The following is a 57,671-nucleotide window of genomic DNA, read 5'->3' as shown; positions in this document are numbered from 1 at the left end:
CAATATAAATTACTCCACAAACTGAAAGAATTATTGAAAGTATTTGAAGTAGTGTTTTTTTCTCCTTTAAAAAATAAGAAGAAAATATAGCAACAAAAATAGGAATGAGTGCAATTACTATTCCAGCTTGTGATGCAGAACATAATTTAAGTCCTTTAGCTTCAAAAGAGAAATAAATTACAGGTTCTATTATAGACAAAACAATAAGATATTTTATTGGTTTGTTTTTATAATTTACTTTAACAACCCCTAATACTATAAGTACTGTTATGGTCAAAAAAGCTGTTAAAAATCTAAAAGATAATAAAGTAATAGCATCTACAATATTTAGAGCTGTTTTAGAAAATATAAAAGTAAGTCCTAAAATTACAGAAACACAACATGCTGTAAAGTAAGGCAACATACGACTTTTGTGATTCATTATACGACCTCCTAGTTATTAATTTTTCTTTGGTTTTGACGTACTTTATAATAATATCATAGAGGTTTATGTAATAAAAGAAGGAAAAGAGGCATTGTATGAAGATAGGATACGCGTGTATTCCAATGATACTAAATTATAGAACTAATAGAAGTTTTGTACTTAAAAATTTTAGCTATGAAAGATTTTATAATTGTGTTAAAGAGAATCTTCAGGATTTATATAAAATTTTAGAACAAAATGTTAAAAATAATATTTACTTTTTTAGAATAAGTTCGGACATTATTCCTTTTGCAAGTCATGATGTTAATGACATTAAGTGGTGGGAAATTTTTAAAGATGAATTATGTAATATAGGTAATTTTATAAAGGAAAATAATATAAGAGTATCTATGCATCCAGGTCAATACACTGTATTAAATTCTCCATCTAAAGAAGTAGTAGAGAAGGGTATAAAGGATATAGAATATCATACAAAGTTCTTAGATTCCTTAAAATTAGATTATACTCATAAGATAGTTTTACATGTAGGTGGAGTTTATGGAGAAAAGCACAAGGCTATAGGTAGATTTAAAAGTAATTTTAAAAAGCTATCATCAAATGCTAGAAAGAGATTAATAATAGAAAATGATGAAAAAATGTACAATATAGAAGAGGTTTTAGGATTATGTAAAGATATAAATGTTCCCGCGGTATTTGATAATTTGCATCATAAATTAAATATATCTTTGAATGATGATTTAGATAAAATTTTAAAAGAGTTAATCTCTACTTGGAAAATAGAAGATGGAAGACCTAAACTTCACTATTCAGATGAAGGTTTTTTCAAGAAAAAGGGAGCGCATTCAACCTTTGTAGATACAAAAAATTTTTTAAGTTATTACCATAAAATAAAAAAATATGATGTAGATGTTATGTTAGAAGTAAAGGATAAAGAGATATCAGCTATAAAATGCACAAAAGTATTAGATAGCATTAATTTTGAAAATAATAAAAAGAATCTTATTATTAAGGAGCAGTTAGAAAGATATAAGTATCTAGTAATGGAAAGAGGATTAGAATTTTACACAGAACTTATTGAAACGTTTAGTGATAGTTATGATGTAATAGGATTTTATGAATTTATTGATGAAGTTTTAAAAGAGAATATAAAAGAAAAAGATTTTATTAAAACCTTTAATGAAATTTGGAAAGATTTTAATGATGAGGTAACAGAAGTGGAGCATAAGCAAATTTTAAAACTAATAAATAATGATTTAGATTATAAAAAAGTAAAAGAAAAGCTAAGGAAATTATCTATTAAGTACCATATTAAGAGCATGGAAACAAGTTATTACTTTTATTATTAAAATAAAAAAAGGATAAGTATTCTAAACGCTTATCCTTTTATACTAATTTTATATCATTATGTTTTAAAAATTCAGTTAAAATATCTTCTGTAATATAGTGATGAAGGTTTCTAAAATTTCTAGCACGACATATAAAACGAAGGGTTAATACAATTTTTCCATCATCTATGGAAGTGTATATTGTATGAGATAAGTTTTGATAATTTATAGGAAGTGTTTTAGAGGCTATATCTAAAGCATCTTTAGCTTCTTCTTCAACATTACCAAGTCGCCTACTTGCAATGGAAAGTATTATTTCTTTTGCTTTTTTCCAATTGCTATCCATACTTACTACAGTGCTAATTTCAATCCATGTATATGGAAAGGAGTTTGTTTCATTTATAATTTCTTTTGTTAAAAGTTTTATATTAGGTATTGATATTAGTCTTCCTGTACTTTGACCATAAGTTTTATTATCAGTTGTAGTAACTTCAATTATAGTAGTATAGAACCATCCAATTTCTAAAACATCACCAAGACTATTTCCTATTTTAATTCTATCTCCCATTTCAAAGGGCTTTTGAGTATGTATAGTTATCCATCCAATAAAATTACCTACAACATCCCTACAGGCAAATGCCACAGCAGCAGAAAATATTCCGAGAAATGCAAATAAGTCTTTATGATCATACATCCATATAGGAAGTATAAGAATTATGCATATAAGTTTAAAAGTTGATGAAATTACTTTTTTATATTTGATTGTATCTTTAGAACAAAAATTAGATCTATCTATTATGTTAGAAATGCTTTTTATAAGGAAGTAAATAATAGATACTATTAGGAGCGTAATAATAAGCTTAATTACTATATTGGTATTCTTAAATTCATCAGTTAAGTTTAATATTAATTTCTGCAAGTTTAAATCTCCTTTTCTAAAAATATTTTACTATATTAAAACATATTATTATAAATAAGTATATATTATGATAAAAATTATAGTAGTTTTATTTTAAATCAGAAAAGTATAAATATATGTTTTTAATTGAATAAGTAAAAGTTAATAGTTATAATTGTAAATATAGTTTATTAATAGAAACATAAAATAAGAGGGGGAAGTTAGTTGCTAAAATTTGAGGACATAAGAAAAGAAATAATAAATACAGGTCTTTTAATGTTAAAAAGCAATATGACTGTTGGAACGTGGGGAAATATAAGTGCCAGAATAGAAGGTAGGGAACTGATGGCAATAACTCCAAGTGGGGTAGATTATGAATGTATACATCCTGAAGATGTTGTTATTATGGATTTTGAAGGGAATATAGTTGATGGAGATAAAAAACCCTCAATTGAATTTCCCATGCATGGCACTATATATAAGGGAAGAGAGGATATAAGTGCTATAGTACATACGCATAGTGAATATGTTACCTCATTTGCTATTGCAAGAAAACCTATACCAGCTGCTGCTGAAGATATGGTAGAAATTGTTGGTGGGGATGTAAGAGTCAGTGAGTACAAGCTTCCTGGAGACATGGAACTTGGATATGCCGCACTAAATACACTTCAAAATAGAAATGCTGCTATACTTGCAAATCATGGGTGTATTTCTGTAGGAAGAAGTTTAAAAGAAGCACTAAAAACTGCACTAGTTGTTGAAAAGTCAGCTAAGTCAGTTATTTATTCAAAAATATTAGGTAGAACAGTTACTTTAGGAAAAGATGATATAGATAAGATGAGAGAATTTTATTTGAACAGTTATGGACAAGCATAAAGTACTCTAACAAAAAATAGCTCCCTGTGAATTTAATAGGGGGCTATTTTTTATATAGATAATTAATTCATAATTTTTTCTTGTCTTTTTAAAAGTTTTATATCTTTAATAAAAAAGTAACTAGTAATCAAAGTAGCTGCTATATCTGCAATAGGTTGAGATAGCCATATACCATCTAATCCTAAAAACTTAGGAAGAATTATAATTATAGGTATAAGGACTATAACTTGTCTTAAAAAACTTAAAAATATGGATATTTTAGCTTTGCCAATGGCTTGAAAATAATTAGATGTTACTATCTGATATCCAACTAGTGGAAGAAGGATTAAATCAATTCTTATTCCACGACAACCTAAAATAATAAGATTTGGAGCATCCTTTGCAAAAGCTTTAAATAATACATGAGGGAAAAATTCAACGGCAATAAATCCAACTGATGCTATTGAAATCCCGCATATTATAGCAAGTTTAATAGCTTTAATAACTCTTGAGTAGAGTTTAGCTCCATAATTATATCCTAATATAGGTTGAACACCTTGATTTATTCCAAAAATAGGCATAAAAATTATAGTAGATATACTGGCTATTATGCTCATAGCGGCAACAGCATCATTACCTCCATATTTAAGAAGTCCCATATTATAAAGAGCAACTACAGCACTATTTGCAATTTGTATTGAAAAAGGAGAAAGTCCTATTGAAAATATATCTTTACATGTTTTAAATGTTAATTTAAGGTTACGTTTTCTGATTTTTAATACACTACCACTATTTTTACTAGTAAAATAGTGAAAGACTAAAGCCGTATTTGCTGTAGCTGATATAATTGTTGCAATTGCAGCTCCCTTAATTCCTAGTCCAAGCCCTATTTTAATATTAAAAATAGAATCAAAAATAAAAATCGGATCTAATATTATATTTAATAATGCTCCAACAAGCATAGTTCTCATAGCAATTTTAGGATTACCTTCAGAACGAATACTATTATTTATTCCAAATCCTAAATTTTGAAATACACATCCAGCAAGTATTATTGATATATATTCTTTAGCATAAAATAAATTGTCGCCAGTGGCACCAAAAATATTTAAAATAGGTGTTAAAAATACTAAACCTATAATAGATACAATCAAAGAAATTATTATATTTAATACTACAGATTGTCCTAAAATTTTTTCAGCATAATCTTTATCACCTTCACCAAGTTTAATTGAAATAAGTGTAGCAGCACCTAAGCCAACTAACATGCCAAATGCCATTATTATAGTAGTTAAAGGAAGTGTTATTCCAAGTCCAGCTAAAGATTTTGCGCCTATGCCGTTAGGAATATTACCTATATAAATTCTATCAACTATATTGTAAAGAGCATTGACAAGCATTCCTATAATTGCAGGAATAGAAAATTTTACAAGTAGTTTTCCTATACTTTTAATTCCGAGTTCTTTTGAGTTATCTATGATATCGTCCCCCTTATTTTTGTTAAAATGCTAAAAAATATATAAAAGGAATTATATCATATATTTTAATTATAGTATATTGATTAATAAAATTTTATTTTACAGGAAAATATAAAAAGTAGGAAAATAATATATCAATATAAAAGGGGAGATAAATATGTGGATATCTTTAATTAGTTTACCACAAGAATTTGTAACTCCTATAATATCAGCTACATCAGTTATAATTGGTTCATTAATTGGAGGAATATGTACATGGATTACTGCAAAACATTCCATAAAAAAAAGTACAGAAGTTGAAAATAAAATAATTGAAGAAAACAGAAAATATGATGAAATAAAAGAAGAAGAAAATTTTAAGCAAAATGTAAATATAATAAGACTTGATATTTCTAATGCTATATTTCAGAGTATAAGAAATATAAAAAAGATTGAAGATAAAAATTACATAAATAAATATCCAATACCTTTAAATAAGGAATATGCAAAAGTAATAGCATGTTTAAATAAAAAATTTACTTTAAAAGAATTAAGTTATATATATCAGCTATATGCTATTATAGAAATTTTTAATAATCATATAGGAGAAATAGATATTACTGTTGGAGAAGATTTAAAATATAATTTAATTAAAAAGGATTGCGAACTTATATTGAAAAAAATATATGGTGAAAGGTACAGTGAGGTTTTGAAATGGAACATAGATGATATGACTTATGTAGATGTATATAATAATGACATCATAAAAGAAGGATATAAGAATATATTAAAAAAATTAGATAATATATGTTCCTTACAATAAGGAATTTTAAGAAAAAATGGTAAATAAAGAATGGAATATTAATTCTCTAAATTACACAAAATATCAACGAAGCTGATAAACAAGGAGGAATTAAAAATGTCACAATTAAATCAATTAGAATTACAAAACTTAAGACATTTAATAGGACATCATCAAACTATAACAGTTAAATTAACAGACTATGCTAATCAATCTCAAGATCCACAAGTAAAACAAATATTTGAACAAGGTGCAAATGCAGCAGCTCAAACAGCACAACAATTAATGGGATTCTTATCATAATAAACATCTAAATACAGAGGAGGTTATTAAAGTGCAAGAAAAAGATATGATGAATGATGTACTATCTATGGTAAATAGTAGTGTTGGAAAATATGGAGATATTATAACTCAATGTAGTAATATGCAGCTTAGACAAACTCTTCAACAAAAGAGAAATGGAGACGAACAATACCAACTTCAATTATATGAAATAGCTAATCAAAAAGGATATTATAAGCCAGCAGCTCCAGCTACTCCTCAAGAAGTACAAGAAGTTAAATCTCAATTAACACAATGTTAATTATAGGAAAATTTATTGTATAAAATAAAAATTATATATTAAAAACTGTTTATATATAGGTGAATATATATAAACAGTTTTTTTATTTATTAAAATATTGTTGTTGAATAATACCTAATCATTGACTAAAATTTAATACAAAGGAGGTGTAATATGGATAATATAGGATTGGTATTAGAAGGTGGAGGTATGAGAGGAATTTATACCTCAGGTGTACTAGATTTTCTTATGGAAAAAGATATTTATACTCCGTATGTTATAGGGGTATCTGCAGGAGCTTGTAATGCTTCTTCATATGTGTCTAAACAAAAATATAGAAGTAGAGATGTAAATTTAAAGTATATAAATGATCCTAGATATATAGGAATTAAAAATCTTATATTAGAAAAAAGTATATTTAGTATAAAATTTCTTTATGATGAAGTACCAAATAAACTTGAACCATTTGATTATGAACAATTTAAAAAATCTAATCAAACATTTATGATAGTGGCAACTAATTGTAAAACAGGAGAACCTGAGTATTTTGAAAAAAATCAGTGTAAAGACATACTTAAAGTAATAAGGGCTTCTAGCAGTTTGCCATTAGTAACTCCAATTGTAAATTTAAATGGGGAACCATATTTAGATGGAGGGATTTCAGATTCTATTCCAATAAAAAAAGCAATTGAAGATGGCTATACAAAAAATATAGTAGTTTTAACAAGAACTAAAGCATATAGAAAAGAGCCAATAAAACATAAAAGAATTATAAAATTTAAGTATAAAAAGTATCCTAAACTTGTAAATAAAATTTTTAACAGATATAAAGAATACAATGAAACTTTAGATTACATAGAGGATTTAGAAAAAGAGGGGAAGATAATTATAATTAGACCTTCTAAGGATTTAAAAGTCGACAGATTAGAAAAAAATGTTGATAAATTAGAAGCTTTATATAATCTTGGATATAATGATGCAAAACAGGCCTATGAGGATATAAAAACAATGTTGAAAGAGCAGAAATAGAACTGCTCTTTTTATTATGTTGAAAAAACCTGGAGAAATGTTTGCACTAAATGTAAAAATAAGTATAATATATAATTATATGTATCAATAATGAAATAAAGTGGCAAAAAAATTGGGGGAAATTTTCATGGAATATTATAAAAAAAAAGGTGAAGTAATCTTAGAAGAATTTATATGTAACAAAAAAGATATGAGTATAAAAGAATTCCTTAAAAATGCTTTAAAAATTGTTGATGCCGTATCAGAAGTACATAAAGAAGGGATGATATATAAATATTTAAATCCTAAAAATATTATTTTAGACATAAATGGACAATTGAAATTAATGGAATCAACATTTATGTGTAGAGATATTAACTATAATTTAAGATATATGGCTCCAGAACAAATTGGAAGAATTAAAAAAAATGTAGACTTTTCAACAGACCATTATTCTTTAGGAGTTATTTTTTATAGAATGCTTACAGGAAAACTGCCTATAGAAGTTGATGACGAAATTAAGTTATCTTATTGTAATACAAATAAGAAACCAGTTTCACCTAAAAAAATTAAAAATACAATACCACTAGTCATATCAAAAATAGTTATGAAGTTATTGGAAAAAGATTCAGAGGAAAGGTATAAAAGTATCTATGGTATAAAAGTAGATTTAAATAAATGTTATAAATCACTAATATTTAGTGGTGAGGTATACAATTTTCCTTTAGGGGAAAGGGATGTTTCCGATAAACTTAAATTTACTAATAAAATATATGGAAGAGAAAAAGAAATTGAAACTATAATGGATAAGTACCATAAAGCTTGTAGAGGCACATTACAATGTGTTGCTATATCAGGAGATAGTGGTATGGGAAAAACCATTATTGGAAGTGAAATAAGTAAAAGGATAGTAAAAGAGGGCGGAATATTACTTTCAAGTAAATGCAAAAAATATAACAATAATGTTCCATATTATCCTTTAATTGAATGTACAAGAATGCTTATAAATAAAATTTTAATGGAAGATGAGGAGAAAATAAGCTATCTAAAAAAAGAAATTTTAAAAGAACTAGGAAGTAATGCGCAAATCATAACTAAATTTGTACCAGAGGCAGAATTTTTAATAGGAAAGCAACCACCATTAGAAGAAAGAGGGTTTATAGAGTCTAAAAGTAGATTTAATATGGTTATAATTAGATTTACAAGAATAATTCTCAATATGAAAAAGCCTATAGCCATATTTTTAGAAGATATACAGTGGTTAGATGAAAGTTCACTGTATATTATAAGAAAATTCCTTTTAAATAAAGAAAATAAATACCTATTTATATTAACTACCCTTAGAACCACTGATGTAGAAAATAATAAATTCTTAAAAGAAATAGTAGAACAAGATGATGTATTAAATATTAAATTAGAATCCTTAAATAAATACAGTATAGAAAATTTAATATGTGATACATTGTATTGTAGTAAAGAAGAAGTAAAAGAACTTGTTAAGTTTATTAATATAAGAACAGATGGAAATCCATTTTTTATAAAGACAAGCATTGAAAGTATGTATTTAAATGGGGTTTTAAAATTCGATTATACTAATAATAAATGGGCATGGAATATGAAATTATTAAAAAATATGAAAATAGAAAATAGTATATTCGAAATAATAATCAGAAAAATTAATCAACTTTCAAGTGATACAAAAGAAATATTAAAACTTGGATCATGTATAGGACAAGAATTTTCTTTAAAATGTATAAGTGAGATTTTAAATACATCTATTAATGTTATATTCAATAATATAATACCGGCTATTACAGAAGGTGTAATAATACTTGATGAATATGCAACTAAAAACCCTAAAAATAAGGTATATAGATTTGCACATAGTCAAATACAAATGCAAATTTATGATGGAATCTCTAAAGAAAAAAAAGAGAAGTATCATTTATCTATTGGAAGATATTTTTATAATGAATATTCAAAGAATAATTTAGAAAGTAAACTCTTTGAGGTAGTAAATCAGCTAAACAAAGGAAGAAATTTAATTACAAACTATGATGAAATATATAAGTTGATTAAATTAAATTTAAATATTGGATTAAAAGAAAAGGAAGCTGGTATACACCAATTAGCTTTAGGGTACTTTGAAGTAGCATATAATTTATTAGAAGAAAATAGCTGGGAAAAAGATTATGATTTAACTTATGCAGTTAATATAGAATTAGCAGAATGTGAATTTATGAATAAAAATTTTGAAAAAGCGGAAGAACTCTTTAAAATTATATTAAAAAACGTAAAAACACCATGGGAAACTATAAAAATATATAATATGAAAGTTTGTATATACACATATTTTAAACAGATGGATAAAGCTATTGAAACTGGAATAAATGCATTAAAAGTTTTAGGAATACATATTTCAGAAAAACCTAGTTTTATAAAGATTTGTTGTGAGACATTAAAGTTTAGATTAATGAAGAAAAGCATAGTTAATAACAACAGGTATATTATAAAAGAAAACGGTATAATGGAAGAACTCAAAAAATTATTTTTTAATATGAGTTTTTTAGCAATACTCTATGACAAAAATTTATTTATACTACTAGTGTTAAAAGAAATGCAAATAAATTTATATAACACAAAATCTAATAATGAGATTTTTACAAACATAAATTATGAGTTTTTAATTATGAATTTATTAAAAAATTATGGAAAAAGTTATGAAATGGCATTAAATGATTTAAAAAAGTGTTATAAAAAAATAGATACAATAATATATGCAAAAGCATATACAGTATTTGCTAATTTTATGGTGCTTTGGAGTAATGATTATAATACAACTCTTGATCATTTATGTAAATGTTACAATATATGTATGGATACTGGGGAAAATAGTTGTGCAGCATTTACATTAAATAATATGATTACTGTATTTTTAATGAAGGGTGAAAATTTATTAGAAATAAAAAATAAAATAAAAGTATATATTGATGATATAGAAAAAAGCAACTTTGATGATATAAGAGATAACTTAGTATTAAATAGACGTATTATAGATGTTTTAATAGCAGATGAAGAAAACGAAGTGTTATCGGCAAAAGATTATATAATTGAAAGAGAATATTTAGGAATGTACACTTATAAAATAATGTTAAATTATATTCTCGGTAATTATGAAGATTCTATAGAAATTATGAAAGCTAGAGAAAATAATAACAATAACTTAAATGAAGTTTATATAGATAGTTTATATTATATATTTGCGTGTCTTACAAACATAAAGTTACTTGAAAAATGTCCTGAAAGTCAAAAAAGAAATTATACAAAAAAAATAAGATCCTATATGAAATATATTAAGAAAAAGGTAAATATAAATTCAGATATTTTTTTGAGTATGTATATACTAGTTAAAGCAGAATTTTATAGAGTGATAAACAAAGGATATAAGTCAGAGCGATTATATGATGAGGCAATAAAAATTGCAACTAAGAATAATATGATAAATAATATAGCTTTAATTAGTGAAATTGCAGGAGATCATTATAAATCTCAAGGAAATATAACTGTAAGTAAGTTATATTTAATTCAAGCATATACATTTTATAAAAGATGGGGTTGTAGGTTAAAGGTAAAGGACTTAGAAAATAAATATCCAGAAATTTTTAAAAAGAACTCTTCTTATAATAAAAATGGTTATTTTTTAGTTAGTGATATAGTAAATAAATTATACATTGATGATATATTTCAATGTTCTATTAAAATGAAGAGAAATAAGTATGAGTTTATGAAATTTATCAAAGCATTTCAATCGATTTCTGGAGAAATTGTTCTAGAGAATTTATTAAAAGAACTTATGATAAACTTAATTGCAAGTGTTGAGGCAGAAAGAGGATGTCTAATATTAAATAAAAATAATAAATTATTTATAGAAGCTGAGGGAGAAGTTGATGATATATGTTCTGTAATGGAAAATCCTATAGCACTTGAGGAATATACAAAAATTTCTAAACTTTTAGTAAATTATGTTGTTAGAACAAAGAAAAGTATTCTTTTAGATGATGGTAAATGCGAAGATATAGTTTTTGATGATAAGTATATAGTAGATAATAAAGTAAAATCAATTTTGTGCACACCTATAATAGCTAAAGAAAAAATAATCGGAATAATATATTTAGAAAATAGATTTTCCTCGGGAATATTTAATGAAAAAAGATTAAGTATAGTAGAACTTATAGCATCACAGGCAGCAATCTCCATTGAAAACGCTTTTATGTATGAAGAAATAAATACCTTAAATAAGGAACTTAAGAATACTGTAGATGAAAGAACTAAACTCTTAAATGAAAGTATAAAATATGAAGAAATGAGAACAGAGTTTTTTGCAAATATTTCTCATGAATTAAGAACTCCATTAAATGTTATATTTAGTGGATATCAAATGTTAAATGTGTTATTAGAAAATGAGGATTTGGAGAATAAAGAAAAAGTAGATAAATATATGGGTACTGTGAAACAAAATTGCTATAGACTAGTAAGGCTCATAAATAATCTAATTGATATTACTAAAATAGATTCTGGATTCTTTAAATTAAATATGATAAATGTTAACATAGTCAACATAGTAGAAACTATAACTTTATCTGTAGCACAATATATAGAAAGTAAAGGAATAAATTTAATTTTTGATACTTTCATAGAAGAAAAAACCATGGCTTGTGATGTGGACAAAATAGAAAGAATTATACTAAACTTGCTTTCAAATGCAGTTAAGTTTACCAATAAAGGTGGTAATATATTTGTTACAATGAAAGAGGAAGATAATAATATTGTAATATCAGTAAAAGATGATGGTATTGGAATACCTAAAGAAAAGCAATCTATAATATTTGATAGATTTATTCAAGTGGATAAATCTCTTTCAAGAAATAGAGAGGGCAGTGGAATTGGACTTGCCCTTGTTAAGTCAATTGTAGAACTTCATGATGGTAATATAACTTTAAAGAGTAAGCTTGGACGAGGCAGTGAGTTTATAATTAAATTACCGTGTAAAGTATTAGAAAAACAAAATAAAACTGCTAAGAAATATACAAATGCAAATTCTAATAAAATAGAAAAAATAATGATAGAGTTTTCGGATATATATTCTTAAATGTAATATTAAAGACACCTACTTCATAATTTATAAGGAATACTATTCTTATAAATTATGAAGGTGATACAGGGTGTCTAATTTTTTTACTAGTACCATATATAGTTTTTTAGTATCTTTTGGAATTATAGTTGGAGGAAGTTTTGCTGTAGGTGTGGGAGCTATTATTACAAATCATCCACCATTAAAAACCATGATAGAACTAGGAGAAAGTATAAAAATATGGGCAGTTGCAACAGCCATTGGAGGAACATTTTCTTCTTTTGAAATATTAGAAGAAGGATTTTTTAGAGGAAATATAAATTCATTAATAAAACAAGTCATATATATATTAGCTGCATTAATTGGAGCAAATATGGCAATAAGACTTTTAAGACTTATAGAAAAGTGTGGATTTTTATGGACAAAATGAAAAATAGGTATTTTACATTTTTTGCAACTGGATTATTTATAGGGGGAATAGTTGGAGTAGTTTTAATGAGTATTTTAGTCAGTTATAGATTTGATAATTATATAAGAGAAATAAAGGTTTTAAACTCTATAATTGAAGAAAATAATATGGAACTTCAAAAAATACAAAAATTTAATAATAAAAAAATATTAGTAAAAAAGATTAAGATAGAAGTGACATTTCCAAAAGAAAATGAAAAAAATGATATAACAAAAATAAATTTAGAAAAAAATATTAAAGAAAAGTATAATTCTGTTTTAGGAAAGGAAGTGGAAAAAGTAGATGCAGATATGTTATGTGAGATAATAGATAATAGAATTATGAAAATAGACGACAAGGAATATAAATTAAGGGTAAAAAAAGTAATACTATCAACTACTACTTCAATATGTATTGAGGCCAGATGCATAAATAATTAAGAAGACAATTAATGAATTAAATTATACTCATTAATTGTCAAAATTTTATTATTTATTATATATTGGAAAGTAAAGATCATTAGGTAAAGATGAGTATTTTTTTATATATTGTTCTTTTTTAGATGTAATTTTAGTAAGTGCATAAATTAAAACATCTATTTCCTTTGGAGTATTATAAATTCCAAGACTTATTCTAACCATGCCTGGTTTATGACTACCAGTTAAAATCCTATCATCTATTTCTTTTTTGGTTAATCCTAATATTTTTTGCACATATGGTTGAGCGCAAAAACATCCATCTCGTACAGAAATACCAAATTCATAAGACAAAATTTTAGCCACCGTTTCATGATTCATTCCAATTATATTAAATGGAATTGTAGCTATGTGATTGTAAGAAGGATTATCGTCGCAGTAAATTTTTAGTCCAGGAATATTTTTTAGTGCATCTATAAGATATTTAGATAAATAATTTTCGTATCTTTCAACATTTGTCATACCAATTTTATTTAATGTTTCAAGTGCTGATGCAAGAGCAACAACGCCAAAAACGTTAGGGGAACCTGCTTCATCTTTATTTGGAGTATCTAGCCATTTTATATAATCATGAGTTACTATATCTACAGTTCCTCCACCTGAATAATCAGGTGCAACATCATTAAAATCAGATTTAGGACCAATTAAAACTCCACTACCAAATGGTGCATACATTTTATGAGCAGAAAAAGCAAGATAATCTATATGCTCATCTGAATCCATAGGCTTCATGTCAACCATTGCATGGGGTACTAATTGGGCTCCATCAACTAAAAGTTTTGCACCATAACTGTGGACTATTTTTGCAATTTTATGAATAGGATTTTTATAACCAGTTACATTTGAAGCACCTGTTACAGCTACAAGTTTAACACGGCCATTATATTCTTGAAGTTTCATTGTTAAGTCATCTAAAGATAATCTACAATTTTTATCTATAGATATATAATCAACATTGTATTTTCTCCATGGAAGATCGTTTGAGTGATGTTCCATATCTGTTGATAAAACTACTGAATCTTTAAGTTTAGGATAAAGAGTACTTGCCAGTTTATTTATAGCTTCTGTTGTATTTTTTACAAATATTATTGAATTAGCTTCTGTGCTACAGTTAACAAATTTTGCAACAACATTTCTGCTGTTTTCATATATTTTAGTAGAAAACTGAGATTTATATCCAAAGCCTCTGTGAACGGAGGAATACAAATACATAAATTTTATAATATCATTTATTACAGTTTTAAATGGAGGTGTTGTGGCCGCGTTATCAAAATTTATAGCTTGACCATATTCTCCAGTTATTAGTGGAACTTTGGTATTAACAGCAACTACTAGTTTTCTGTATAGGGAAGTATCCAATATAATCATCCTCCCATTATTAGTATTAATATAGTCTATTAATAAAGTGGTGAAAATGTGTATAACTTTAAAAGTTAAGAAAAAATTAATTTGTATAAAGGACATATTTGAATTAAAATCTATAGATAATAATATGATATAATGTATTTCGGGTGTTAAATTCAATCAAATAGATTACGGAGATGATAATTATGGAAATGTGTTCCATTTGCAAAAAGAATATAGCAACTATATACACAGCAAAGATAGAAGATGGAAAAACAAAAATGGTTGGAATATGTTTGGAGTGCGCTAAAAAAATGGGTATGCCCATAATGGATCAATTCATGAAGCAAGCGGGAATAACTTCAGAAGATATGGATAATCTAACAGAACAGATGAATAAAGTATTTGAAGAGACTAATATAGATGATTTAGCAAATAATAATTTTCTTACTAATGTTTTAAATGGAATATTTCCTAAAAATGATGAAGAAGATTATGCAGATAATTTAGATTCTCTTGAATTTGATAAAGAGAAAACATCAGAGAAAGATAAAACTAATAGTGAAGGTATAAGAACTAAAAACATATTTAAGAATAAGAAAAAGACAAAATATTTAAATAAATATGGAATAAATTTAACTGATAAGGCAAAAGAGCATAAGGTTGATAAAGTAGTTGGTAGAAATAGAGAAATAGATAGAGTAATTCAAATTTTAAATAGAAGAAATAAAAATAATCCAATATTAATAGGTGAACCAGGTGTAGGTAAAACAGCTATTGCGGAGGGATTGGCAGTTAGAATTTCAGAAAAAAATGTTCCAGCAAAATTATTTGAGACTGAAGTGTACTTGTTAGATCTTACAGCAGTTGTTGCAGGGACTCAATTTCGAGGGCAATTTGAAAGTAGAATGAAGTCCATAATTGATGAAGCTAAATCAAATGGTAATGTTATATTGGTAATTGATGAGCTTCATAATATAATGGGTGCAGGAGAAGCACAAGGTGGCTCTATGAATGCTGCAAACATTTTAAAACCTGCTCTTGCAAGAGGTGAGATACAAGTAATAGGAGCAACCACTTTAGATGAGTATAGAAAATATATAGAAAAAGATTCTGCTCTAGAGAGAAGATTTCAACCTGTCTTAGTAGAAGAACCTACAGTTGAGGAAACTATAGAAATATTAGAAGGCATAAAAGATTACTATGAACAATATCATCAAGTTAAAATATCTCATGAAGTAATTGAAAACGCTGTAAATCTATCAGAAAGATATATAAATGATAGATTCTTACCTGACAAAGCTATAGATGTAATTGATGAAGCGAGTTCCAGAGCTAACTTAAAAAATAAAGGATTAGTTGAATTAAAGTCACTAGAAGATGAACTTGAAAAAGTTCAAAATGAAAAACAAAAGGCAGCTGATAGTGATGACTATGAAAAAGCAGCAGAATGTAAAGTAGAAGAATGCAGGTTAAAAGATAAAATAGATGAATTGAGAAAACAATGTACTGATGTAGAATTAACCACTGAAGATATTGCATTTGTAATAGAAGCTTGGACTAAAATACCAGTTCAAAGAATTACAGAAGAAGAAGGGGAAAAACTTATAAACCTAGAAGAAAGACTTCACAAAAGAGTTATAGGGCAAAATGAAGCAGTAAAATCTTTAGGGAGGGCAATACGTCGTAATAGATTAGGATTTAGAAAAAAGAAAAAACCAGCTTCATTTATATTTGTTGGACCTACAGGAGTTGGAAAAACAGAACTTGTAAAAGCACTTGCAAGTGATTTATTTGAAAGTGAAGATGCTTTAATTAGAATAGATATGTCTGAGTACATGGAAAAGCACACTGTATCTAAGTTAATTGGAGCGCCTCCAGGATATGTAGGATATGATAATGGAGGACAATTAACAGAAAAAGTTAGAAGAAAGCCATATTCAGTAATACTTTTAGATGAAATAGAAAAAGCTCATCCAGATGTATTTAATATGTTGCTTCAAATACTTGAAGATGGAAGACTTACAGATAGCCAAGGAAGAATGGTTTCTTTTGAAAACACAGTAATTATAATGACATCAAATGTAGGTACTAACTTTAAAAGTGATAGCATAGGTTTTGGAAAAGAAGGCTATGATGCTATGGAAATCCGTGTTAAAGAAGCTTTAAAAGAAACATTTAGACCGGAGTTTATAAATAGAATAGATGAAATAGTGGTATTTAACAATTTAAATAAAGAAGAATTATATAAAATCATTGATTTAATGATAGATGAAGTTAAAAATGAGATTAAAGGAAAGAAATTAACATTAACTATTGATGATACAGTAAAAGATTATATCCTAAAAATAGGATATGATAAAAAATACGGTGCTAGACCTTTAAGAAGAGCTATACAAAGACATATTGAAGATGAAATAGCAGAAGCATATCTTCTTAAAAAGTTTAAAGAAGGTTCTAACATAAATGCAAAAGTAGTTGATGATAAAATTGTTTTAGAATAGTATAAAATTTTAAAAATAAATGCAATGATATTAATGAACCTATTAATTTAAAAATAGGTTCATTTTTAAATTTTAATTAGTTTATTAAATTTCATAAAGGTTAGGATGTGAAAATTCCAAATGATAAAAAATAATTTGCAAAATCAAAATGTATTAATTACTGGAGCTTCCAGTGGAATAGGATATGAATTAAGTAAAATTTTTGCATGCAATGGATATAATCTTATACTTATAGCTAGAAATTATAAAGTTTTAGAGGAAATGAAAAAAGAAATAATAGATAAATTTAATGTTAAAGTAAAAATAATAAAAAAAGATTTATCTGTTGTATCTTCGGCATTAGAGATATTTGATGAGTTAAAAAAAGAAAATATAGATGTAGATGTACTAATAAACAATGCAGGGGCAGGGTACGTGGGATTATTTAATGATATTGATTATAAAAAAGATATAGACATTATCAATCTTAATATAACTACACTTACTGTTTTAACAAAACTCTTTTCTAGTGATATGATAAAAAGAGGATGTGGAAAAATATTAAATGTGGCATCAACAGGAGCATATCAACCAGGACCATATACGGCTGTGTATTATGCAACCAAGGCATATGTTTTATCATTATCAGAAGCACTAAGAATAGAACTTAAAAATTATGGGATAAGTGTATCAACTCTTTGTCCGGGCTCTACAAAAACAGAATTTTCTAAAAGGGCAGGAAAAGATGACATTAATGTAGCTATGAGTGCTAAAAGAGTAGCTGAAATAGCATACAGAGGATTATTAAAAAATAAACGAATTATAGTACCAGGATTTAATAATAAACTAGCCATATTGCTATCTAAAATTTCACCAGGGAGTGTATCTGGATACTTTGTTAAAAAAATTCAGAAAACTTTGTTAATAAAAAAGTCACCAAAATAATATAATAAATTACAAAAAATTCTTATGAAAAAATATGAATATCTATAATTAAAAGTAAAAGTAAAATGAAAATTAATATTTTATTAGAAAATATAAGAAAATTACTTTATATATATTTCAAAAACAATAAGGTTTAAAACAAAAATGTACATAATTACTGTTGTTTAATCAAATTTCATGATATAATATACAAGGAGTGACTATTGTGATAAATTTCACATTCATTTTAGCTTGTTAATCCCTTCTACTTTTATTTGACTCTTAAAGTAGAAGTTTTTTTATAAAAGAAAGGAGTTTTGACTATGAATTACACAAACGAAGTTGCAAAAATGACTTGTGTAGCAAAAGGACCTAATCATGGCCCAGCACCTATACCAGAAGAAGGAAAATGGGTAAGTGCAAAAGAAATTAAAGATATTTCTGGTTTAACACACGGTGTAGGTAGATGTGCACCACAACAAGGAGCATGTAAACTTACTCTTAACGTAAAAGAAGGAATTATTCAAGAAGCTTTAGTTGAAACAATAGGATGTTCTGGAATGACTCACTCTGCAGCAATGGCAGCAGAAATATTATCAGGAAAGACAATACTTGAAGCATTAAATACAGACCTTGTATGTGATGCTATCAATACTGCTATGAGAGAATTATTCTTACAAATCGTATATGGTAGAACTCAAACAGCTTTCTCTGAAGGTGGACTACCTGTAGGTGCAGGACTTGAAGACTTAGGAAAAGGTCACAGAAGCCAAGTTGGTACTATGTACAGCTCAGCTGCTAAAGGTCCTAGATACTTAGAAATGGTTGAAGGATATGTTACTAAGACTGGATTAGATGAAAATAACGAAATCATTGGATACGAATTTATAAACTTCGGAAAAATGATGGACATGATAAAACAAGGTATGGATGCTAATGAAGCTATGAAGAAAGCAACAGGAAACTATGGTAGATTTGCTGATGCTGTAAAAGTAATAGATCCAAGAGAAGAGTAATTAGGAGGTGTAGAAGAATGGCATTATTTGAAGGATATGAAAGAAGAATTGACGGAATTAATACTGTCTTAAAAAAGTATGGAATGAACTCAATAGAAGACGCTAAAAAAGTATGTGACGAAAAAGGAATAAATGTTTACGATATCGTAAGATCAATTCAACCAATCTGTTTTGAAAACGCATGTTGGGCTTACACATTAGGTGCAGCAATAGCTATAAAAAATGGATGTACAAGCGCATCAGATGCTGCAAAGAATATTGGAGAAGGACTTCAAGCTTTCTGTATTCCAGGATCTGTTGCAGACGACAGAAAAGTTGGTCTTGGACACGGTAACTTAGGAGCAATGTTATTAAGCGAAGATGCTAAATGTTTTGCTTTCCTTGCAGGACACGAATCTTTCGCAGCTGCTGAAGGTGCAATCGGTATTGCTAAATCAGCAAACAAAGTTAGAAAAGAGCCTTTAAGAGTTATCTTAAATGGTCTTGGAAAAGACGCAGCTCAAATAATCTCTAGAATCAATGGTTTTACATATGTACAAACTCAATTTGATTATTACACTGGAGAACTTAAAATAGTAAAAGAAACTGCATACTCTAAGGGAGAACGTGCTGAAGTTAGATGTTTTGGTGCTGATGATGTTAGAGAAGGTGTTGCTATAATGCATCACGAAGGAGTAGACGTATCAATCACTGGTAACTCTACAAACCCAACAAGATTCCAACATCCAGTAGCTGGAACATACAAAAAAGAATGTTTCGAAATGGGTAAAAAATACTTCTCAGTAGCATCAGGTGGTGGTACAGGAAGAACTCTTCACCCAGATAACATGGCAGCAGGTCCTGCTTCTTATGGTATGACTGATACTATGGGAAGAATGCACTCTGATGCACAATTCGCTGGATCTTCATCAGTTCCTGCACACGTTGATATGATGGGACTTATCGGAATGGGTAACAACCCAATGGTAGGTGCTACAGTTGCTGTTGCAGTTGCTATAGAAGAAGCTATGAAATAATAAAATTTAATTTGAATTTTTTAACCTCACACAAGGGACAAGTCCTAAGTGTGAGGTTTTTTATGTGAAAAATAAATACTTTCATATTTGCACAACTTTTTTCTTTAAAATATACTAATGTTAAGCGAAGTAATTAAAAACATATTGTTACTTGAAAAATAATAGAGAGTATAATTAATAAAAATTAAAGGAGAAATGATATGAATGATATATTAGATAAATTAAAAAAACGCATAAAATCAAATGGACATATAATAGGAATTGCGTCGGGAAGTGGACTTACAAGTAAATATTCAACTATGAGCGGAGCAGATATAGTTTTAGCTTTAAGTGCGGGAATATTTAGAAAGATGGGAAGAAGTTCATTAGCAAGTTATATGTGCTATTCTAACAGCAATGAAGTTGTAATGAATTTTGGCACAAGAGAACTTATGCCACTTATAAAAAATACCCCTATATTTTTTGGGATAAATGCAACAGACCCAACAATTAAGTTAAAAGAATACATAATGGAAATAAAAGAGCAGGGATTCGCGGGTATAAATAATTTTCCAACGGTTGGTCTCATTGATGGATTTTTTAGAGAAAAGTTAGAAGAAGAAGGGATAAGTTATAAAAAGGAAATTGAAGCTATAAAAATAGCAAGTGAACTAGGATTAATGTCCATAGCATTTGTATTTAATGAAGAACAAGCACGAGAAATGATTAACGCTGGAGCAGAGATTATATGTGTTCACTTAGGACTTACTTGTGGAGGATTTATGGGAGCTGCAAAAGTGTTATCCTTAGAAGTTGCAAAACAGCTTGCAAATAGAGTATTTGAAGTATGTGATAAGATGAATCCTAATATTATAAAATTAGTTTTCGGAGGTCCAATAAAAACGCCTATAGATGCACAATTTTTTTATCAAAACACTAGTTGTCAAGGATTTATTGGAGGTTCTTGCTTTGAAAGGATTCCAGTAGAAAAAGCCATTATAGATACTACAAAAGCTTTTGATAATGTTGGAAAGTATGATGAGGATAAAGCGATTTTAAAGGAATTAAATAATGGATCAGAAGAGGATTGTGTAGAGTATGTAAAAAAATACATCCATGATTTTTATATGAAACCTATATATATAAGAGAACTTTCAGAATCTATACATATTTCATCATCATATTTAAGCACCAAGTTTAAAAAGAAAGTTGGAATAAGTTTCACAGAGTATTTGGTAACCTTTAGGATTAATAAGGCATGTGAAATATTATTAAATAAGAGTATACCAATTAAAACTGTAGCAAATATGGTGGCATATGATGATTACAGTCAATTTAGTAAGATATTTAAGAAATATACGGGCAAAACACCAAAAGAATATAGGGAACAATTCTAAAGATTCAAAATTTAATATAATCACAATAAAGGGTAATATAATCACATTTACTGAAAAGGAAGATAAATGTAAAATAAAGATACAGTAAAGAAAAGCAACAAGAGAATTAGTGCTTGAATAAATATTCATAATTTACTGAATTTAAAGAAAATTCTTTAAAATATTTAAGTATGAGAAAAGGAGGGTATAGTATGAAAACGGTAGCAATTGCGGGAACATTTGATACTAAAGGAGAAGAATTTCTATATGTTAAGAATTTATTTGAAGAAATAGGAATTAATACATTAACAATAAACACTGGAGTATTTAAGCCGACCTTTGAAGCTGATATATCTAATGAAGAAGTTATAAAAGCCGTTGGATATGATTTAAAAGAAATAGTAGAAAAAAAGGATAGAGCATTAGCCACAGAATGTTTATCAAAAGGCATGGAAATATTAGTTCCTAAATTATATAAACAAGGTAAATTCGATGGAATAATTTCTTTTGGTGGTTCAGGAGGAACATCACTTGTAACTCCAGCTATGAGGGCTTTACCTATAGGAGTTCCTAAAATAATGGTTTCAACTATGGCATCAGGTAACACAGAACAATATGTAGGAACTAGTGATGTTATATTAATTCCATCTATTGTAGATGTTGCAGGACTAAATGCTATATCAACTAAAATATTTAAAAATGCTGTATTTGCTATGGCAGGTATGTTAAAACACGATACAAAAGAAGTGAGAAATAATAAACCATTAATTGCAGCAACTATGTTTGGAGTTACAACTCCATGTATAGATAAAGCAAAAGAGTATATGGAAGATAGAGGATACGAAGTTTTAGTTTTTCATGCAACAGGTACTGGTGGAAAAACTATGGAATCTTTAATAGATGGTGGTTACTTTAAAGGAGTGCTTGATTTAACAACTACTGAATGGTGTGATGAAATAGTTGGCGGAGTATTAAATGCAGGTCCTAATAGATGCGAAGCTGCAATAAAAAATAATATTCCTCAAGTGGTGTCAGTTGGAGCTTGTGATATGGTAAACTTTGGGCCATATGATACCATACCGGAAAAGTTTAAAGGTAGAAAGTTTTATAAACATAACCCAACAGTAACTTTAATGAGAACTTCTATAGATGAATGTAAAAAGATTGGAGACAAGCTTGCTGAAAAGTGGAATAAGTCAAATGGAAATACAACAGTTATGCTTCCTTTAAATGGAGTATCAATGATAGATTATAGTGGACAACCTTTTTATGATAAAGAAGCAGATAGTGCATTATTTAATACACTAAGGAATAAGTTAGATAAATCTAAAGTTAATATTATAGAATTAGAAAACGGTATCAATGATGAAGAATTTGCAAAACAAGCAGCACAAAAGTTAATTGATATGATAGAAAACAAATAATAAATTTTAGGAGGATACTATTATGAATACTATGACAAGAGAAGAAAATATGAATAAATTTAGAAGTGAAGTTGCTAAAGGAAATATATTAGTAGGAGTAGGTGCAGGTACTGGAATTACAGCTAAAAGTAGTGAAGCTGGCGGAGCTGATATGTTAATTATATATAATTCAGGAAGATTCAGAATGGCAGGTCGTGGTTCATTATCAGGATTATTATCTTATGGAGATGCAAACCAAATAGTTGTTGAAATGGGAGCAGAAGTATTACCTGTTGTAAAAAATATACCAGTATTAGCAGGAGTTTGCGGTACAGATCCATTTAGAGTAATGGATGTTTATTTAAAACAATTAAAAGATCAAGGATTTAATGGAGTGCAAAATTTTCCAACAGTAGGATTAATAGATGGCGTATTTAGACAAAACTTAGAAGAAACAGGAATGGGATATGGATTAGAAGTAGAAATGATTAGAAAAGCACATGAACTGGATATGTTAACTTGTCCATATGTTTTTAATCCAGAACAAGCTAAAGCAATGGCGGAAGCAGGAGCTGATATTTTAGTTGCACATATGGGACTTACAACAAAAGGAACAATTGGGGCTAAAACAGCTGTTACATTAGATGACTGTATAGTTAGAATTAAAGAAATAATTAAAGCTGGAAAAGCTGTAAATCCAGATATAATGGTAATATGTCATGGAGGACCAATTGCTGAGCCAGATGATGCTAAATATGTTATTGATGCTATACCAGAAATAGATGGTTTCTTTGGTGCATCAAGTATTGAAAGATTTGCAGCAGAAAGAGGAATAAAAGAACAAGCAGCTTCATTTAAGGCTATAAAAAAATAAAATTTTAGTGTGAAAACTATATATATAAAATAAAACCTTGTGTAAGGGAATAGGTTTCCTTGTACAAGGTTTTTATTTTTTAAAATTAGGCATTTGGTTTTTAATTAAAATGTATTATAATGGAATTGAAAGAAAAAGGAGGAATGTGAATGGGTAAAATATTTAAAAAAAATAAGGGTAAAAAGTTTGTAAGTTTTTTTGTAGTATTAACAATGTTATTTACTATGACAACTCAGCTTGTATTTGCACAAGGAAGTACAAATACAAATAATTCAAACTCAAAAATGAATACGTTATCATATGTGAAAAAGACATCAAAGAATAAAGTAGTTGACGTACTTATGTTTAATGACTTTCATGGTAATTTAGCAGAAGATGTAAGAGAAAAAGGAAAAAATATTGGAATGGCTAAAATGGTAGGCTATGTTAAAGAAGCTATACGTAAAAATCCTAACACAATAGTAGTATCTGGTGGAGATAACTATCAAGGAACTGCTATGTCAAACTTAACATATGGCGCTCCTGTATCAGCTATGATGAAATCTATGAATGTTGTAGCTTCATCAGTAGGTAATCATGAATTTGACTGGGGCGTTAGTCAGATGGAAAAGTGGCAAAAAGATGGTGGATTTGATTTTTTAGCAGCCAATATATATGATACAAATACAAACTCACCTGTAGCTTGGAGTAAACCTTATAAGATAGTTGAAAAAGCTGGATTAAAAGTTGCATTTATAGGACTTGCTCATCCAAATACAACAACTCTTACAAAAAGAGAGAATATAACAGGTCTTGAATTTAGAGATCCACTAAAATCAGCTGAAGAATGGATAAAATATTTAAAAGAAGGTAAAGCAAAAGAAGGAGTTCCAGATGTTATTATAGCATTAACTCATATTGATTCTTATCAAGATGCAAAAACTAATGAAATAACAGGAAAAGCAGTTGACTTAACTAAAGTAGATGGTTTAGATGCAATTATATCAGCACATAGCCATAGAAGAGTTATAGGAGTTGTAAATGGAAAACCTATAATTCAAGCTTATAAATATGGACGTGCTATTGGAACAATGTCAATTGAATTAGATGAAAATAATAAAGTTAAAAAAATAGTTCCTAAGATGGATGACGTGTCAAAAATAAAAAATGATATTATACCAGACGATGATAGCAAAGAAGTTTATAATGATTATGATAAAAAATTAAAACCAATATTAGGTGAAAAAATAGGGGTAGCATCAAAAGAATTTACTCATGATAGAGCGTCTAAAGGATCTGTTTCATTGCTTGGCAGATGGTCATGTGAAGTTATGCAAAAGAAAACAGGTGCTGATGTTGCAATTCAAAATGGTGGAGGACTTAGAAGAAGTTTATATAAAGGCCATATTACCATGGGAGACATGTATGAAATAATGCCATTTGATAATGCACTTGTAACTTTTGATTTACAAGGAAAAGATCTAAAAAAAGCAATAGATCATGGTATATTAAATCCTGAAGTTTCAGATGGACAATTTACAGGATTAAAAGTTGAATATGACAAAAATAAACCATTTGAAAATAGAATAACTAAAATAACTTTAACTGATGGTACACCACTAGATATGAATAAGTACTATAAAGTAACTGTTCCAGATTTCCTTTTAACAGGGGGAGATAAGTATGATTTTTCTAAAGCTAAAAATGTAGTAGAAACATTTATACCTGTAAGAGATGTACTAGTTGAAGCAGTTAAAGAAGCAAAAACAATAACACCAAAAGCAGTAGATTATATAAAAGAATGTCATGATGATGTTATGCCAATGCCAAAACCAGAGCCAAAGCCACAGGTAAAACCTGAAATAAAACCAGTACCAAAACCAATAGTAAAACCACAAGTTAATACTGATTCTAATGTTAGAGTTATGTATATTGTAAAACTTAATGATACATTAAGAAAAATAGGAAATGCCTATGGAGTTTCTTGGAGAGAACTTGCAAATTACAATAAAATAGCAAATCCAAATATGATATTTGAAGGGCAAAGAATATTAATACCTAAAAAACAAAATTCAAATGTAAGAGCTACCTATACAGTAAAGAGAAACGATACCTTGAAAAAAATAGGTAAAGCATATGGTATTAGTTGGAGAAGAATAGCAAAATTAAATAATTTAAAAGATCCGAATATGATATTTGAAAATCAAAAATTATTAATTCCAGCATAAAATTTTATAAATTAAAAACGCTTTGTTTTATTATAAAACAAGGCGTTTTTAAAATTATAGGGAGTGATTTTTAGTGAAGCAAATAAAAAGAATACATATTTTTTTATTAATTATATTCATATTTTATGCATGCTTTAATGTAAAATGTTTTGCAGAAGAAAAAAGTAAGGGGCTTAGGGAATATTATTCAAAACAAATGGAAAAGCCAGATTATAGAACTGTTAAGGCTAAAGTAATAGATATAACCTTTGATGATACAAAAGAAGATAAAAAGGATATTCCAATAGAATCTGACATTAGATATCAACATTTAAAAATAGAAATAATATCAGGAGAACATAAGGGAGAAGAGTATACTGTAAGAAATACGGTTGAGATGATATCACCTTATAAGTTAATATTTGAAAAAGGAGATAAAATGCTTCTTCATTTAACAGAAGGAGAAGAGGGTGAAGTTGTAAACTTAAAAATATATGAAAGGTCTAGAGAAGGAATATTATATTTTACAGTTATACTTTTTATGGCATTATTAATTTTAATAGGTGGAAAAAAAGGATTTAAATCAGCAATAACTTTAATTTTTATGGGGCTTTTAATAATATTTGTTTTATTGCCATTAATAAGGAAAGGGTATAATCCTATTTTTGTTTCTATATTTATAAGCACATTATCAGTAGTATTTACATTGACCTTAGTCAGCGGAAGAAATAAAAAGACATTAACAGCAATTCTCGGAACTGTAGGAGGAGTTATTATAGCGGGGATTATAGCTATGACAGTTGGAAATATTGCAAATCTCACAGGAGTTGGAAGTGAAGATGCACAAATGTTAGCATATATTCCTCAAAACGAATATATTGATTTTAGGGGACTTTTATATGGTGGAATAATAATTGGCGCACTAGGTGCAATTATGGATGTAACAATGTCTGTATCTTCAGCTATGTGGGAAATAAGGGAGATAAAGCCTAAAATAAAATCAAAAGAACTTATAAAATCAGGAATGAATATAGGTAAAGATATTATGGGATCAATGTCAAATACATTAATACTTGCCTATGCTGGAGGATCAATTTATATTATGCTTCTATTTTCGATGTTTAAAATGGATCCACTAGAAATAATAAACTTAGAACCAATTGCATCAGAAATAATAAGAGCAATGGCAGGAAGTATAGGGCTTATATGTGCAATTCCATTAACTGTTGTAATTGCAGCAAGCTTAGGAAAAAAAGAAAATAACAAGTGCTAAATTATTACTAAAATAATAGAAAAAAATTTATTAATAACCATAAAATAATTCTTTATTATTAATAAAATATATATTAAAATTTTATATTGACAAAGTAATATGCATAAATTACTATAAATATAAGATTAACAAAATATTTACTTTTTAAAAGGAGACATTTGAACTATATACTTTATTTGGGCACTTTGTATATAGGGAGTCATTAGTGCAACCGACCTTATTTTATTTAGGGTCGGTTTTTATTTTTTTTAGTAATATGGTTAATATTGTTAATTGGGTTTTTGTATTAAATTAAATATTATAGGGGGGAACATATTGGATGAACCTATGAAAGTTAATTTGAAAAATATTATGAAACTGATATTTTTATTTATAATTTTTCAAATATGCTTATTCATATTTTTCAACAAAAGTACGGTTGCATTTGCAAAAGATTTAGATGTTATAAAAAGCATAAAAATAACTAATGAAAATGGACAAAATAAAGAAACTTACATTCCAGGTGATAGAATTAGGGTTGATGTTCAATGGAAAATAACTGAACAAGCTAAAAAAGGAGATACATTCACTTTTACATTACCGAAAGAATTAAGGAAATTTGATGGAAGTATTGATCTAAAAGATAAAGAAGGTATTAGCTATGGAAAAGGAATATCAAATGGAAATAATATTATTTTTACTTTTTCTGATGAGGTTGAAAGACGAGAGAATATAGGTGGATACTTTTATATTCAATCGCAAATTGAACATATGAAGTATGAAGAAAATAAGAGGGTAAAAATTCAATTTGTAGTTAATGGACGTATCCATGACACTTCAGCATCAATAGATGCAGGAAGTCAAACAGCATATTCCAAATCTAATAGTAGTCCTAAGGAAATTAATGAGGTATTTTATAAATTTGGAAATGTAAGTAGGGAAAATGAAGATATTCTAGAATGGGCTTTAAGAATAAATTATAAAGGAGATACTTTAGCCAATTGCAGAATATATGACAATTTAAGAGATGGACATGAGTTAATTCCAGGCAGTATTCAGATTTATAAAGGATATACAAATTTTAATGATGGAAGTATATCAAATTTAACTAAAGTACCATTAGATACTATTGAGCATTATGAATGTAAAAAAGGATTTGATTTATATTTATATATAAATAGAGAAGTATATACAATTTACTACAAAACAAAGGTTTTGAGAAAGTCTGAAGATTATAGCAATGAAGCAGTATTACAAGCATGGAGTAAAGAACCTATATATAGGGAGTGTATAGTAAAAACTTTTAGTGCCGGTGGAGAAGCTTGGGGAGAATTAAAGAAGTTTAAAGGAAAATTGAAAATTATAAAGCAAGATGAAAAAACTAATTTAAGATTAAGTGGGGCTGAATTTCAGTTATTAGATGATAAACAAAATAAAATAATAGCCAACTTAAAAACAGATGAGAATGGAGAAGCTATAACTGATGATATATCAAGTGGCATATACTATTTAAAAGAAATAAAAGCTCCAGATGAATATGAATTAGAAGCTAATAGCAATAGCATTCAGTTAAACTTTAAACAAAATAATATTATAGAACGGGTTATAACTAATAAAAAGATAGAATCAAAAGAATCCCAGGAACCAAAGGTAGAACCGGAAAAACCAGAAGTAAAGGAACCAGAAGTAAAAGAGGAACCAAAGGTTAAGCAAGAAAAACCAGAGGTTAAAAATCCAGAATTAAAAGAGGAACCAAAGGTAGAACCAGAGAAGCTAGAGATTAAGGAACCTGAAATAAAGGAAGAACCAACGGCTGAGCCGGAGAAACCAGAAGTTAAGGAACCGGAATTAAAAGAAGAACCAAAGGTAGAACTAGAGAAACCTGAGGTTAAGGAACCAGAAGTAAAGGAACCAGAAATAAAAGAAGAGCCAAAGGTAAAACTAGAGAAATCTGAGGTTAAGGAACCAGAAGTAAAAGAACATCCAGTGGTAGAAACAGAAAAACCTGAAATAAAGGATCCAGAAATAAAAGAGGAACCAGTGGTTAAGCCAGAAAAGCTAGAGATTAAGAAACTAGAAATAAAGGAAGAACCAAAGGTTGAGCTGGAAAAACCAGAAGTAAAGGAACTAGAAGTAAAAGAGGATCCAGTGGTTAAGCCAGAAAAGCTAGAGATTAAGAAACCAGAAATAAAGGAAGAACCAAAGGTAGAACTAGAGAAACCAGAGGTTAAGGAACCAGAAATAAAAGAAGAGCCAAAGGTAAAACTAGAGAAATCTGAGGTTAAGGAACCAGAAGTAAAAGAACATCCAGTGGTAGAAACAGAAAAACCTGAAATAAAGGATCCAGAAATAAAAGAGGAACCAGTGGTTAAGCCAGAAAAGCTAGAGATTAAGAAACTAGAAATAAAGGAAGAACCAAAGGTTGAGCTGGAAAAACCAGAAGTAAAGGAACTAGAAGTAAAAGAGGATCCAGTGGTTAAGCCAGAAAAGCTAGAGATTAAGAAACCAGAAATAAAGGAAGAACCAAAGGTAGAACTAGAGAAACCAGAGGTTAAGGAACCAGAAATAAAAGAAGAACCAAAGGTTGAGTCGGAAAAACCAGAAGTAAAGGAACCAGAAATAAAAGAAAAATCAAAGGTTAAACCAGAAAAGCTAGAGATTAAGGAAACTGAAATAAAGGAAGAACCAGAGGTTGAACCAGAAATAATCATAGATCCGGATGATGAGGTACCTTTAGGAAATCCAGAATACGACATTGATAACAATGAAGAACCAGAAAATCCAGAGAAACCACAAGAACCAGAAATAATAGAAGATCCGGAAGATGCAGTATCTTTAGGAAATATAGAACCTAATAAAAATCCAGAAAAACCTAAAAAGAATGTTAAACCTACTAACAAAAAAGAAAATAAAAAATTAAAACCTGTAACAGATAATAATTCTAACAAAATTAAAATTCTTCCTAAAACAGGAGAAAGCAATAAAGCATTATTCTATATAGGTGGTTTAATAATTATTATTCTTGGAATTTTTATAAAGAAAAGAATATAAAATAAAACGGTAGAGAGTACTCTCTGCCGTTTTTTAAATAACAACGAGTAGGGGGATTACTTATAAAAAATGATAAAGAAAAGAATTTCTATTGTTATAATATTTATAGGAATATTAATTTTTATCTATCCAAAGATATCAGAATTGTACTATACAAATAAACAAAAAAGAATAATAAGAAAATATGATAACTTAATTGAAAACAAGTTTAATACTAAAACAAAACAACAAATAGAAAATAAAGATATTTTAAATAATAAAAAGTTAAATAATGTAGATGGTATATTAAAAATTGATAAGATAAGTTTAAAATTGCCTATTTTACATGGGTGTAATCAAAAGAATTTAAAGGTTTCATTATCTAGTTTAGATAACAATGTTAATCCTGGACAAGTAGGTAACTATGTGGTAGCAGGGCATAGAAGTAAAACCTATGGCAGAAATTTTAATAGACTAAATGAAGTTAATAAGGATGATATTATAGAAGTAGATACATTAACTAATAAGTACAAATATGTTATACAAAAAAAAATAGTAGTAAGGCCAGAAGAAACTTGGATATTAAATTCCAATGGTAAGGATAGGGAAATAACTTTAATAACTTGTTATCCAATTAATAAGCCTACGCATAGATTAATATTAAAAGGAGTAAGTGTAAATTAAAGAAAATTATTACATTTAGTGTGGATGATTTATGAAATATAGTGTATAATAAATATATAAAATACAAATTAAATAATTTATCGGAAAATTTTCCAACGATAAAGGCAAATTTAGTGAAAACTAGAGACGCAAAGCTAAAGGGCCTTCCTTAGTTATTAAGATGGCAGCCAGTTACCGAAAGGAGAGTTTTTTATGTTAAAGAAATTTTTTGCATCTTTTTTAGTTGCTTTTACAATGATTTCAACAACTTCACTTGCCACTACAACTAGTGTATCTGAAGTTATAAATAAAAATAAATTAGATAATGGAGTAATAAGTGTTAATTATAACAAGGATTCCAAAATAAAAGTTATGATTAGTAAAGATAATAAAAAATATAGCTATAATTTAAATAATCAATCAATACAAATACCACTTCAATTAGGAAATGGAAAATACAATGTATTCATATTAGAAAATATTCAAGGAAATAAGTATAAAGTATTAAGCAAACAGAATATAAATTTACAATTACAAGATCAAAACAAAGTTTATTTACAACCTATACAATTGATTAATTGGAATAACGATATGAATGCAATAAAAAAAGCTAAAGAGATTACTCAATATTGTAAAGATGATGAAGAAAAAGTAATGGCAATATACAATTATGTAATAAACAATATTTCTTATGATTATGATAAAGCTAAAACTGTAAAGACAGGTTATGTACCATGCATTGATGAAGTAATTAAAGACTCCAAAGGAATATGTTATGATTATTCATCTTTATTTGCAGGAATGTTGAGGAGTGTTGGAGTTCCTACTAAATTAGTAATGGGATATAAAAATGATATAAAAACTTATCATGCTTGGAACCAAGTATATCTACAAAAATCTAATAAATGGGTTACTATAGATACTACCTATGATTCATGTTTAAAAAATAAAAATTTATCACTTTCAATGATAAAGGATTCAAATCAATATAAAGTTAGTAAAGAATATTAATTTAAATGGAAATAAGCAGATAACCACAATTGTTGGTTATCTGCTTTTAGTTTTGTTTAATTAAAAATGTTTATAAAGTATTGATACATACGATTTAATATGAAATTTTCCCAACCGATTCATAAAATAAAATCCCTTAAACATCTTGATTTTAAAGGGTTTGATAAGGTTTTTCTATGAAAAAATTAAATAATCAAAATCGGTTGGGAAAAAATCAACGAAAGTGTTTATTTTCAATGCTTCTAAGGGTATAATAAAAATAAGGAATGGCTATTTTACTGTAGTTGAACATTAACATGAGATGTATTTAAATACCTCTAATGCTTTTGCAACATCTTCCTCACTAGGGGTTGAACATTAACATGAGATGTATTTAAATTCTGTTACCGTAGCGTATAGCACCTTTCCATTTTGTGTTGAACATTAACATGAGATGTATTTAAATTTTTGTTACCTCCTGTTTTCTTTATATATTAATTATAGTTGAACATTAACATGAGATGTATTTAAATGTGGAAGAATAGCCACCAGAAACTACGAAAACAAAGAAGTTGAACATTAACATGAGATGTATTTAAATTTTTCGCCTTTTTAGGTTTCTTTGCTTGTGTACCTTGTTGAACATTAACATGAGATGTATTTAAATGGAATTGCGTCGGGATTTTGTGGGATTGAATATGTGTTGAACATTAACATGAGATGTATTTAAATTATCCTCCACACTATACTCACCATCTTCCAAGTAAGTTGAACATTAACATGAGATGTATTTAAATTCAATCGTAAAATTAAACTTCCTATTAGTCATTATAGTTGAACATTAACATGAGATGTATTTAAATCCAATAGCCAAAATTTCTGTAATAGGACAGAAAAAAGTTGAACATTAACATGAGATGTATTTAAATTAAAGTTACAACCTTACCATTAGTAGAAAACTTAGGGTTGAACATTAACATGAGATGTATTTAAATAAGCCTTTAGCAGTCCACTTAAAAGCCTGTTTGCCTGTTGAACATTAACATGAGATGTATTTAAATCTCTTAACACGAGCAAGAATAGTAAAAACAGAAGGTTGAACATTAACATGAGATGTATTTAAATATAGTTTTTCCAATTATAAGAAATAATCCGCTACATGTTGAACATTAACATGAGATGTATTTAAATCACTTTACGTTCTTGAGAAATAAAAGAACGAATCAGTTGAACATTAACATGAGATGTATTTAAATAACACAAACGCACAATGTAAATGCGGGTGATACCTAGTTGAACATTAACATGAGATGTATTTAAATAAAAAGAGATACAGGAAGATAATGCGGTGGATTATGGTTGAACATTAACATGAGATGTATTTAAATTTTTGAAAGCCACAGATTCCGCCTCAAAATCCTTTAAGTTGAACATTAACATGAGATGTATTTAAATACCATTTTTGTAGCCCTTCTACATCTTGTGTTTGTAGTTGAACATTAACATGAGATGTATTTAAATTTTTGACTATCCAATGCATAGATTTTTGGATAACCGTTGAACATTAACATGAGATGTATTTAAATTGCTTTCCCATATGCCTTTGAAGATATTTTTAATGCCGTTGAACATTAACATGAGATGTATTTAAATGACGAAACACCTAACAAGGTAAAAGAAAAAGAAAAAAGTTGAACATTAACATGAGATGTATTTAAATGAATCGGCAACGCAAGGGTTAAGGAGATATACAATTGTTGAACATTAACATGAGATGTATTTAAATTTGTAACCGGCGTTTAAAATAATTCCGTCACCGTGTTGAACATTAACATGAGATGTATTTAAATATCATGCTTGTACCATCTTCGACAGGTTTCTCGGGTTGAACATTAACATGAGATGTATTTAAATAGCAAAATTCGCTAAACTTAAGTTATCCTCTAAGAGGTTGAACATTAACATGAGATGTATTTAAATGAAAATGGAAACTGTAGAGCGTGTAGATATGTTAGAGTTGAACATTAACATGAGATGTATTTAAATTAATAATAAAATATGTGGAGAGTACCCTCTATTAGTGTTGAACATTAACATGAGATGTATTTAAATGATAACTCTTTAAAATATTCTGCACCTTCTAGACGTTGAACATTAACATGAGATGTATTTAAATCTTAAACCACTAGGAACACCTCCTGGACCTTCTGGTTGAACATTAACATGAGATGTATTTAAATAACTAAAAGTCATTTGCGGTTGTTCCAAACGTTCAACGTTGAACATTAACATGAGATGTATTTAAATATAGAGTTGTCTTTCATATCTCCAAGACCTATAGCTGTTGAACATTAACATGAGATGTATTTAAATTTCCATACCATATCGTTAAAAGCCTCTTGTTCCCGTTGAACATTAACATGAGATGTATTTAAATGATAGCCAAGAGAGCTGTTTAAAATTCATGTCGCAGTTGAACATTAACATGAGATGTATTTAAATCGTTCGGTTAACGGAAGTAATGCACCTTTAAAAGAAGTTGAACATTAACATGAGATGTATTTAAATTAAATTCGAGCTGAACATTTTCCAACGCACTATTTAGTTGAACATTAACATGAGATGTATTTAAATTCTGTTACCGTAGCGTATAGTACCTTGCCATTTTGGTTGAACATTAACATGAGATGTATTTAAATTCCGTTATAATTCCCATTGCAATATTAGCAATGGGAGTTGAACATTAACATGAGATGTATTTAAATGAATAATCTATCGCATTATCTTCCTGTGTTTCTTGTTGAACATTAACATGAGATGTATTTAAATTTCCGTCAATTTTCGTTAAAGAGGCCAGTAATCTGTTGAACATTAACATGAGATGTATTTAAATGATACGCAAGGCTTTAAGCACGATATAGGGTTTAGGTTGAACATTAACATGAGATGTATTTAAATAAAAAATCTTGTCCAGTTTCTATGTGTCCACACACAGTTGAACATTAACATGAGATGTATTTAAATCAACAAGCTATTTTATATTCTGTTATAGGGTATGGTGTTGAACATTAACATGAGATGTATTTAAATTTTTCAAAATCTATCTTTTCCATGAAAAAAATGCCTGTTGAACATTAACATGAGATGTATTTAAATTTGTAATTTAAATAATGGAGATAATGTGCCAATTCGTTGAACATTAACATGAGATGTATTTAAATATATTCTTTAGTTCCCTTTTAATATACCATATCGCTGTTGAACATTAACATGAGATGTATTTAAATGTGGAAATATGACAAGCGTACAGGACAAAGAATACCTGTTGAACATTAACATGAGATGTATTTAAATTCGTCATTATCCCCGTTTTTATCCTTTTCTAATACTGTTGAACATTAACATGAGATGTATTTAAATACAAATCGGTACATTTGTACCTACACCAAATATAGTTGAACATTAACATGAGATGTATTTAAATGTAAATATAAACAATAGATACAAATTATTAAAAAATGTTGAACATTAACATGAGATGTATTTAAATATAGTTCAAAAACTTAAGTTTGGTAATACAAGCTTGTTGAACATTAACATGAGATGTGTTTAAATTAATTCATGATAGAGTTTTTTATATAAATTTATTAAGGGAGTGATTATATGCCAGAAATAAGTTTATTTTTTGGAATAAGAGTTACTATAAATTATAACGATCATGTTCCGCCACATTTTCATGCTGAATATAATGGAAATAAAGTTTTGGTGGATATTATAAATTGTAAAGTAATAAAAGGGTTTTTTCCTAAAAGACAACTAAAATTAATTCTTGCATGGGCTGAGATACACAAGGATGAGTTAATGCAAAATTGGGAACTTGCAAGAAGTCATCAACCATTATATAGAATTGCACCACTTTCTTAGGAGGGATGATTATGGAATATATGCCTGAGGTTATACAAGTTATTCCTACAGATAATTTTAAAGTTTATGTATATTTTGATGATGGTTCTATTCATTTATATGATGCAAGTTATTTAATAAAAAATGGAGTTTTTAAAGTTCTCCAAGATATTAACTTGTTTAAGGAAAAATGTACTGTACTTAATGGAACTTTAGCATGGAGTTTAGATGATAGCTATGATGAATCAACTTGTTTAGATATAGATCCGTTTGTAATATATGAAGAATATCCAGAAGTAGATGAACCTGAATTTATTTTTAACATAAGTGATAAATTAAAGTTATAAAAATAGATATTGAAACAGCAGAAGACTTAATATTATAAAAAATATTTTCCCAACCGATTCATAAAGTAAAAGTGTCTATACATCCTAATTTTAAAAGATTTGATAAGGTTTTTAAGTGAAAAAATTAAATAATCAAAATCGGTTGGAAAAAAATCAACGAAAGTCTTTATTTTCAATGCTTCCAAGGGTATAATGAAAATAAGGAATGGCTATTTTACTATGGTTGAACAATAACATGGGATGTATTTAAATCAAAGCTACAAACGACAAAACAGGAGCATTTAACGGTTGAACAATAACATGGGATGTATTTAAATCATGGTGATTATGAAGTATATGAAGAATCAGTCGGTCAGTTGAACAATAACATGGGATGTATTTAAATAAAATTAAATTCCTATTATAAGAATTATTATCAACGTTGAACAATAACATGGGATGTATTTAAATAAGCCTAAATGCCTATGCTGAGTAAAAAATTCTAAGTTGAACAATAACATGGGATGTATTTAAATCGCTCATTTTGTCTATCTCACTAATCGTTAGATTGTTGAACAATAACATGGGATGTATTTAAATTCCGTAGAATAGAATAGTTTAGTGTTGGCAATTTCGTTGAACAATAACATGGGATGTATTTAAATACTTTTACAGTTATATCATCTTTCTTGCTAAATGTGTTGAACAATAACATGGGATGTATTTAAATTCTCTATACTTGTAATTTCCATTTGGAAAAGTTTCGGTTGAACAATAACATGGGATGTATTTAAATCCGATTCTGATTTGTCGAATCCCATTTGAGTAGAAAGTTGAACAATAACATGGGATGTATTTAAATCTAATTGTTGTACTTAGTAATGCTTTATTATTTTGGTTGAACAATAACATGGGATGTATTTAAATTAGAATTGTAAAGATAAAAATATTTTAAAAATTAAAGTTGAACAATAACATGGGATGTATTTAAATATATTTTCTTTTATTTCCTTAACCATTTCTTGTAATGTTGAACAATAACATGGGATGTATTTAAATAAAGTAAGAAATTCACACTTGCTTATACAATTTGCAAGTTGAACAATAACATGGGATGTATTTAAATTTTTCAGCTGCAGTTAAATTTGTTGTTTCTTCACGTTGAACAATAACATGGGATGTATTTAAATGTAAAGGAAATAATGATTTCCTTGAATTTATTAAGGTTGAACAATAACATGGGATGTATTTAAATCAAAGATAAAAAGGTTCAAAGTAAAGAAGAGCAATTGTTGAACAATAACATGGGATGTATTTAAATTTGGACGCTTTAATAGGACAGGTTGTTGACATAAATGTTGAACAATAACATGGGATGTATTTAAATCTTATACTATCATTCTTCTTTTTACCAGCTTGTTTTGTTGAACAATAACATGGGATGTATTTAAATTCATCTGACCACTATAATATATCGGTGAGGTTTGTGTTGAACAATAACATGGGATGTATTTAAATGGCGAAAAGAATTGCTTTAACTAATAAAGAATTGCAAGTTGAACAATAACATGGGATGTATTTAAATTTATGTTTACTGTTTTGTTCATGTTTCCGCCTGAAAGTTGAACAATAACATGGGATGTATTTAAATCTTTAATAACGCTTATTCAAGTTATAACGGGGCTTTGTTGAACAATAACATGGGATGTATTTAAATGATTTATAAATATTTGAATAATCTTTTTTAATTAAAGTTGAACAATAACATGGGATGTATTTAAATAAGCTACAAACTTTATTTGTTCTATTGTAAATTCAGTTGAACAATAACATGAGACGTATTTAAATTTAATATTCGTATGAGGTGCAATTATGTTATAATAAAAGAGAAAAAATTATTTTTGAACAACTAACATAAGATGTATTTAAATGTAATTAACTTTTGAATTTTAAAAATAATGAATATTAACATGAGATGTAATACTACGGAAAAAATTTTCGTAGTATTTGTTATAGTTATCAGTAATAAACTTATGAAACATTACATAGAATTAATTATTAATAAAATTATTTAAAAAGGAGATTTAAATAATGAAAAATATAAGAAGTTTTTTAGCAAATATAAGTTTAATAAAGATACTAATAATAAAAATATACTATTATATATTATTAATAGACAAAAGATTATATAAAAATAAAGAAAGGCAATTTAAGTTAAATATTGATATAGAAGTATATAATCTTAAATAATTAAATACAAGGTAAAATAGGGTTGAAAATATTTTCTTCAACTCTATTTTTTATATTAGTAATTAACTTATAAATTTTATTGACAATGTTAATTAATGGTATTATTATATAAATAAGGGGTGAAAATATGGAAGTGTTTGAAGAAAAAGTAAAAGTGTACTTGTTAAATGATGTACGAAGGGAATATATGAGTGTTAAAATTGCACAAATTATAGATAAAATACTATGCAAAAGTGAAGAATTTTCTAAGTTTCATGAAGAAAATAAGTTTAAGATGTATTGTTTTAATGGGTTTTACCCAATAGAAAAATCAGAAGTCTATAAAAAGGGGAAAATATATGACTTTTCAATTAGAACAGTAGATGAAAGTTTGGCTAAGTTTATAAAAGAAAATTTAGTTAATGAATATACAGAGTGCATTAAAGTATTGACAATACAAGAAAAGATTATACACGAAAGATATATAGAAAAGATATATTCTATAATGCCAGTTATTTTAAAAACAACTCAAGGCTATTGGAGAAAAAATTTAAGATTAGAGGATTTTGAAAGATTAATTAAAGAAAATTTAATAAAAAAATATAATCAATATTATAATACAAAAATAGACGAAAATTTTAGTTTGTATGATAATTTAATTTTTAATAACAACAAACCAGTACCGATGAAGTGCAAAAATATTACTCTGTTAGGAGATAAGATAACTTTATTTATTAGTAGCAATGAAACAGCACAAAAATTAGCTCACTTTGCACTTGGTGTGGCATTAGGAGAAAATTCAGCAAGAGGAGCTGGTTTTTGTAATTATAAATGGTTATAAGGAGGTGAAGATATGTTAAAACAAGCTGTAGATTATTTACTTTCAAGTTATTCAGAAGATAAAATAGACAATGTTATTGCTAAAAATTATATTCCAGATGATGGAGATTATATAATTTTAGAAGAAACTGAAGATGGTTTTCGTGAACTAGAAAGGTTAGTAATAAAGAAACATAATAAAACCAAGGAAATAGACACTACAGGATTTATCAACTTTGATTTTATATGTATAGCAGACTATTTAAGTGCAGTAAAAGATACTAATAAATCAATTGAAAAGAAAAAGGTTATACATTCTAATAATTATTTTACTTTTTTTGTAAAAAAAGATAGTTTTTTAAATGGAAAGTTAACTAATGAAATTATTCATAGTTATTATGAAGCTTTAAGAAATCCTCAAAATAAGTATAAACAGAATAAACTAAAAATGTATGAAGAAGCAGAAAAAGAATTAGGAAAAGTTAATGAGGAAAGATTGGATAAAATAGAGCAGTGGATATTAAACAACGTATATGATTTAGTTCCGAAAGATTCAAAAGAAAAAACATATCTAAAAATATTTTTTAAGTATGACTTATCTGAATATGAAAAAGAAAGCAAAAAATATTTAATTCCTAATATTTACAATAACACCGATTGGAATTCATATATAGAAGATACCTTATATGGACTTCCTAATAACAATATGGGGTTAAATTCAAAAAAACCTTATTTAGAAAATAAGACTAGAAAAACCACAATTCCATTTTTAATATCTTTAAAACAAGTATTACTCCAAAAAAAGTTATTTGATTTTTTAATGAATATGGCAAACAAGGGGAAAGTCAATATTTATCTAAACAAAGAGAAAATTATTGCATTAAATAATAATGAAAGTTTAAATGAAGATTTTCAAGGAATATACATGAGGATAAAAAAAGGAAAAGAACTTGAAATTTTAGATTTTGATGTGATAGAGGACTACAAAGTTAGATTAAGAGAACCTATAAAAATTCAAAATGTACTTAAAATAAATTATGACAAGTTAGATAGAAATCCTCAAGATATGTATAAACAAATAAATTTAGTAGAAAGTTTAAAATCACTTGTAAATGAAATTTTGTTTAGTAAATTTTTAAATACAAATTATTTTACAGAGCCGAAGGATTTATCCATTAATAATAGTAATTTAAAGATGAATTTATTATTAAGTAGGAATGTACTATTTAATTGGTTTGTTAAAGGTAGAGAACAAGGAGCAAGGGAAGCACTTAATAGAGTAAGCCTAAGTTTAATAAAAGGAGCTATTAATAATGGGTACATAGTTAGAGCAAGTGAACAGTTTAATTTAAGATGTGCTTTAAAAAAATATTTTAAAGGAGAGGAAATTTCAATGGCAGATGTTTTAAAGGGTGTTAAGGATTCATTAAGAAAAAAGATAAATATAAAGTATGATGAAAATACACCTAGTATAGAAAATGATCAGGAATATTATTTTGCAGTAGGGCAATTAACGGGGTATTTTATTTCTTTAAATAAAAGTAAAAATAGACCTCATTCATTAGCAAACCCAGTTATAAATGCAAGAAATGATAAAAGAATTAAAGATGAACTTATAAAGTTATATAAGAAGTACAATTATACAATACCTTATGTAAAAGGAAGATTTGAAAATTTAATGGCAATGGTAAAATCTTATGAGCCTACAGGTAATGTTCAAGATGATTTAATAATAGCAGGATATTTACATAGTAATTTAATTTTTGAGAAATCTCAAAATCATGATGATAAGAATGGAGGAAATGGTGATGATGAATAAAAGAGTATACGGTATTTTAGGTATAGCTTCAATAATGGCAAATTGGAATGCTGATTTTACAGGATATCCAAAAACTATTTCAACAGGTGAGATATTTGGAAGTGATAAAGCATTTAAGTACCCTATTAAAAAGATGTGGGATCAACAAGGAGAAAAAGTATTATATATAAAATCAATGAAACTTGAAAAAGACAAAAATGGTATAACAGATTTAACTCCAAGATCATTAAAGGAAAGATATGAATTTTTATTTGAAAAAGATAAACCTAATAATGATAAGCAGACTAAAGGTAAAAGTAAGTCTAGTAAAAAAGATGGTAAGGAAGTATTAACTAATTTATTTAGTGCTATAGATGTTAAAAACTTTGGAGCTACTTTTGCAGAAGAAGGAAATAATATATCAATTACTGGTGCTGTGCAAATAGGACAAGGATTTAATAAATATGAAGATTCTTATGCAGAAGTTCAACAAATTCTTTCTCCTTTTAGAGATGCCTCTAAAGATAATAATAAAACATCAAAAAATAAAGATGAAGAAAAGGAAGAGGCAAAAGCTTCAACATTAGGAACAAAGATAGTTAGTAATGAAGCTCATTATTTTTATCCATTTGCTATAAATCCAACATCCTATGATGAGTTTGTAGAACTAGGGGTAACTGACGGGTATACTGAAGAAGATTACAAAAGATTTAAAGATGCTTCATTAATTGCAGCTACATCATTTAATACAAACTCAAAAGTTGGTTGTGAAAATGAATTTGCATTATTTATAGAAACTGATAAGGAATTATATCTTCCAAATTTAAGTGAATTTGTAGAGTTTAAAAAGAAAGATAATAAGGGAGTTATTAAATTAACTTGCGGTAAACTAATAGCTGGATTAAAAGATAAAATTAAGTCTATTGAAATTTATTATAATCCATATACTACTGATCTTGATAGTGATATAAAAACAGCTAAAGAGTTCAATATATTTACTAAAGAAGTACTTAATAAAAAAGAGGTATAAAAATGGATGTTTTAAAATTTCAATTAAGTGGAGAAACAGCGTTTTTTAAAAGACCAGATGTAAATACTTATTTATATTTTACTTATGGTAATATACACAAAGTAGCATTGCTTGGAATTTTAGGAGCCATAATGGGTTATAAAGGGTACAACAGTCAGTGTAATAAGTTTTATAAACATAACATAAAAGAAAGAGTGTATCCAGAATTCTATGAAAAATTAAAGGATATAAAGATAGGAATTGTACCTATAAATGAGCATGGATATAATTTAAAAAAAGTTCAGACTTTCAATAACTCAGTAGGATATGCGTCACAGGAAAAGGGTGGAAACCTAATAGTTAAAGAGCAATGGCTTGAAAAACCTAAATGGGAAATATATATACTTATTGAAAATGAAATTACAGAACAATTAGCTGATAGATTAAAAAATTATAGATTCAAGTATATACCTTACTTAGGTAAAAATGATCATTTGGCAGATATAAGCTTTGTGGAAATTATAAATGATACAAAAAAGGTACTCAATATTGATAAGTTAAATAGCTTGTTTATTAGTAACTATTTTTCAGTAAACTTAGATGAGGATGATGACTTAGATTGTGATGAAACTATATGGAAGTATGAAGAGGACTTGCCTATAGCGTTAGAAGAAACGACTAATAAATATGAATTAGAAAGATTTATGCTTACTAATGCTTCTTTAGATGCAAAGCATAGTCAAGAGTTTAATATATATAAATGTAACGATAAAAATATATTTTTCTTTTAAAGGTGAGAATTTTTTCTCACCTTTAAAAGAAAAAACAAACCCTATAAAGGAAGTGACTTTATGTATTTTGATAAATCCAAGAAATTTAATATTGAAATGTATATTAATAATTCTGATAAAATATATGCTCATACAATGGATGATAATAAAAAAGTAGAAACTTTAAAGGAGCATTTAGAAAGGTCAATAAAATATTTTTATAAGTTAGTAGAAAATAAAAATTTAGATAATATATTTTTAAAATTTGAAGCAAAACTTTGTAAAGAATTTAGTGATAAAGAAAAAAGTTTATTTAGAGAGATGATAGTAAATACAATATATATGCATGATCTTGGAAAAATAAATATTAATTTTCAAACGATAAAAATGAAAAATAAGTATTTTAAAGATAAAAAAGATATTGAGTGCAGTAATTCAAATCATTCATGTTTATCTTCATTGATATATATGGACTATTATCATAAAAAAATAAAATCAGATAGTGAATTAATTAATAAAGAAAATAAGAAAAAGTTAAGACTATTTATGGTTTTAAATGCTTATGTAATATCTAAACATCATACTGGATTAGATAAATTAGATGATTTTAGAGCTAAATTAACACAAGATGATGGAGAAGGACAAAGATTGTGTTCAAGTGAGTTATGTATTTTTGAAGATATGTATAATAAAGTAATAGAATTTACTACTAAGGATAACATTTTAGGCAAATTATTTAAACTTGCCGAAAAAACTTTAAAAGTGTATGAGGAAGAAGAAAAAAATATATCTGTTTTATTTTATATATATGTAAGATTAATGTTATCAACACTTCTTATGTGTGATTATTATTCTACATCAGAATTTGAAAATTGCAGTGAAGTTAAAGGTTTTAATGACATAGAGGATATACACGATTTTTATGATACATTTAACAGTACAAACATAAATAAAGATACTAGAGAGTATGAAAAAAGTAAATATGGTTTAAAAGAAGATTTTTCAAATGTAGATGATATAAATATTTTAAGAAAAGAATTATTTTTAGATGCTGAAAAGGAACTTTTAAGAAATTTAGATAAAAATATATTTTACTTAGAAGCGCCAACTGGAAGTGGTAAAAGTAATGTTGCTTTTAATTTAACTTTTAAACTTATAGAAAAACAAAAGGATTTAAAAAAGCTAATTTATGTATATCCATTTAATACTTTAGTTGAACAAAATACAAGAACTATAGAAAAGATATTTAACAACCAAGAGTACATATTAGATAGTATGGCAGTTATAAATTCTATAACTCCTATAAAAGTGAAAAATAAGGATTCAGATGAAAATACAAAAGATTACAATAAATCATTATTAGACAGACAGTTTTTAAATTATCCAATGATTTTAACCACTCATGTAAGTTTATTTAATTACTTCTTTGGAATCTCTAAAGAAGATTTATTCCCATTAGTTAAATTGTGTAACAGTGTAATTGTTTTAGATGAAATACAAAGCTATAAAAATTATATATGGAAAGAAATCATTACATTTTTAAATTATTATTCAGAGCTTTTAAACATTAAATTCATAATAATGTCAGCAACTTTGCCTAAATTAGATGTATTAATAGATGGAGAGAGTAATAGTGTAAATCTAATATTAAACAGAGAAAAATATTTTAAAAACAGATTATTTAAAGATAGAGTTAAACTTGATTATTCTTTGATAGATTTGGAGCTTGATGATAAAGATGAAAAACTAGAAGAAATACTTAATCAGGTAATAGAACAAGCTAATAGTTCTAATAAGAACATATTAATAGAATTCATAAACAAGAGTACGGCTGTAGATTTTTATGAAATGTTGAAAGATTATAAGTATGAATATGGACTTGGCAATGATGATAAAAGAGACATTGAACTTATAACTGGAGATGACAACAGTATAGATAGAAATATAATTATTAATAAAATAAACAAAGAAAAAAATATTATTTTAGTTGCAACCCAAGTTATTGAAGCTGGAGTAGATATTGATATGGATATAGGATATAAAGATATATCAATGATAGATTGTGATGAGCAATTTCTAGGTAGAATAAATAGAAGTTGTTTAAAAGAATCAGGTATAGTGTACTTTTTTAACATAGATAGTGCAGGGGGAATTTATAAAAATGATTATAGAAAACAAAAGCAATTAACATTAATATCAGAAAAATTTGATACTAAAAAGTGGTTAGAAAATAAAGAATTTGATAAATTTTATGAGTATGTTTTAGAAATTATTAACAAAAACGGAAATGATGAGTATAAAGAGGGCAGTATGGTGAATTTTATTGAAAATATTGTGAGTAAACTTAATTTTATGGATGTCAGTGAAAGAATGAAGTTAATTGATGATGACAAAATGGAAAGTAGTGTATTTTTAAGTAGAGAAATTCAATTAGAAGGTGGAGAAGTATTAAAGGGGAAAGAAGTTTGGAATAGTTATAAAGAACTTTTAAAAGATAATGAAATGGACTATGCAGAAAGGAAAGTTAAACTATCAAAAGTTGTATCTTATATGAATTACTTCATATATAAAGTTAAAAAATGCAACTTTAATTATACAGAATATATAGGTGAAATTTTTTATATAGAAGATGGAGAAGAGTTTTTTACAAATGGAAAATTTGATAGAAAAAAATTTGAAGGCATAAATCTTGATATTTGTTAGGAGGAAAAATGAAGGTAAATGGTACATTAGTAAACTATTATATACATTGCAAAAGACAATGTTATTTACATGGGAATAGAATAAACATGGAAAGTAATAGCGAAGATGTTAAGATAGGAAAAGCCATACATAAGATAAAAGAAGAACATAGCAAAAATACAGAAGTAGCCATAGAAAATATAAAAATAGATAAGATAACAAAAGAATATTTAGTAGAAGTTAAAAAGTCTGATGCAGATATAGAAGCTGTTAGATGGCAGGTATTGTTTTATTTAAAAGTTTTAAAGGATAAGGGGATAAATAAAAAGGGTAAGATTGAGGTTGTGGAAAAAAAGAAAGGTACTAACAAGATAATATATGAAGAATTAACTGATGAAAAAGAAGAACAACTAAAAAATATTATATCTGATATAGAAAAATTAATAGAAAGTGAAAATCCACCAAAAGTAGAATTTGATAATAAGTGTAAGAAGTGTGCTTACTATGAATATTGTTATATATAAAAGGAGGTTAATATGGGAAGTACTAAATATTTAATGTCTATGGGAGAGCTTTCACGAAAAGATAATTCTTTATGTTTTAGAAAGAATAATAAAAATACATATATACCAATAGAAAATGTTAAAGAAATTTACTGTTTATCAGAAATATCATTAAATACAAAGTTATTAGATTTTATAGCTCATAATAATATTGTAATGCATTTTTTTAATTATTATGGAGGATATAGTGGAACTTTTTATCCAAAGGAAAGCTTAGTCAGTGGAAGACTTTTAGTAAAACAAGTTGAAGCTTATAAAAATAGAAGAATTGAAATAGCTAAAGAAGTTGTTAGGGGTATTGGAGAAAATATACATGAAGTTATGTACCATTATTATAAGCACGATATTTTTGAAGTTAAAGAATTGTTAGATTGGATAAAGGGGGAGTTTCAAAGTAAATTAGATAATGTGCAAGATATAAAATCTTTATTGCAGATTGAAGGAGAAGTTTGGCAAAGGTTCTATTCTAACTTTAAATATATATTACCTGAAGATTTTATAATGAATAAAAGAGTAAAAAGACCACCAGATAATCCTATAAATGCAATGATATCCTTTGGAAATAGTATGTTGTATTCTAAAACTGTAGCAGTTATATATAATACTCATTTAGATCAGAAAATAAGTTTTTTACATGAACCATCAGAAGGAAGATTTTCCTTGAGTTTAGATTTAAGTGAAGTATTTAAACCAATAATAACTTTTAAAACTATATTTGAACTTGTAAATAGAAAAAAGATACAGGTATCTAAACATTTTGATAAGAATTTAAATTATTGTATTATGAATGAAGCTGGAAAAAAGATTTTTATAACGGCGTTTGAGGAGCGATTAGAGTCAATTTTTGAACATCCAAAATTAAAAAGAAAATTAACATATAAAACAGCTATTAAGTTAGATTGCTACAAACTTATAAAAACAATATTGGAAGAAAAAGAGTTTAAGCCATTTAGACTTAAGGAGAAGATGTAATGAGTAAAAATATGAATTATAACTATGCATTTTTATTTTATGATGTAAAGGAAAAAAGAGTAAATAAGGTTTTTAAAGTTTGTAAAAAATACTTAACTCATTATCAGAGATCTGTTTTTAGAGGTGAAATAACACCTTCAAAAATAATAAAACTTAGAGAAGATTTAAAAAAAGTTATAGATGAAAGAGAAGATTTTATATGTATAATAAAATTATTAAATAACAAAGTGTTTGGCGAAGAGGTACTTGGCATAGATATTGAAACAGCAGAAGACTTAATATTATAAAAATTATTTTCCCAATCGATTCATAAAGTAAAATCGCTTAAACCTCTTAATTTAAAAGGGTTTGATAAGGTTTTTTAGTGAAAAAATTAAATAATCAAAATCGGTTGGGAAAAAATTAACGAAAGTCTTTATTTTCAATACTTCCAAGGGTATAATGAAAATAAGGAATGGCTATTTTACTGTAGTTGAACATTAACATGAGATGTATTTAAATGCTATTTGGACACTTTCTTCGTTACTTAATTTCCGTTGAACATTAACATGAGATGTATTTAAATACTTCATCTGTTCCAATTTCGATTGGAACATATTTGTTGAACATTAACATGAGATGTATTTAAATACGTCACACAGTACACCCCCATTTGTCTACTGGACTTCGTTGAACATTAACATGAGATGTATTTAAATCCCATCTTCTGTCCTCCTTCCTCTTTAACATTGGAAAGTTGAACATTAACATGAGATGTATTTAAATATATTACATAATCACCTACTTGCGGTTTTATCTTGTTGAACATTAACATGAGATGTATTTAAATGACGAAACACCTAACGAGGTAAAAGAAAAAATAGAAGTTGAACATTAACATGAGATGTATTTAAATATTATAGACCTCTTATCATCATCAATCGTAAAATTAGTTGAACATTAACATGAGATGTATTTAAATTCGATTGTAAAGTTAAATTTTTTATTAGTAGCCATTGTTGAACATTAACATGAGATGTATTTAAATTAACTCCCAGGAAGAAAAAAATATAATTTTGTTACAGTTGAACATTAACATGAGATGTATTTAAATGGAAAAGAAATTTACAGGTCTAATATTTTGAATTGTTGAACATTAACATGAGATGTATTTAAATGCACTAATACATGCATCTTCACTATCCCACCAATAGTTGAACATTAACATGAGATGTATTTAAATTACTTGAAATTTCTTGTTTATATTGTCTAGTTTGTGTTGAACATTAACATGAGATGTATTTAAATAAGAATGGATAAATCAGATTTTAGAATTGACACAGGTTGAACATTAACATGAGATGTATTTAAATTACTTATTTAGCAACCCCCGAAGTAATTGAGGCAATGTTGAACATTAACATGAGATGTATTTAAATTCTATAACAACTAAAGATTGGTGCTCAACACCAATTGTTGAACATTAACATGAGATGTATTTAAATTTTACAAGTGTTCGCTTTTAGTTTTTCGACAATCTTTGTTGAACATTAACATGAGATGTATTTAAATCATAAATGTTTCTTCTTTTTAAATTTCTTTAATATTGTTGAACATTAACATGAGATGTATTTAAATAATCGACTTTATAATATTGAGTGTGGACATAATTGGTTGAACATTAACATGAGATGTATTTAAATGCATAATTAAATAATTTATTTGCTTGAGAGTGAGAGTTGAACATTAACATGAGATGTATTTAAATATATATTTAAAAAAGTTTCAAGTTTTTTCAAATTTGGTTGAACATTAACATTAGATGTATTCAAGATTTATTAAATAAGGTTTCTTTATAAGATTAGATATTGTTCATAAATAGACAAAAAAGCAAAACTGGATTTTCACAGTTTAGTGGTAATACTATATAAAAACAAAAATAAGTATTAAATAAGCTCTAGGTTAATCCTAGAGTTTTTAGTATAATTTGAAGTTTACTAAGATGAAATTAATATTTTTGGTATTTGAAATTTATGGAAAAATATTATATAATTTTTATATAAATATTAATATTGGAGGTATATATGAAAAGGTTTTCGGAGTATAAGATTAAATTTATTGAAAGTTTAATTTTATGTTTTATGTTAATGCTAGGAATAAGATTTACATCTTTTGCAGATACCAAAACTTTTTCATCGGAGATTGTAGACACACAAAAAACTAAAGATAAGGTCATGATAACAAATGGTAATGAAAATATTAAAATTCACTATATAGATGTTGGGCAAGGAGATTCTGCTTTGGTTCAACAAGATGGATATACTATGTTAATTGATGCAGGACCTAATTCAGCTGAGAATATTTTAGTTAATTATATACGTGGTTTAGGAATAAAAAGATTAGACTATGTTATCGGAACACATCCACATGAAGATCATATAGGGGGACTTGATAAGGTTATAGATAATTTTGAAATTGGAACCTTATTGATGCCTAAAAAAATTGCTAATACTAAGACCTTTAAGGATGTATTGTTAGCAGCTAAGCATAAAGGATTAAATATAACCCAGCCTATAATTGGTACAAATTATAATTTGGGAAAAGCTACGTTTAGAATACTAGCACCTAAAGATCATGCTTATAAAAGCACAAATAATTATTCTATAGTTCAAAAGTTACGCTTTGGTAATAGAAGTTTTATTTTTACTGGTGATGCAGAAAAATTTTCTGAATCAGAAATATTGCAATTAGGATATGATATTAAAGCTGATGTATTAAAAGTAGGGCATCATGGAAGTAAAACTTCTTCTACAAATTCATTTTTAGATAAAGTAAATCCTAAGTATGCAGTTATATCTTGTGAAAAAGGAAATTGCTATGGTCATCCACATAAAGTTATAATGGATAAGTTAAAATCAAGAAATATAAAAGTTTATAGAACAGATGAATGTGGAACTATAATTGCTACAAGTAATGGAGAGGATATAAGTTTTAATTGTAAAGAAGGAACTTATAATAATGGTCAAACAAATCCATAAGGAATAAGGCGTTTGATTAAATTATTAATACAAAAACAGCCATTGTATAAATGTATACAAAGACTGTTTTTTATTTTTAATATATGTTTAAAAGTTTTCTGAGTTTACAGAAACGTCCTTTTGTTTAGAAAAGTAATCTTTTGTTTGTTCACGAACACGAGGAAATAGTGCAATTAAAGCAATCATGTTAGGGATTACAACTAGTCCCATTGCTAAGTCTTGTATAGTCCAAACAAGGCTTATTTTAGTTAATGCTCCGATAATACATAGGAAAGGGAATATATATCGGCAAGTCGATGTAACTTTTGGACCAAATGCGTAAGTAAAACTTTTAGCTGCATTAAACCATTGTCCTATAAGTGTTGTAAAACAGAATAAAAGAAGGGCAAAGGTTGCAGCGTGCTTTAATGGAGCCCAGATTGTTCCAAATGCACTAATTGCCATAACAGTTGCAGGTAATCCAGAAGTGTGCGCGTTTGTAACACCAATTACAAGTGCTGTAATTGTACATACTACAATAGTATCTAAAAATACTTCTGTAACACCTAATATACCTTCTTCTACTGGATGTGAAACGATTGTAGAACCGTGAGCAAATGGAGCTGTTCCTTCACCCGCTTCATTAGAATACATTCCACGAGTTATACCAAATTGCATAGCTTTAGCAATTACAATACCGCCAACGCCACCACCTACAGCTTTAAATGAAAAAGCTTCTGTGAATATAGTTGCAAAAACGTGTGGTACGTTTTGAATGTTTAATAATATAACTAGTATACCTGTAATTATATAGAATATTGACATTATAGGTACTAGAGCTGTAGCAATATCAACAACTCTTTTTAATCCACCTAAAGTAATTGTCATTAAAAAAGTTATTAATAAAATACCAGTTATCCAAGTAGGAATTTTATAATTTGAATTAAGTATTCCAGATATAGTATTAGATTGTACTAAGTTTGCACCCATCATTTTAATGCACATAAATATAGCTATTACAACTCCAAGCCAAGGTAATTTTAAACCATCTTTTATATAGTACATAGGTCCACTTAAAAGATTTCCTTCTGAATCTTTACCACGATATAATTGAGAAAGAATTATTTCTCCATACTTTAATGCCATACCGAAGAATGCAGCAAACCACATCCAAAATATAGATCCAAGACCACCAGCGACTATAGCAGTTGCAACACCAACTACATTTCCGCCACCAACATTTCCAGCTAGAGTTACCATCATAGCTTTAAATGATGAAATTGAACCTTGTCCTTTTTCAACGTTTCTTGCTTTAAAAGAATCAATTAATGTTTTTTTCATTATAAATTTAAAATGTCTTATTTGTATGAATCCATTAGCGATTGTGTATAATACTCCAAGTCCTAATAATATAAATACCAGCCATTTTCCCCATATCCATGAGTTTACAAGTGAAAGGATTTTTTCAAGATTGTCCATTAGATATACACTCCTTTAATATTTTAGGTTTAATAAGTTTTCATAATTTCTTTAACTAAATCAGGGAAGTTACTAATTACAATATTTATGTCTTTGGAAATCATATCTTTAATATCTTCCTCAGTATTTACAGTGTAGGTATTAATTTTTATTCCATATTGATGAATTTCTTTTACAATTTCATCTGTTAGATTTCTGAATATTGGATGGTAATATTTTATTCCAAGATTATTTACATAGTTTCCAGCATCAATAAGCCAAGTTTCACTTAGTAATCCGTACTCAAGCATAGGTGCTATTTTTCTCATACGCATAACACTGAAATGATTAAAACTTGATATAATTACTTTGCTTTCTAGATGGTATTCTTGTATAAGTTCCCATACCTTTTGTTCTATACCAGGATATTCAAAAATATTAGTTTTAAGTTCTATATTAGTAATTACATCCTTATCTTTTACAAGCTCAAAGTATTCTCTAAGAGTAGGTATTTTATTAAATCCATATTGACCTGTATAAATGTATGATGCATCTAGTTTACTAATTTCTTCATATGTAAGGTCTTTTATATAACCTTCTCCATTAGTAGTTCGAGAAACGTTTTCATCATGAATAATAACCATTTCATTATCCTTTGACAAATGAACATCCAACTCTATTCCGTCAACGCCTAGTTCAATTGCCTTTTCAAAAGCTAAAAGTGTGTTTTCTGGATATTTACTACTAAAGCCCCTATGTGCAAAATTTTTAATCATTAATTTAATCTCCTTTCATGTTTATGTATATTAATGAATAAGTAGTTATAATATGATTATAATGCCAAATGCAAAAAATCCAAAGTAAGTTTTAAATTTTTTATTAAATTTTTTTAAAAAAATTAAGAAATAATAAGTGAATAAATTGTAAAATAGTTGATATCTAGATATAAATTTACATATATTATAATAGAATTATTTTTAAGGAAATAAATAATATATAATATATCGAAGTAATAACATTAAAATAATTGGTATATTTATATCAAAGAGATTTTATATTTAAATATGTAGTTATAGTTGATAATAAGATTTTTCATGTTTATAATTAAAATTGTATGTGTAAATTTAGAAATAGAGGAGTGAAAAGTAAACAGTGGAGGGAGAAAATAAAAACGGAACATATAACACCTTAATGCATTGGCATGATTTTAGATTAAAGCTTGTGCTTGAGGGTGCTGCTGTAGGTTTTTTTGCAGGATTAATTGTAGTTTTGTATAGATTTGGTGTAGAAACTATATGGAATTTTACAAGAAAACACTTTGTAGAAAATGTACATACTATGACTACAGTTGTTTTATGGTTTTTTATATTTATTGTTATTGCTTTAATAATAGGACAAATTGTAAAAAAAGAACCTATGATTTCAGGAAGTGGAATTCCTCAAGTAGAGGGAATATTACTTAGAAAATTAAAAATGAATTGGTTTACTGTTATTATAGGAAAATTCTTAGGTGGTATATTAGCCATTGGTGGAGGATTATCTTTAGGTAGAGAAGGTCCTTCAATTCAAATAGGAGCTTCTGTTGGACAAGGTTTTAGTAGAATTTTTAAAAGAATTAATGTAGAGGAAAAGTATCTAATAACTAGTGGAGCTAGTGCTGGACTTGCAGCTGCTTTTAATGCACCACTTGCTGGAGTAATGTTTGCACTAGAGGAAATTCATAAGAATTTTTCACCTTTAATATTAATTTCTGCAATGTCAGCATCACTTACCGCTGATTGCGTATCTAAAAAGTTCTTTGGGTTAAGACCTGTTTTTGATTTTCATCTTATTAGCCCTATACCTTTGAAATATTATTTGTATCTTATTATTTTAGGAATTATAACAGGGGTATTCGGTGTTGCCTTTAACAAGATGATTTTAAAAACTCAAGACATTTATGGAAAAGCTAAGTGGTTAAAGCCGGAGTTTAGAGCTATAGTGCCTTTTGGTGTTGCAATAATATTGGCCTTAGTTTATCCAAATGGATTGGGTTCAGGACATGGACTTATCATGCATCTTTTCCATGAAAACTGGACTTTAAAAATGTTACTTGTAATTTTAATAGTTAAGTTTTTCTTCACAATGATTTGTTATGGATCAGGTGTACCAGGTGGTATATTTTTGCCGTTGTTAATTATAGGTGCAATAACGGGAAATATATATGGAGAAATATTAGTTAAACTAATAAATCTAGATCCTATGTATATTAGAAATTTTATTGTTTTAGCTATGGCGGCATATTTTACTGCAATTGTAAGAGCACCTATAACTGGAAGTATTTTAATAACAGAGATGACAGGCTCTTTTAGTAACTTACTTTCTTTAAGTGTAGTTTCAATTGTGGCTTATGTAGTTGCAGATGCATTAAAATCATCACCTATATATGAATCCTTATTGGAAAGATTTATCTCTAAGAATAATAGTGGAGAAAATAAGTTTATTGGTAATAGTTCAAACAAGGTATTACTAGAAGTGGCAGTTTGTCTTGGAACTTCTTTAGAACAAAAGAAGATAAAAGATATAAAGTGGCCTGAAAGTTGTCTTCTTGTAGCAATTAAAAGAGGACAAAAAGAAATAATTCCTAGAGGAAATACAACTATTTTTGCAGGGGATTATATTATAGTTCTTGTAGATGAAGACAAGGCATCTGATATAAGAGAAGTTTTAGTGGATATGGCAGCAGAACCTTTAATTGAAAAAAGTAATAGTTAAGAAGAAAAAAATAATAAAAAATGCTAGGGCAGATAGCTCTAGCATTTTTTATTATTTTTATTATTTATTTATTGAATTTAAATATCTTTCATTAACTATGTTCCAATTAACTATGTTCCACCAAGCTTTTATGAAATCAGCTCGTCTATTTTGATATTTTAAATAGTATGCATGTTCCCAAAGATCTAGTAATAAAAGAGGAGTAGCTCCAAGTATAGCTAAATCTTGATGTTTTTCAATTTGAAGAATCTCTAATTTTTCAAATCTAGGAATCCAAACAAGAGCACACCATCCAGATCCTTCTACAGCTGCAGCTGCTGCACTAAACTGATTTTTGAAATTATCAAAGTTACCAAAATCTTTGTTGATTCTGTTTATAATTTCACCAGTTGGTTCAGATCCACCAGGAATCATATTTTCCCAGAATAAAGTGTGAAGAATATTTCCAGCTCCATTAAATGCTAGTTCTCTTTCCCAATGTTTAATTGTAGAAAAATCACCAGATTCTCTTGCTTCCATAAGTTTTGTTTCAGCTTTGTTTAATCCATCAACATAAGCTTGATGATGTTTATCATGATGAATTCTTACAGTTTCTTCATCATAATATGGTTCTAAAGCATTATAATCATAAGGTAGGTTTGGTAATTTAAACATAATTTATCACCTCATACAAATTTTATTTATAAATTAATAATAACACATTATTGGAATAATTAATAGTAATTATTAAAAAATATTTTTTATCAAAAGAAAAAAGTGGTATTTTATAAAGAATAATCATATATTATATTATTATCTTTATATTTTTATTAGAGGTGAGGAGGATGGGAAAGTTTAATAGTGTTAAACGAAAAATATATTTTAAAATATATAAAAGACGTGAAAATACAAATATAACAAAAATTATTAAAAATAGTATGTATGTTAAACAAAATATAAATAATGAAAGTGTAATTGGATATATAAAGTTTATAAATGAAATTGATATACCTAGTAGAAATTTATGCAAGAATATAATTATAGAAACTTATAAAGAAATAAAGAAAAACATAAATGTAAAAGATAGTATAAAATCAGATTTAAGAATTTTATTAGAGTGTAAAGGAGTAAGTTTCATATATTAGGAATAGATAAAAAATTTGTATTGAAAAATTTGTTTGAAAATGGTACAATACTAAAAAAGAAAAGATAATCTTTAATACGGTCCAGAGAGGCTGACAAGATTGATAGTTTAGCTATGTTTGTATTTATATTTAAGATAACTCAAACTTCTTGTCAGTAGGCAAGAGGTTTTTTTATTATATGATTATTTTAAAGATAACTTTTTAAATCAGTCCAGTGAGGCTGAAAAAAGGAGAAGATGAATTTCTCCTTAGAATAAAAAATATAAGGAGGTTTTTTTATGTCTGAAAACACAATTTTAAAGGAAAATGTTCAAATCAAGGGAACATCAAAGACATTACAAGTAGGAAAGAAGATGATATTAGCACTTCAACATTTAATAGCTATGTTTGGAGCAACAGTCTTAGTACCAATTCTTACAGGATTTGATCCTTCAATAGCACTTTTATCAGCAGGAATAGGAACATTGATATTTCATCTATGTACAAAGAGAAAAGTTCCAGTATTCTTAGGTTCATCTTTTGCATTCATAGGAAGTATAATAATGGTTAGAGACAAGTTTAATGGAGATTTAGCATATGCACAAGGCGGAATTATGATAGCTGGTTTCATATATATAATAATGTCTCTTATAGTAAAGAAAATAGGTGTAGACAAAATAAGAAAAGTATTACCTAATCATGTAGTAGGACCAATGATAATAGTAATAGGTTTAACTTTAATACCAACAGCTTTTGACATGGCATCAAATAGCTTTGTAGTTGCAGGGTTAACTCTTGCAATAGCACTTATTATAACTTTAAAAGGAAAAGGATTCTTAAAACAACTTTCAATATTAATAGCTGTAATAGTAGGATATTTAGTATCACTTAAACTTGGAATAGTAGATACAAATATAATAGCTAATGCACCACTTGTATCAATGCCGAACTTTAGATTACCTAAATTTAATATGGGCGCAATTTGTATAATAGCACCAGTAGTACTTGCAGTATTCATGGAACATATAGGAGATATAACTACAAACGGAGAAGTTGTAGGAAAGAATTTTATAGAAGATCCAGGTCTTCATAGAACTTTACTTGGAGATGGACTTGCAACTTCAGTTGCAGCACTTATAGGAGGACCTGCAAATACAACTTATGGAGAAAACACAGGGGTTCTAGCTATAACTAAAAACTACAATCCACAAATTTTAAGAATTACAGCTGTATTTGCAATATGTCTTGGATTTATAGCTAAGATAGGAGGATTCTTAAGATCAATACCAGTTCCAGTAATGGGCGGAATAAGCTTAATGTTATTTAGCATGATATCAATAATAGGATTTAAAACATTAGGTAAAGGCAAAGTTGAGTTTAATGTGAAAAATATAATTGTAATAGCTACTATAATAATAGTAGGTCTAGGAACAAGCTATGTTGAGAAATTTACAGGGGTTACATTAGGAATTCCAGTAACAGCTGGTGTAAAAATAACAGGATTAAGCTTAGCAGCCATTGTTGGAGTAATTTTAAATATAATAATAAATAAACAAAGTAAAGTAAATTAGTTTAGAGAATAAGTAAAAAAGAATAATGTAAATAATTTAAAAGGTATCTTAAAATGTTAGAAAACTATCATTTTAAGATACCTTTTTTATTTGTATATAGAAATATTAATATATGAATTCAATAAAGGATTTTAAGAATAAAAGTTGTATACTGTGGAATATTAAATTTAGGTGATGATATGTGAAAAAAAATAATGCTATAGTAAATAATGTTATAGAAAGACTAGGAATTGAGTCACAAGTTGTAGTTAAGGATATTATAATTGGAAAAACAAAAAAAATTCCTGCCTATGTAATATATGTGGATGGAGAAGCTGATAAAAATCTTATAAACAAGACGGTATTAAATCCATTAATGTTAGAAGTAAATGAGGAACTTGAATTAGAAGAAAATCTCCCAGATTATCTGTGCAAAAGGTATATACCTAGTAGTGATACAAAAATTACAACAGATTTAGATGAACTTTCTAAGAGTATAAGAACAGGAAATACAGGAATTATAATTGATTACTTAAAAAGCTATATTATAGTTAGCAGTGTAGGAGGACAACACAGGGGAATTTCTGATTCTATAAACGAGTATTCAGTAAAAGGTACTAGAGAAAGTTTTGTGGAAAATATTCAAACTAATATAAGCATTATGACTAGAAGAATAAAAGAAAAAGGATTAACTATAGAAAATTTCAAAGTAGGAAAAAGATCACAAACTGATTTAGCAATTATGTATATAAAAGATTTAGTAAATGAAGATGCATTAAATACATTAAAACAAAGATTAAATAAGATAGACATTGAT

44 protein-coding genes, 3 CRISPR repeat arrays and 2 riboswitches (2 of these 49 running past the window's edge) are annotated in these 57,671 nt (G+C 27.3%); of the genes, 37 read left to right on the top strand and 7 right to left on the bottom strand.

What is annotated here, in order from left to right:
* On the bottom strand, positions 1–421 hold the 5' end (the start) of the coding sequence (locus tag NT01CX_RS08840; RefSeq protein WP_011722725.1) for a DMT family transporter. It extends 524 nt beyond the left edge of the window; 421 of the gene's 945 nt are visible here — the first part of the coding sequence; the start codon lies at positions 419–421; its stop codon lies beyond the left edge, outside the window.
* 98 nt (positions 422–519) lie between these two features.
* On the opposite strand from NT01CX_RS08840, the gene uvsE reads away from it, so the two are divergent.
* Positions 520–1,770, top strand: a complete 1,251-nt coding sequence (gene uvsE, locus NT01CX_RS08835; protein ID WP_011722724.1) for a UV DNA damage repair endonuclease UvsE — start codon at positions 520–522, stop codon at positions 1,768–1,770.
* A gap of 37 nt (positions 1,771–1,807) precedes the next feature.
* On the opposite strand, the gene NT01CX_RS08830 is transcribed toward uvsE, so the two are convergent.
* Positions 1,808–2,668 carry a mechanosensitive ion channel family protein gene (locus tag NT01CX_RS08830; protein ID WP_011722723.1) on the bottom strand — a complete coding sequence of 287 codons (861 nt, stop codon included), beginning with the start codon at positions 2,666–2,668 and terminating at the stop codon, positions 1,808–1,810.
* 204 nt (positions 2,669–2,872) lie between these two features.
* On the opposite strand from NT01CX_RS08830, the gene NT01CX_RS08825 reads away from it, so the two are divergent.
* On the top strand, positions 2,873–3,523 hold the full coding sequence (locus NT01CX_RS08825; RefSeq protein ID WP_011722722.1) for a class II aldolase/adducin family protein: 651 nt from the start codon (positions 2,873–2,875) through the stop codon (positions 3,521–3,523).
* A gap of 62 nt (positions 3,524–3,585) precedes the next feature.
* Here NT01CX_RS08825 and NT01CX_RS08820 read toward each other — a convergent pair whose 3' ends face one another.
* Positions 3,586–4,980, bottom strand: a complete 1,395-nt coding sequence (locus tag NT01CX_RS08820; protein ID WP_039242283.1) for an MATE family efflux transporter — start codon at positions 4,978–4,980, stop codon at positions 3,586–3,588.
* Positions 4,981–5,137: 157 nt separating this feature from the next.
* On the opposite strand from NT01CX_RS08820, the gene NT01CX_RS08815 reads away from it, so the two are divergent.
* From NT01CX_RS08815 to NT01CX_RS08785, 7 genes are all read left to right on the top strand, one after another.
* Entirely contained in the window at positions 5,138–5,782 is a 645-nt protein-coding gene (locus NT01CX_RS08815; protein ID WP_011722720.1) for a hypothetical protein, read from the top strand.
* A 96-nt stretch (positions 5,783–5,878) separates the two neighbouring features.
* Entirely contained in the window at positions 5,879–6,064 is a 186-nt protein-coding gene (locus NT01CX_RS08810; protein ID WP_011722719.1) for a hypothetical protein, read from the top strand.
* A 31-nt stretch (positions 6,065–6,095) separates the two neighbouring features.
* Positions 6,096–6,344 (top strand): spore coat protein, encoded by a 249-nt coding sequence (locus NT01CX_RS08805; RefSeq protein WP_011722718.1) that lies wholly within the window; start codon positions 6,096–6,098, stop codon positions 6,342–6,344.
* Positions 6,345–6,497: 153 nt separating this feature from the next.
* Entirely contained in the window at positions 6,498–7,352 is an 855-nt protein-coding gene (locus tag NT01CX_RS08800) for a patatin-like phospholipase family protein (protein WP_011722717.1), read from the top strand.
* 127 nt (positions 7,353–7,479) lie between these two features.
* Positions 7,480–12,480: an ATP-binding protein gene (locus tag NT01CX_RS08795; protein ID WP_011722716.1), complete on the top strand. Its 5,001-nt coding sequence runs from the start codon at positions 7,480–7,482 to the stop codon at positions 12,478–12,480.
* A gap of 73 nt (positions 12,481–12,553) precedes the next feature.
* Positions 12,554–12,892, top strand: a complete 339-nt coding sequence (locus NT01CX_RS08790; RefSeq protein WP_011722715.1) for a YtrH family sporulation protein — start codon at positions 12,554–12,556, stop codon at positions 12,890–12,892.
* Complete coding sequence (locus tag NT01CX_RS08785) at positions 12,889–13,350, top strand: hypothetical protein (protein ID WP_242648484.1); 462 nt, start codon at positions 12,889–12,891, stop codon at positions 13,348–13,350. The genes NT01CX_RS08790 and NT01CX_RS08785 overlap by 4 nt, the downstream gene beginning before the upstream one ends.
* A 48-nt stretch (positions 13,351–13,398) precedes the next feature.
* Here the strand turns inward: NT01CX_RS08785 and NT01CX_RS08780 are convergent, their stop codons facing one another.
* Positions 13,399–14,754: an aminotransferase class V-fold PLP-dependent enzyme gene (locus NT01CX_RS08780; RefSeq protein ID WP_039243171.1), complete on the bottom strand. Its 1,356-nt coding sequence runs from the start codon at positions 14,752–14,754 to the stop codon at positions 13,399–13,401.
* Between the two features lie 182 nt (positions 14,755–14,936).
* Between NT01CX_RS08780 and NT01CX_RS08775 the strand changes: the two genes are divergently transcribed.
* The 24 genes from NT01CX_RS08775 to NT01CX_RS08665 all read left to right on the top strand — a co-directional run bounded on the left by NT01CX_RS08775 (position 14,937) and on the right by NT01CX_RS08665 (position 50,010).
* Positions 14,937–17,234: an ATP-dependent Clp protease ATP-binding subunit gene (locus NT01CX_RS08775; protein ID WP_011722712.1), complete on the top strand. Its 2,298-nt coding sequence runs from the start codon at positions 14,937–14,939 to the stop codon at positions 17,232–17,234.
* A gap of 120 nt (positions 17,235–17,354) precedes the next feature.
* On the top strand, positions 17,355–18,158 hold the full coding sequence (locus tag NT01CX_RS08770) for an SDR family NAD(P)-dependent oxidoreductase (protein ID WP_011722711.1): 804 nt from the start codon (positions 17,355–17,357) through the stop codon (positions 18,156–18,158).
* A gap of 302 nt (positions 18,159–18,460) precedes the next feature.
* The gene (locus NT01CX_RS08765; RefSeq protein ID WP_011722710.1) at positions 18,461–19,153 is read left to right on the top strand and encodes an iron-sulfur cluster assembly scaffold protein; all 693 of its coding nucleotides are present in this window, start codon (positions 18,461–18,463) and stop codon (positions 19,151–19,153) included.
* A 17-nt stretch (positions 19,154–19,170) separates the two neighbouring features.
* Entirely contained in the window at positions 19,171–20,169 is a 999-nt protein-coding gene (locus NT01CX_RS08760; protein WP_011722709.1) for a GGGtGRT protein, read from the top strand.
* 200 nt (positions 20,170–20,369) lie between these two features.
* Positions 20,370–21,545 (top strand): phosphoenolpyruvate hydrolase family protein, encoded by a 1,176-nt coding sequence (locus NT01CX_RS08755; protein WP_011722708.1) that lies wholly within the window; start codon positions 20,370–20,372, stop codon positions 21,543–21,545.
* Between the two features lie 191 nt (positions 21,546–21,736).
* Positions 21,737–22,948, top strand: a complete 1,212-nt coding sequence (locus tag NT01CX_RS08750) for a Tm-1-like ATP-binding domain-containing protein (protein WP_011722707.1) — start codon at positions 21,737–21,739, stop codon at positions 22,946–22,948.
* 22 nt (positions 22,949–22,970) lie between these two features.
* Positions 22,971–23,801 carry a phosphoenolpyruvate hydrolase family protein gene (locus tag NT01CX_RS08745; RefSeq protein ID WP_011722706.1) on the top strand — a complete coding sequence of 277 codons (831 nt, stop codon included), beginning with the start codon at positions 22,971–22,973 and terminating at the stop codon, positions 23,799–23,801.
* Positions 23,802–23,950: 149 nt separating this feature from the next.
* Complete coding sequence (locus NT01CX_RS08740; RefSeq protein WP_011722705.1) at positions 23,951–26,008, top strand: 5'-nucleotidase C-terminal domain-containing protein; 2,058 nt, start codon at positions 23,951–23,953, stop codon at positions 26,006–26,008.
* A gap of 73 nt (positions 26,009–26,081) precedes the next feature.
* Positions 26,082–27,260, top strand: a complete 1,179-nt coding sequence (locus NT01CX_RS08735) for a YibE/F family protein (protein ID WP_080504859.1) — start codon at positions 26,082–26,084, stop codon at positions 27,258–27,260.
* Between the two features lie 141 nt (positions 27,261–27,401).
* A riboswitch (cyclic di-GMP riboswitch) is annotated at positions 27,402–27,486 on the top strand.
* A gap of 89 nt (positions 27,487–27,575) precedes the next feature.
* On the top strand, positions 27,576–30,290 hold the full coding sequence (locus NT01CX_RS11995) for an Ig-like domain-containing protein (RefSeq protein WP_052294513.1): 2,715 nt from the start codon (positions 27,576–27,578) through the stop codon (positions 30,288–30,290).
* 69 nt (positions 30,291–30,359) lie between these two features.
* Complete coding sequence (locus tag NT01CX_RS08725) at positions 30,360–30,953, top strand: class D sortase (protein ID WP_011722702.1); 594 nt, start codon at positions 30,360–30,362, stop codon at positions 30,951–30,953.
* A gap of 93 nt (positions 30,954–31,046) precedes the next feature.
* A riboswitch (cyclic di-GMP riboswitch) is annotated at positions 31,047–31,132 on the top strand.
* Positions 31,133–31,145: 13 nt separating this feature from the next.
* A complete protein-coding gene (locus NT01CX_RS08720) occupies positions 31,146–31,943 on the top strand; it encodes a transglutaminase-like domain-containing protein (protein ID WP_039225981.1) in 798 nt (265 codons plus the stop codon).
* Between the two features lie 283 nt (positions 31,944–32,226).
* Positions 32,227–35,537: a CRISPR direct-repeat array (repeat unit 30 nt; unit sequence GTTGAACATTAACATGAGATGTATTTAAAT).
* A 48-nt stretch (positions 35,538–35,585) separates the two neighbouring features.
* Positions 35,586–35,846: a DUF4160 domain-containing protein gene (locus NT01CX_RS08715; RefSeq protein WP_011722700.1), complete on the top strand. Its 261-nt coding sequence runs from the start codon at positions 35,586–35,588 to the stop codon at positions 35,844–35,846.
* A gap of 11 nt (positions 35,847–35,857) precedes the next feature.
* Positions 35,858–36,172 carry a DUF2442 domain-containing protein gene (locus NT01CX_RS08710; RefSeq protein ID WP_011722699.1) on the top strand — a complete coding sequence of 105 codons (315 nt, stop codon included), beginning with the start codon at positions 35,858–35,860 and terminating at the stop codon, positions 36,170–36,172.
* A gap of 221 nt (positions 36,173–36,393) precedes the next feature.
* A CRISPR array of direct repeats spans positions 36,394–37,999; the repeat unit is 30 nt.
* Positions 38,000–38,242: 243 nt separating this feature from the next.
* Positions 38,243–38,401: a hypothetical protein gene (locus NT01CX_RS12325; RefSeq protein WP_187146694.1), complete on the top strand. Its 159-nt coding sequence runs from the start codon at positions 38,243–38,245 to the stop codon at positions 38,399–38,401.
* Between the two features lie 127 nt (positions 38,402–38,528).
* Positions 38,529–39,221 carry a CRISPR-associated endoribonuclease Cas6 gene (gene cas6, locus NT01CX_RS08705; protein ID WP_011722698.1) on the top strand — a complete coding sequence of 231 codons (693 nt, stop codon included), beginning with the start codon at positions 38,529–38,531 and terminating at the stop codon, positions 39,219–39,221.
* A 12-nt stretch (positions 39,222–39,233) separates the two neighbouring features.
* Entirely contained in the window at positions 39,234–41,018 is a 1,785-nt protein-coding gene (cas8b, locus tag NT01CX_RS08700; RefSeq protein ID WP_011722697.1) for a type I-B CRISPR-associated protein Cas8b/Csh1, read from the top strand.
* The gene (locus tag NT01CX_RS08695; RefSeq protein WP_011722696.1) at positions 41,008–42,027 is read left to right on the top strand and encodes a type I CRISPR-associated protein Cas7; all 1,020 of its coding nucleotides are present in this window, start codon (positions 41,008–41,010) and stop codon (positions 42,025–42,027) included. The genes cas8b and NT01CX_RS08695 overlap by 11 nt, the downstream gene beginning before the upstream one ends.
* Positions 42,028–42,029: 2 nt before the next feature.
* Entirely contained in the window at positions 42,030–42,797 is a 768-nt protein-coding gene (gene cas5b / locus NT01CX_RS08690; RefSeq protein ID WP_039243187.1) for a type I-B CRISPR-associated protein Cas5b, read from the top strand.
* 60 nt (positions 42,798–42,857) lie between these two features.
* Entirely contained in the window at positions 42,858–45,479 is a 2,622-nt protein-coding gene (locus tag NT01CX_RS08685; protein WP_011722694.1) for a CRISPR-associated helicase/endonuclease Cas3, read from the top strand.
* Positions 45,480–45,487: 8 nt separating this feature from the next.
* Entirely contained in the window at positions 45,488–45,982 is a 495-nt protein-coding gene (cas4, locus tag NT01CX_RS08680; RefSeq protein WP_011722693.1) for a CRISPR-associated protein Cas4, read from the top strand.
* A gap of 12 nt (positions 45,983–45,994) precedes the next feature.
* Positions 45,995–46,993 carry a type I-B CRISPR-associated endonuclease Cas1b gene (cas1b, locus tag NT01CX_RS08675; RefSeq protein ID WP_011722692.1) on the top strand — a complete coding sequence of 333 codons (999 nt, stop codon included), beginning with the start codon at positions 45,995–45,997 and terminating at the stop codon, positions 46,991–46,993.
* Positions 46,993–47,280 (top strand): CRISPR-associated endonuclease Cas2, encoded by a 288-nt coding sequence (gene cas2, locus NT01CX_RS08670; RefSeq protein ID WP_011722691.1) that lies wholly within the window; start codon positions 46,993–46,995, stop codon positions 47,278–47,280. Before cas1b ends, cas2 begins: the two co-directional genes overlap by 1 nt.
* Before the next feature lie 184 nt (positions 47,281–47,464).
* Positions 47,465–48,806: direct repeats of the CRISPR family, unit length 30 nt; unit sequence GTTGAACATTAACATGAGATGTATTTAAAT.
* A 250-nt stretch (positions 48,807–49,056) separates the two neighbouring features.
* Positions 49,057–50,010 (top strand): ComEC/Rec2 family competence protein, encoded by a 954-nt coding sequence (locus NT01CX_RS08665; RefSeq protein WP_011722690.1) that lies wholly within the window; start codon positions 49,057–49,059, stop codon positions 50,008–50,010.
* A gap of 87 nt (positions 50,011–50,097) precedes the next feature.
* Here the strand turns inward: NT01CX_RS08665 and NT01CX_RS08660 are convergent, their stop codons facing one another.
* Positions 50,098–51,468 (bottom strand): alanine/glycine:cation symporter family protein, encoded by a 1,371-nt coding sequence (locus tag NT01CX_RS08660; protein ID WP_011722689.1) that lies wholly within the window; start codon positions 51,466–51,468, stop codon positions 50,098–50,100.
* A gap of 29 nt (positions 51,469–51,497) precedes the next feature.
* Complete coding sequence (locus NT01CX_RS08655; RefSeq protein WP_011722688.1) at positions 51,498–52,223, bottom strand: glycerophosphodiester phosphodiesterase; 726 nt, start codon at positions 52,221–52,223, stop codon at positions 51,498–51,500.
* A gap of 376 nt (positions 52,224–52,599) precedes the next feature.
* Between NT01CX_RS08655 and NT01CX_RS08650 the strand changes: the two genes are divergently transcribed.
* Complete coding sequence (locus NT01CX_RS08650; protein WP_039243185.1) at positions 52,600–54,201, top strand: ClC family H(+)/Cl(-) exchange transporter; 1,602 nt, start codon at positions 52,600–52,602, stop codon at positions 54,199–54,201.
* 60 nt (positions 54,202–54,261) lie between these two features.
* Here NT01CX_RS08650 and NT01CX_RS08645 read toward each other — a convergent pair whose 3' ends face one another.
* On the bottom strand, positions 54,262–54,858 hold the full coding sequence (locus NT01CX_RS08645; RefSeq protein ID WP_187146710.1) for a superoxide dismutase: 597 nt from the start codon (positions 54,856–54,858) through the stop codon (positions 54,262–54,264).
* A 167-nt stretch (positions 54,859–55,025) separates the two neighbouring features.
* On the opposite strand from NT01CX_RS08645, the gene NT01CX_RS08640 reads away from it, so the two are divergent.
* The 3 genes from NT01CX_RS08640 to NT01CX_RS08630 all read left to right on the top strand — a co-directional run.
* The gene (locus NT01CX_RS08640) at positions 55,026–55,325 is read left to right on the top strand and encodes a hypothetical protein (RefSeq protein WP_011722685.1); all 300 of its coding nucleotides are present in this window, start codon (positions 55,026–55,028) and stop codon (positions 55,323–55,325) included.
* Between the two features lie 278 nt (positions 55,326–55,603).
* A complete protein-coding gene (locus NT01CX_RS08635; protein WP_011722684.1) occupies positions 55,604–56,875 on the top strand; it encodes a uracil-xanthine permease family protein in 1,272 nt (423 codons plus the stop codon).
* 181 nt (positions 56,876–57,056) lie between these two features.
* Positions 57,057–57,671, top strand: partial view of a spore germination protein gene (locus tag NT01CX_RS08630; RefSeq protein ID WP_011722683.1) — the beginning only. It continues 876 nt past the right edge of the window; the window shows 615 of its 1,491 coding nt (coding positions 1–615); it begins with the start codon at positions 57,057–57,059; its stop codon lies beyond the right edge, outside the window.

Source organism: Clostridium novyi NT, from assembly GCF_000014125.1.
Lineage (GTDB): Bacteria > Bacillota > Clostridia > Clostridiales > Clostridiaceae > Clostridium_H > Clostridium_H novyi.
Note: the sequence above shows the minus strand (reverse complement) of the source record. Positions and strands in the feature narration are given on the sequence as shown.

Excerpts from the sequence above, each read along its gene's own strand:
- NT01CX_RS08725 (WP_011722702.1), top strand. The coding sequence starts at position 30,360 with ATGATAAAGAAAAGAATTTCTATTGTTATAATATTTATAGGAATATTA.
- NT01CX_RS08720 (WP_039225981.1), top strand. The coding sequence starts at position 31,146 with ATGTTAAAGAAATTTTTTGCATCTTTTTTAGTTGCTTTTACAATGATT.
- NT01CX_RS08685 (WP_011722694.1), top strand. The coding sequence starts at position 42,858 with ATGTATTTTGATAAATCCAAGAAATTTAATATTGAAATGTATATTAAT.
- NT01CX_RS08640 (WP_011722685.1), top strand. The coding sequence starts at position 55,026 with ATGGGAAAGTTTAATAGTGTTAAACGAAAAATATATTTTAAAATATAT.
- cas8b (WP_011722697.1), top strand. The coding sequence starts at position 39,234 with ATGTTAAAACAAGCTGTAGATTATTTACTTTCAAGTTATTCAGAAGAT.
- NT01CX_RS08775 (WP_011722712.1), top strand. The coding sequence starts at position 14,937 with ATGGAAATGTGTTCCATTTGCAAAAAGAATATAGCAACTATATACACA.
- cas1b (WP_011722692.1), top strand. The coding sequence starts at position 45,995 with ATGGGAAGTACTAAATATTTAATGTCTATGGGAGAGCTTTCACGAAAA.
- NT01CX_RS08660 (WP_011722689.1), bottom strand. The coding sequence starts at position 51,468 with ATGGACAATCTTGAAAAAATCCTTTCACTTGTAAACTCATGGATATGG.
- cas6 (WP_011722698.1), top strand. The coding sequence starts at position 38,529 with ATGGAAGTGTTTGAAGAAAAAGTAAAAGTGTACTTGTTAAATGATGTA.
- NT01CX_RS08815 (WP_011722720.1), top strand. The coding sequence starts at position 5,138 with ATGTGGATATCTTTAATTAGTTTACCACAAGAATTTGTAACTCCTATA.
- NT01CX_RS08695 (WP_011722696.1), top strand. The coding sequence starts at position 41,008 with ATGATGAATAAAAGAGTATACGGTATTTTAGGTATAGCTTCAATAATG.
- NT01CX_RS08785 (WP_242648484.1), top strand. The coding sequence starts at position 12,889 with ATGAAAAATAGGTATTTTACATTTTTTGCAACTGGATTATTTATAGGG.
- NT01CX_RS08770 (WP_011722711.1), top strand. The coding sequence starts at position 17,355 with ATGATAAAAAATAATTTGCAAAATCAAAATGTATTAATTACTGGAGCT.
- NT01CX_RS08715 (WP_011722700.1), top strand. The coding sequence starts at position 35,586 with ATGCCAGAAATAAGTTTATTTTTTGGAATAAGAGTTACTATAAATTAT.
- NT01CX_RS08780 (WP_039243171.1), bottom strand. The coding sequence starts at position 14,754 with ATGATTATATTGGATACTTCCCTATACAGAAAACTAGTAGTTGCTGTT.
- NT01CX_RS08710 (WP_011722699.1), top strand. The coding sequence starts at position 35,858 with ATGGAATATATGCCTGAGGTTATACAAGTTATTCCTACAGATAATTTT.
- NT01CX_RS08655 (WP_011722688.1), bottom strand. The coding sequence starts at position 52,223 with ATGATTAAAAATTTTGCACATAGGGGCTTTAGTAGTAAATATCCAGAA.
- uvsE (WP_011722724.1), top strand. The coding sequence starts at position 520 with ATGAAGATAGGATACGCGTGTATTCCAATGATACTAAATTATAGAACT.
- NT01CX_RS08810 (WP_011722719.1), top strand. The coding sequence starts at position 5,879 with ATGTCACAATTAAATCAATTAGAATTACAAAACTTAAGACATTTAATA.
- NT01CX_RS08740 (WP_011722705.1), top strand. The coding sequence starts at position 23,951 with ATGGGTAAAATATTTAAAAAAAATAAGGGTAAAAAGTTTGTAAGTTTT.
- NT01CX_RS08755 (WP_011722708.1), top strand. The coding sequence starts at position 20,370 with ATGAATGATATATTAGATAAATTAAAAAAACGCATAAAATCAAATGGA.
- cas5b (WP_039243187.1), top strand. The coding sequence starts at position 42,030 with ATGGATGTTTTAAAATTTCAATTAAGTGGAGAAACAGCGTTTTTTAAA.
- NT01CX_RS08800 (WP_011722717.1), top strand. The coding sequence starts at position 6,498 with ATGGATAATATAGGATTGGTATTAGAAGGTGGAGGTATGAGAGGAATT.
- NT01CX_RS08765 (WP_011722710.1), top strand. The coding sequence starts at position 18,461 with ATGAATTACACAAACGAAGTTGCAAAAATGACTTGTGTAGCAAAAGGA.
- NT01CX_RS08795 (WP_011722716.1), top strand. The coding sequence starts at position 7,480 with ATGGAATATTATAAAAAAAAAGGTGAAGTAATCTTAGAAGAATTTATA.
- NT01CX_RS08635 (WP_011722684.1), top strand. The coding sequence starts at position 55,604 with ATGTCTGAAAACACAATTTTAAAGGAAAATGTTCAAATCAAGGGAACA.
- NT01CX_RS08760 (WP_011722709.1), top strand. The coding sequence starts at position 19,171 with ATGGCATTATTTGAAGGATATGAAAGAAGAATTGACGGAATTAATACT.
- cas2 (WP_011722691.1), top strand. The coding sequence starts at position 46,993 with ATGAGTAAAAATATGAATTATAACTATGCATTTTTATTTTATGATGTA.
- cas4 (WP_011722693.1), top strand. The coding sequence starts at position 45,488 with ATGAAGGTAAATGGTACATTAGTAAACTATTATATACATTGCAAAAGA.
- NT01CX_RS08665 (WP_011722690.1), top strand. The coding sequence starts at position 49,057 with ATGAAAAGGTTTTCGGAGTATAAGATTAAATTTATTGAAAGTTTAATT.
- NT01CX_RS12325 (WP_187146694.1), top strand. The coding sequence starts at position 38,243 with ATGAAAAATATAAGAAGTTTTTTAGCAAATATAAGTTTAATAAAGATA.
- NT01CX_RS08745 (WP_011722706.1), top strand. The coding sequence starts at position 22,971 with ATGAATACTATGACAAGAGAAGAAAATATGAATAAATTTAGAAGTGAA.
- NT01CX_RS08750 (WP_011722707.1), top strand. The coding sequence starts at position 21,737 with ATGAAAACGGTAGCAATTGCGGGAACATTTGATACTAAAGGAGAAGAA.